Origin of the sequence: Streptomyces sp. G7(2002) (assembly GCF_028870195.1) — a bacterium.
Taxonomy (GTDB): Bacteria; Actinomycetota; Actinomycetes; order Streptomycetales; family Streptomycetaceae; genus Streptomyces; species Streptomyces nigrescens.
This window is the reverse complement of the sequence record NZ_CP102609.1, coordinates 4,639,691-4,697,361: the sequence shown is the minus strand read 5'-3', so window position 1 is coordinate 4,697,361 and position 57,671 is coordinate 4,639,691. Positions and strand designations below refer to the sequence as shown.

General features: G+C 69.9%; 41 protein-coding genes, 8 tRNA genes and 1 riboswitch (1 of these 50 cut by a window edge). Of the genes, 24 read left to right on the top strand and 25 right to left on the bottom strand.

The window, feature by feature from the left end; translation table 11 throughout:
• Nucleotides 1–247: 247 nt before the first annotated feature.
• Nucleotides 248–2,146 carry a hypothetical protein gene (locus tag NUT86_RS19675; RefSeq protein WP_274736737.1) on the top strand — a complete coding sequence of 633 codons (1,899 nt, stop codon included), beginning with the start codon at nt 248–250 and terminating at the stop codon, nt 2,144–2,146.
• Between the two features lie 236 nt (nt 2,147–2,382).
• Nucleotides 2,383–3,864, top strand: a complete 1,482-nt coding sequence (locus NUT86_RS19670; RefSeq protein WP_266438157.1) for a N,N-dimethylformamidase beta subunit family domain-containing protein — start codon at nt 2,383–2,385, stop codon at nt 3,862–3,864.
• Between the two features lie 46 nt (nt 3,865–3,910).
• Here NUT86_RS19670 and NUT86_RS19665 read toward each other — a convergent pair whose 3' ends face one another.
• Entirely contained in the window at nt 3,911–4,810 is a 900-nt protein-coding gene (locus NUT86_RS19665) for a LysR family transcriptional regulator (protein ID WP_266438154.1), read from the bottom strand.
• 101 nt (nt 4,811–4,911) lie between these two features.
• Between NUT86_RS19665 and NUT86_RS19660 the strand changes: the two genes are divergently transcribed.
• Together NUT86_RS19660 and NUT86_RS19655 are read left to right on the top strand one after the other, a co-directional pair.
• Nucleotides 4,912–6,171 (top strand): MFS transporter, encoded by a 1,260-nt coding sequence (locus tag NUT86_RS19660; protein ID WP_274736734.1) that lies wholly within the window; start codon nt 4,912–4,914, stop codon nt 6,169–6,171.
• 97 nt (nt 6,172–6,268) lie between these two features.
• Nucleotides 6,269–7,168 carry a phosphoribosylaminoimidazolesuccinocarboxamide synthase gene (locus NUT86_RS19655; RefSeq protein WP_026170165.1) on the top strand — a complete coding sequence of 300 codons (900 nt, stop codon included), beginning with the start codon at nt 6,269–6,271 and terminating at the stop codon, nt 7,166–7,168.
• Nucleotides 7,169–7,211: 43 nt separating this feature from the next.
• Here the strand turns inward: NUT86_RS19655 and NUT86_RS19650 are convergent.
• The 8 genes from NUT86_RS19650 to NUT86_RS19615 form a co-directional block, all read right to left on the bottom strand.
• Nucleotides 7,212–7,284, bottom strand: a tRNA-Gly gene (locus tag NUT86_RS19650).
• A 53-nt stretch (nt 7,285–7,337) separates the two neighbouring features.
• On the bottom strand, nt 7,338–7,940 hold the full coding sequence (locus NUT86_RS19645) for a response regulator transcription factor (protein WP_026170166.1): 603 nt from the start codon (nt 7,938–7,940) through the stop codon (nt 7,338–7,340).
• Between the two features lie 79 nt (nt 7,941–8,019).
• A complete protein-coding gene (locus tag NUT86_RS19640) occupies nt 8,020–9,276 on the bottom strand; it encodes a sensor histidine kinase (RefSeq protein ID WP_026170167.1) in 1,257 nt (418 codons plus the stop codon).
• A 38-nt stretch (nt 9,277–9,314) separates the two neighbouring features.
• Entirely contained in the window at nt 9,315–10,133 is an 819-nt protein-coding gene (locus NUT86_RS19635; protein ID WP_274736730.1) for an ABC transporter permease, read from the bottom strand.
• On the bottom strand, nt 10,130–11,188 hold the full coding sequence (locus NUT86_RS19630; protein ID WP_274736728.1) for an ABC transporter ATP-binding protein: 1,059 nt from the start codon (nt 11,186–11,188) through the stop codon (nt 10,130–10,132). The genes NUT86_RS19635 and NUT86_RS19630 overlap by 4 nt, the downstream gene beginning before the upstream one ends.
• Before the next feature lie 165 nt (nt 11,189–11,353).
• Nucleotides 11,354–11,426: transfer RNA gene (locus tag NUT86_RS19625), tRNA-Gly, on the bottom strand.
• Nucleotides 11,427–11,500: 74 nt separating this feature from the next.
• Nucleotides 11,501–11,572: transfer RNA gene (locus NUT86_RS19620), tRNA-Gly, on the bottom strand.
• A gap of 119 nt (nt 11,573–11,691) precedes the next feature.
• Nucleotides 11,692–12,012, bottom strand: a complete 321-nt coding sequence (locus NUT86_RS19615; protein WP_026170169.1) for a histone-like nucleoid-structuring protein Lsr2 — start codon at nt 12,010–12,012, stop codon at nt 11,692–11,694.
• Between the two features lie 300 nt (nt 12,013–12,312).
• Between NUT86_RS19615 and purS the strand changes: the two genes are divergently transcribed.
• From purS to purM, 8 genes are all read left to right on the top strand, one after another.
• Nucleotides 12,313–12,558 carry a phosphoribosylformylglycinamidine synthase subunit PurS gene (gene purS, locus NUT86_RS19610; RefSeq protein WP_042151546.1) on the top strand — a complete coding sequence of 82 codons (246 nt, stop codon included), beginning with the start codon at nt 12,313–12,315 and terminating at the stop codon, nt 12,556–12,558.
• Nucleotides 12,555–13,235 carry a phosphoribosylformylglycinamidine synthase subunit PurQ gene (gene purQ, locus NUT86_RS19605; protein WP_018092650.1) on the top strand — a complete coding sequence of 227 codons (681 nt, stop codon included), beginning with the start codon at nt 12,555–12,557 and terminating at the stop codon, nt 13,233–13,235. Before purS ends, purQ begins: the two co-directional genes overlap by 4 nt.
• A complete protein-coding gene (purL, locus tag NUT86_RS19600) occupies nt 13,232–15,481 on the top strand; it encodes a phosphoribosylformylglycinamidine synthase subunit PurL (RefSeq protein WP_159487619.1) in 2,250 nt (749 codons plus the stop codon). Before purQ ends, purL begins: the two co-directional genes overlap by 4 nt.
• Nucleotides 15,482–15,632: 151 nt before the next feature.
• Nucleotides 15,633–16,145, top strand: coding sequence for an ArsR/SmtB family transcription factor (locus tag NUT86_RS19595; protein WP_159487621.1), 513 nt, complete (start codon nt 15,633–15,635; stop codon nt 16,143–16,145).
• Nucleotides 16,146–16,177: 32 nt separating this feature from the next.
• Nucleotides 16,178–17,047 (top strand): M23 family metallopeptidase, encoded by an 870-nt coding sequence (locus NUT86_RS19590; protein ID WP_159487623.1) that lies wholly within the window; start codon nt 16,178–16,180, stop codon nt 17,045–17,047.
• Between the two features lie 10 nt (nt 17,048–17,057).
• On the top strand, nt 17,058–17,855 hold the full coding sequence (locus tag NUT86_RS19585; protein ID WP_274736722.1) for a maleylpyruvate isomerase family mycothiol-dependent enzyme: 798 nt from the start codon (nt 17,058–17,060) through the stop codon (nt 17,853–17,855).
• A gap of 360 nt (nt 17,856–18,215) precedes the next feature.
• Nucleotides 18,216–19,775, top strand: a complete 1,560-nt coding sequence (purF, locus tag NUT86_RS19580) for an amidophosphoribosyltransferase (RefSeq protein WP_018092655.1) — start codon at nt 18,216–18,218, stop codon at nt 19,773–19,775.
• 34 nt (nt 19,776–19,809) lie between these two features.
• Nucleotides 19,810–20,877 carry a phosphoribosylformylglycinamidine cyclo-ligase gene (gene purM, locus NUT86_RS19575; protein ID WP_109890760.1) on the top strand — a complete coding sequence of 356 codons (1,068 nt, stop codon included), beginning with the start codon at nt 19,810–19,812 and terminating at the stop codon, nt 20,875–20,877.
• A 186-nt stretch (nt 20,878–21,063) separates the two neighbouring features.
• Here the strand turns inward: purM and NUT86_RS19570 are convergent, their stop codons facing one another.
• Together NUT86_RS19570 and NUT86_RS19565 are read right to left on the bottom strand one after the other, a co-directional pair.
• Nucleotides 21,064–21,315 carry a DUF3073 domain-containing protein gene (locus tag NUT86_RS19570; protein WP_018092657.1) on the bottom strand — a complete coding sequence of 84 codons (252 nt, stop codon included), beginning with the start codon at nt 21,313–21,315 and terminating at the stop codon, nt 21,064–21,066.
• Between the two features lie 318 nt (nt 21,316–21,633).
• A complete protein-coding gene (locus NUT86_RS19565) occupies nt 21,634–22,752 on the bottom strand; it encodes a Leu/Phe/Val dehydrogenase (protein WP_026170170.1) in 1,119 nt (372 codons plus the stop codon).
• Nucleotides 22,753–22,948: 196 nt separating this feature from the next.
• Here NUT86_RS19565 and NUT86_RS19560 point away from each other — a divergent pair, with 196 nt between their 5' ends.
• Complete coding sequence (locus tag NUT86_RS19560) at nt 22,949–23,785, top strand: hypothetical protein (protein ID WP_274736719.1); 837 nt, start codon at nt 22,949–22,951, stop codon at nt 23,783–23,785.
• A gap of 514 nt (nt 23,786–24,299) precedes the next feature.
• Nucleotides 24,300–24,506 carry a developmental transcriptional regulator BldC gene (bldC, locus tag NUT86_RS19555; protein ID WP_003949541.1) on the top strand — a complete coding sequence of 69 codons (207 nt, stop codon included), beginning with the start codon at nt 24,300–24,302 and terminating at the stop codon, nt 24,504–24,506.
• A gap of 529 nt (nt 24,507–25,035) precedes the next feature.
• Here the strand turns inward: bldC and NUT86_RS19550 are convergent.
• From NUT86_RS19550 to hrpA, 3 genes are all read right to left on the bottom strand, one after another.
• On the bottom strand, nt 25,036–25,269 hold the full coding sequence (locus tag NUT86_RS19550) for a DUF6274 family protein (RefSeq protein WP_037743161.1): 234 nt from the start codon (nt 25,267–25,269) through the stop codon (nt 25,036–25,038).
• A gap of 316 nt (nt 25,270–25,585) precedes the next feature.
• Nucleotides 25,586–25,660: transfer RNA gene (locus NUT86_RS19545), tRNA-Asp, on the bottom strand.
• Between the two features lie 94 nt (nt 25,661–25,754).
• A complete protein-coding gene (hrpA, locus tag NUT86_RS19540; protein ID WP_274736689.1) occupies nt 25,755–29,849 on the bottom strand; it encodes an ATP-dependent RNA helicase HrpA in 4,095 nt (1,364 codons plus the stop codon).
• Between the two features lie 197 nt (nt 29,850–30,046).
• Between hrpA and NUT86_RS19535 the strand changes: the two genes are divergently transcribed.
• The gene (locus NUT86_RS19535) at nt 30,047–30,277 is read left to right on the top strand and encodes a hypothetical protein (RefSeq protein ID WP_229838148.1); all 231 of its coding nucleotides are present in this window, start codon (nt 30,047–30,049) and stop codon (nt 30,275–30,277) included.
• Between the two features lie 50 nt (nt 30,278–30,327).
• Here the strand turns inward: NUT86_RS19535 and NUT86_RS19530 are convergent.
• The 4 genes from NUT86_RS19530 to NUT86_RS19515 form a co-directional block, all read right to left on the bottom strand.
• Nucleotides 30,328–30,401 (bottom strand) — tRNA-Phe (locus NUT86_RS19530).
• Between the two features lie 4 nt (nt 30,402–30,405).
• Nucleotides 30,406–30,480: transfer RNA gene (locus NUT86_RS19525), tRNA-Asp, on the bottom strand.
• 48 nt (nt 30,481–30,528) lie between these two features.
• Nucleotides 30,529–30,601 (bottom strand) — tRNA-Glu (locus NUT86_RS19520).
• Between the two features lie 82 nt (nt 30,602–30,683).
• A complete protein-coding gene (locus NUT86_RS19515) occupies nt 30,684–32,369 on the bottom strand; it encodes a metallophosphoesterase family protein (RefSeq protein ID WP_274736688.1) in 1,686 nt (561 codons plus the stop codon).
• 120 nt (nt 32,370–32,489) lie between these two features.
• Here NUT86_RS19515 and NUT86_RS19510 point away from each other — a divergent pair, with 120 nt between their 5' ends.
• The 5 genes from NUT86_RS19510 to NUT86_RS19490 all read left to right on the top strand — a co-directional run bounded on the left by NUT86_RS19510 (nt 32,490) and on the right by NUT86_RS19490 (nt 37,886).
• Entirely contained in the window at nt 32,490–32,840 is a 351-nt protein-coding gene (locus tag NUT86_RS19510; RefSeq protein ID WP_018092664.1) for a metallopeptidase family protein, read from the top strand.
• A gap of 279 nt (nt 32,841–33,119) precedes the next feature.
• The gene (locus NUT86_RS19505) at nt 33,120–33,680 is read left to right on the top strand and encodes a hypothetical protein (RefSeq protein ID WP_266438102.1); all 561 of its coding nucleotides are present in this window, start codon (nt 33,120–33,122) and stop codon (nt 33,678–33,680) included.
• 247 nt (nt 33,681–33,927) lie between these two features.
• Nucleotides 33,928–36,093, top strand: a complete 2,166-nt coding sequence (locus NUT86_RS19500; RefSeq protein ID WP_093646906.1) for a DEAD/DEAH box helicase — start codon at nt 33,928–33,930, stop codon at nt 36,091–36,093.
• A 178-nt stretch (nt 36,094–36,271) separates the two neighbouring features.
• A tRNA-Lys gene (locus NUT86_RS19495) sits at nt 36,272–36,347 on the top strand.
• A 381-nt stretch (nt 36,348–36,728) separates the two neighbouring features.
• Complete coding sequence (locus tag NUT86_RS19490) at nt 36,729–37,886, top strand: PP2C family protein-serine/threonine phosphatase (protein ID WP_446750771.1); 1,158 nt, start codon at nt 36,729–36,731, stop codon at nt 37,884–37,886.
• Nucleotides 37,887–38,001: 115 nt separating this feature from the next.
• On the opposite strand, the gene NUT86_RS19485 is transcribed toward NUT86_RS19490, so the two are convergent.
• Nucleotides 38,002–39,135: a DUF2332 domain-containing protein gene (locus NUT86_RS19485; protein ID WP_274736687.1), complete on the bottom strand. Its 1,134-nt coding sequence runs from the start codon at nt 39,133–39,135 to the stop codon at nt 38,002–38,004.
• Nucleotides 39,136–39,420: 285 nt separating this feature from the next.
• Nucleotides 39,421–39,575, top strand: a riboswitch (cyclic di-AMP (ydaO/yuaA leader).
• Nucleotides 39,576–39,586: 11 nt separating this feature from the next.
• On the opposite strand from NUT86_RS19485, the gene NUT86_RS19480 reads away from it, so the two are divergent.
• Together NUT86_RS19480 and NUT86_RS19475 are read left to right on the top strand one after the other, a co-directional pair.
• Nucleotides 39,587–40,705: a M23 family metallopeptidase gene (locus NUT86_RS19480; RefSeq protein ID WP_274736686.1), complete on the top strand. Its 1,119-nt coding sequence runs from the start codon at nt 39,587–39,589 to the stop codon at nt 40,703–40,705.
• 281 nt (nt 40,706–40,986) lie between these two features.
• Nucleotides 40,987–41,928 carry an aldo/keto reductase gene (locus NUT86_RS19475; RefSeq protein ID WP_159487637.1) on the top strand — a complete coding sequence of 314 codons (942 nt, stop codon included), beginning with the start codon at nt 40,987–40,989 and terminating at the stop codon, nt 41,926–41,928.
• Nucleotides 41,929–41,997: 69 nt separating this feature from the next.
• Here the strand turns inward: NUT86_RS19475 and NUT86_RS19470 are convergent, their stop codons facing one another.
• The 6 genes from NUT86_RS19470 to NUT86_RS19445 all read right to left on the bottom strand — a co-directional run bounded on the left by NUT86_RS19470 (nt 41,998) and on the right by NUT86_RS19445 (nt 54,867).
• On the bottom strand, nt 41,998–42,300 hold the full coding sequence (locus NUT86_RS19470) for a hypothetical protein (RefSeq protein WP_274736685.1): 303 nt from the start codon (nt 42,298–42,300) through the stop codon (nt 41,998–42,000).
• Between the two features lie 115 nt (nt 42,301–42,415).
• Nucleotides 42,416–42,862, bottom strand: a complete 447-nt coding sequence (locus tag NUT86_RS19465; RefSeq protein ID WP_018092672.1) for a very short patch repair endonuclease — start codon at nt 42,860–42,862, stop codon at nt 42,416–42,418.
• A gap of 72 nt (nt 42,863–42,934) precedes the next feature.
• Entirely contained in the window at nt 42,935–44,794 is a 1,860-nt protein-coding gene (gene drmB / locus NUT86_RS19460; protein WP_274736684.1) for a DUF1998 domain-containing protein, read from the bottom strand.
• Between the two features lies 1 nt (nt 44,795).
• On the bottom strand, nt 44,796–48,044 hold the full coding sequence (locus NUT86_RS19455) for a helicase-related protein (RefSeq protein ID WP_274736683.1): 3,249 nt from the start codon (nt 48,042–48,044) through the stop codon (nt 44,796–44,798).
• Nucleotides 48,045–48,049: 5 nt separating this feature from the next.
• The gene (locus tag NUT86_RS19450; RefSeq protein WP_274736682.1) at nt 48,050–49,963 is read right to left on the bottom strand and encodes a UvrD-helicase domain-containing protein; all 1,914 of its coding nucleotides are present in this window, start codon (nt 49,961–49,963) and stop codon (nt 48,050–48,052) included.
• Entirely contained in the window at nt 49,960–54,867 is a 4,908-nt protein-coding gene (locus NUT86_RS19445; RefSeq protein ID WP_274736681.1) for a DEAD/DEAH box helicase, read from the bottom strand. Before NUT86_RS19445 ends, NUT86_RS19450 begins: the two co-directional genes overlap by 4 nt.
• A 287-nt stretch (nt 54,868–55,154) precedes the next feature.
• Between NUT86_RS19445 and NUT86_RS19440 the strand changes: the two genes are divergently transcribed.
• Entirely contained in the window at nt 55,155–57,248 is a 2,094-nt protein-coding gene (locus NUT86_RS19440) for a helix-turn-helix domain-containing protein (RefSeq protein ID WP_274736680.1), read from the top strand.
• Nucleotides 57,245–57,671: the start of a hypothetical protein gene (locus NUT86_RS19435; protein WP_274736679.1), read on the top strand. The gene runs 548 nt beyond the window's last position; 427 of the gene's 975 nt are visible here — the first part of the coding sequence; it begins with the start codon at nt 57,245–57,247; its stop codon lies off the right edge, out of view. The genes NUT86_RS19440 and NUT86_RS19435 overlap by 4 nt, the downstream gene beginning before the upstream one ends.

Here is a 57,671-nt window from a genome sequence, read left to right as displayed (position 1 = left end):
GTAACCGGCTGACGAGACGAAAACCCCCAACTAGGGTTCCGCGCAAGCGTCCTGCGGTGGCCGTGCCGGATTCCGGCACGGTGATCACGGTGGCGTCCGGCAAGTGGCTCACCGGCATTGCGATGTCAGTGGCCGGTGCCACAGTGGGTGGGGAGTGAGCTCGCTCCGCACAACGCGCAATTCTCGTACGTCCGTCCCGTGTTCTCTCCGTCCGGCTCCATCAGGACAGCAGGGGGTGTACAGGCTCGTGGCAAGTCCGGAAACAGGCGTCCTGGCGGCGCGTGCCCGCGCCCTCGCCGTGCTGCGGATCCGCAGTACCGCGCTGGCCGTGGCACTGCTGCCCGCGGCCGTGGCCGTGGTGCTGCTCGCCGGCCGGGCAACCGGCCATCTCGGCGCGGGCACCGGCTGGGACCTCGCCCGCTGGATCACCGGCGGCCTCGCGGTGGTCAGCCTGCTGCTGGCCGCGCTGGTCGCCGTGGTCGTCGCGCGCGCCAGACCGGCCCTCAGCCCGTCCGTCCCGATCTCCGAGAAGTCGGCCCCCGATCTCTACCGTCTGGTACGTGATCTCGCCGACCGTCTGGAGGTCCCCGCGCCCTCCGCCATAGCGCTCACCCCGGACTGCGACAGCTGGCTCGAAGACCGCACCCACCGCGCACACGGCCCGCCCCGCCGTAGTGGGGCACCGGCAGGCGGGGAGCGCCGGGTGCCCGAGGCGCCGGTCCTGGTCATCGGCTCGCCGTTCCTGTGGTGGATGCGGGTCGCCGAGCTGCGCGCCCTGCTGGCCCCCGTCGTGGCCGGCACCGGCCCGTCCTCCCACCCCGACATAGCCGCCGCCCGCCGCTTCATCCGCGGCCTGGACGCCGCGGTCGCGGTCGCCGCCCGCGCCCGGCGCCCGGTGCGGGACCTCCCGCTGCGCTTCGTCGGCCGGGTGGCGCGACTGCTGCTCCGGGCCGGCCGCGAACACGCCACGATCATGGAACGCGCCGTCGCGACCGCCGCCTCCGAGCGCGCCCAGACCGTCGACTACGGCCTGCGGATCGTCGCCCAGGAGCAGGTCGGCCTGGCGTACGCGGGCTGGGACCGGCTGCTGACCCGGGTCGCGCTGCCGGCCTGGCGGATGGGCCGCTGGCCGTCCCGGCTGGACGCCGGTGTGGTCTCCGCGCTCACCGAACTCTCCCGCCGCGACCGCCTCGCCGACGGCTTCGCCTCCCGTCTGGGCGAGCGCCCCGCCTGCGACCTCCTGGAGGAGCCGGGCGCCATCGACCGCGCCGCCTCCCTGCTGGCCGCCCGTCTCTTCCACGGCGGTCCGGCCGAGCCGGGACCCGACTGGTCACCGGTCGGCTGGAACCAGTACCCGGAAGAGGTCGTGGACCGTAAATGGCGTCTGGAGGCCGCCCGCCTCCACCGCGTACTCGACAACCTCCCGGCGACCGCGCTCCCGGCGCCCCCGCCCGCGCCGGCGGCCCCGGCCCAGGAGCCCGCCTCCGCCGCCCCGCCCCTCTCGTACGCCCGCACCGCCGCCCGTACACCCGGCGACCGCCCGGCGGAGCGCCCGCCCGCCGACGAGCCCTCCCCGGGCCCGTCCGCCGCCGAGCCCTCCTTGAGCCTGCCCGCCGACGAGCCCTCCCTGGGCCCGCCCGCCGCCGACCGCCGTGACGAGCCGCAGCCCGCCCCGGCCCCCGGCCCCACGCTGGCCCGCGTCATCGACCGGCTCGCCCAAGGCGAGAGTGCGGGCGATCTCGTCGCCGCCCGGCTGGGCGCGGAGGTCGAGCGGGAGGAGCGCGAGGAGGCGGCCCGCCAGGCCGCCCGCGGCACCTCGCAGCAGGACGCGGCCCTCGGTGTGGCCTGGGGCGACGGCATGGCCGAGGGCGGCCTCCCGCTGTTCCCGCTGCAACCGCCCCGTACGGGCCGTGAGCTGCTCGCCGACCACGTCACCGCCATGGTCTGCTGCGCCGCCGTCGACACCGCCGGTGCCGCCCCCGGCCTGGACTGGCTCGACGGCCCGGCGCTGCTGGTCGACGGCGCCCGCCGGGCCGACCTCGGCCGCCCGGTGCTCAGCCTGGTCGACGACGGCGATGCGGAGCCGCTCCGCGGCTGGCTGACGACGATCGGCGTACGGCCGGAAAAGCCGGTCCGGCTGGTATGACCCCGGGCCCACGGCGGCCGGCAGGAAGCCGCCCCTCCAAGGCACGACGCTCGACCGGCTGAATGTTCCCTTCCAGTTCGCATTTCGGGGGCGGTTGCATCTAAATTCACGACGAAGGGTGACGGAGTGGGTGCGTAATGTGATGTGCTGGGGGGCGGCCGGCCGGGTTCGTCCCGCCGGCGCAGCACCGGCCCGAGGGGCCGCGGCCGATGGGGGACGCGGGAGGGGAGTGGAAGGTGGCGACGGATCAGATCAGGCGCTGGGAGTCGGGCGCCCTCGCCCACGCGGTCACGGACCCGTTCGGGCAGGGCCCGCTGCCCTGGCTGCGCGGCAGCGAGAACTACTTCGACTCCGGCCGCATCATCCCCTGGTACGTCGACCCCGCCGTCGCCCAGGGCGATCTGGGCGAGCCCGCTCCCCACAAGCACAACGGCCCGCGCACCGCCGATGACGTGCACCGCCAGATCAAGGGCTTCGCCGGCCCCGGCGCGGTGGCCCCCGGCGAGGCCATCGACTTCCGGGTCTCGGTCGATCCGCCCCAGCCGTTCAGCATCGACGTCTACCGCATCGGCCACTACGGCGGCACCGGCGCCCACAAGGTCACCACCAGTCCGCGGCTGGCCGGTATCGTCCAGCCGCCGCCGCTGACCGCCGAGCGCACGGCCTCCTGCCATCACTGGTGGCTGTCCTGGCGCCTCCAGGTCCCCACCTTCTGGAACCTCGGCGCCTATGTCGCGGTGCTCACCACCGCCGACGGCCGCTACCGCTCCCACATCCCCTTCACGGTCCGCGACAACGAGCCCGCCGATCTCCTCCTGCTGCTGCCCGACATCACCTGGCAGGCCTACAACCTCTACCCGGAGGACGGCCGCACCGGCGCCAGCCTCTACCACGCCTGGGACGAAAAGGGCGCCCTGCTCGGCGAACAGGACGCCGCCACCACCGTCTCCTTCGACCGCCCCTACGCCGGCGCCGGCCTGCCCCTCCATGTCGGCCATGCCTACGACTTCATCCGCTGGGCCGAGCGCTACGGCTACGACCTCGCCTACGCCGACGCCCGCGATCTGCACGCCGGCCGGGTCGACCCGTCCCGCTACCGCGGCCTGGTCTTCCCCGGCCACGACGAATACTGGTCGGTGCCCATGCGCCGCACGGTCGAGGCCGCCCGCGACACCGGCACCTCCCTGGTCTTCCTCTCCGCCAACACCATGTACTGGCAGGTCGACCTCTCCCCGTCGCCCTCGGGCCCCGACTCCCTGCTCCACTGCCGCAAGCGCCAGGGCCCCGGACGCCCCGCGCTCTGGCGGGAGAACGGCGATCCCGAGCAGCGGCTGATGGGCATCCAGTACGCCGGCCGGGTCCCCGAACCGGCCCCCCTGGTCGTCCGCAACGGCGGCCACTGGCTGTGGGAGGCCACCGGCGCCCATGAGGGCGATGAGCTCCCCGGCCTGGTCGCCGGTGAGGCCGATCGTTACTTCCCACGCACCAGCCTCCCCAAGCACACCGAACGCATCCTGCTCGCCCACTCCCCGTACCGCGACAGCGAGGGCACCCGCCGCCATCAGGAGACCTCCCTCTACCGAGCCCCCAGCGGCGCCTGGGTCTTCGCCTCCGGCACCTTCGCCTGGTCGCCCGCCCTCGACCGCCCCGGCCATGTCGACCAGCGCGTCCAGCGCGCCACCGCCAACCTCCTCGACCGCATCTGCAAACGCGACTGAGCCCGGCGCGGCAGGGCCCGTCCGACCCTGATCCGTCGGACAGGCCCTATCGCGCGGCGGCCGGCCCCAACTCCCGTGCCAGCGCGACGGTCAGCGCCCGGAAGATCCGCACCTCCGGATCGGGGTCCTGCTCCCGGGTCGCGAGCACGCTGTGCGCCCACGGCGCGTCCAGCACCGGTATGTACACGGTGCCCGGCCACGGGTAGTAGCGCGCGAACGACTTCAGCGCCGAGCCCGCACCCCGCCCCGCCGCCACGCTCGTCAGACAGTCGTGCGGGGTCAACGCACAGTCCGGACTGCGCCGTTCACCCTCGTCGAAGTACAGATAGTCGGTGAAGGGCCGCGGGGTGTGCGGCGGCAGCCGCAGATACGGCAGGTCGATGATGTCCGCCCGCCGCACCCCCTCCCGCGCGGCGTCCGCGAGCGAGGACGCCGCGGACACCACCACGATCCGCTGCTCGGTCGTCAGCACATCGACCGTGATCCCCTCGCTCCGGAACGCGGGACGGACGAACGCCACATCCACCCGGTCCTCGCGCAGTGCGCTGCAGTGCTCGGTGAAGGTCAACTGAACCAGCGACAACGGGACTTCGGGCCGCGCCCGGCGGAAGGCGCTGACCGCGGCCGGGGTCACCTCGGCCGATCCGTGCCCCATGACGCCGACCCGCAGCGGCCGCCGCGGCGCCGCCCCCTGGGCCACGTCCGCCACATCGTCCATGGCGGCGTTGGCGGCGGCGAGCAGCGTACGGGCGTGGGAGACCAGCCGCCGCCCGGCCGGGGTCGGCGCCACCGGGCTCCGCTCCAGCAGCGGGGCGCCGAACTCCCGCTCCAGTTGCTGAATGTGCCCGGTCACCGCCGCGGGAGACAGGAACAACCGGGTCGCCGCCCGCCCGAAGTGCCCTTCCTCGACCACGGCAAGGAAGGAGGAGAGCCGCCGCAGATCCATACGCCCCACGATAATTCCGGGCACGCGCCCGCCCCCGGGACCGTTCACACTTCCTGAACGGGGGAGGCGCCGCGGCCCGCGCGGCCCGTACAAAGCCCTGCATGACGACCACGGCACCCGCACGCCTCCCCACAGGCTGCCCTCCGCTCCCGCCCCGCCACTGGCTGCGCACCGGATGGGTCATGACCGCGTCGGGCTGGAGCGCCAACCAGTTCTCCGCTCTGCTCGGCGCCTACCACTCCGGCCCCGGTCTGACCGCGGCCACCACCAGCGCACTCTTCGGCGTCTACGTCCTCGGCCTGATCCCCGGTCTGCTCCTGGGCGGCCCGCTCGCCGACCGGCGCGGTCGCCGCCCCGTCGTGTTCAGCGCGCTCGCGATCTCCGCGCTGGCGACCGCGCTGCTGATGGCGGGCGCGACGGCCACCGGACTGCTGTGGCCCGGCCGCTTTCTGACCGGCATCGGCGCCGGTGCCCTGCTCAGCGCCGGCAGCGCCTGGATCAAGGAGCTGTCCTCACCGCCGTACGACACCGTCTCGGCGGCCGGTGCCGCGGCCCGCCGCTCGGGGCTCTTCCTCTCCGCGGGCTTCGCCACCGGCGGCCTGGCGGCGGCACTGACCGCCCAGTGGGCCCCCGCGCCCCTGATCACGGCCTACCTCCCGCACCTCGCCCTCTCCGCGGCCGCCGCCCTCCTCGCGGCCCGCACCCCGGAAACCGCCACCCCCGGCGGCCAGTTGGCGGCCGCCACGACGGCCGCGCCTGTCCCCGCCCCTGCCCCTGCCCCTGCCCCCGGTACCGCCTTCCGCCGGCTGGTCGCCCCGGTCGCCCCCTGGGTGTTCGTCGCCCCCAGCATCGCCCTCGCCACCCTCCCCGGGCTCGTCGACGCCGGGCTCACCGGCTGGCAGACCGTGTACGCCGGCATCGTCACCGCGGTCACCCCCGGCACCGGCCTGCTCGTCGCCCCGCTCGCCCGCCGCCTCGCCGCCCGGCACCGCATCGCCACCGCCGTCGCCGGGCTCGCCGCCGTCATCCTCGGCCTGCTCCTCGCCGCCCTCGCCGTCGCCTGCGTACGGCCCGACGCCGCCCTGCTCGCCGCCGCCGTCCTCGGCGCCGGCTACGGCCTGTGTGTGGCGTACGGCCTGACCGAGGTCGCTGCCCTGGCACCCCCGGACCGACTGGCCCGCCTCACCGCACGCTTCTGGGCCCTGTGCTACCTGGGCTTCTGCACCCCGTACGCGATCACCCTGCTCACCGGCTGGTTCACCCCGGCCACGGTCCTGCTCGCCGCGGTCGTCCCGGCCGCGACCACCCTCGCGCTGATCACCCACCGGGGCACCCGCTGCGGGACCCGCCGCCCCGTCTGACGCCGGGCTCCGGGGGCACACCGGCCCCCGTCCGACACCTCCGGCGCGCGTAAGGGAGAATCGGTAGGACTCCTGGATCAACCTACGCGGAGGAAGCGTGCCCGGTTTTGTAGAAAAGCCTGAGCCGGTGGAGGTCCCCGGGCTCACCCACCTCCACACCGGCAAGGTGCGCGACCTCTACCGGAACGCCGCCGGTGACCTGGTCATGGTCGCCAGCGACCGGACCTCGGTCTACGACTGGGTGCTGCCCACCGAGATCCCGGACAAGGGCCGCGTCCTCACCCAGCTGTCCCTGTGGTGGTTCGATCAGCTCTCCGACCTGGTGCCCCACCACGTCCTCGCCACCGACGTCCCGGCCGGCGCCCCCGCCGACTGGGCGGGCCGCACCCTGGTGTGCAAGTCGCTGGACATGGTCCCCGTGGAGTGTGTGGCCCGCGGCTATCTCACCGGCTCCGGCCTCGCCGAATACCGGCAGACCCGTACGGTCTGCGGACTGGCCCTCCCCGAAGGCCTCGTCGACGGCTCCGAGCTCCCCGCGCCGATCTTCACCCCGGCCACCAAGGCCGCCGTCGGCGACCACGACGAGAACGTCTCCTACGAGGAGGTCGCCCACCAGGTCGGCACCGAGGTCGCCGCCCAGCTGCGGCAGACCACCCTCGCCGTCTACGGCCGGGCCCGCGACATCGCCCGCGAGCGCGGCATCATCCTGGCGGACACCAAGTTCGAGTTCGGCTTCGACGGCGAGCAGCTGACCCTGGCCGATGAGGTCCTGACGCCCGACTCCTCGCGCTTCTGGCCGGCCGATCTGTGGCAGCCGGGCCGCGCCCAGCCGTCCTTCGACAAGCAGTTCGTCCGTGACTGGCTGACCTCCCCCGCCGCGGCCTGGGACCGTACGGGCGAGGAGCCGCCGCCCGCCCTCCCGCACGAGATCGTCGAGAGCACCCGCGCCAAGTACATCGAGGCCTACCAGCGCCTCACGGGCCTCAGCTGGTCATAACGGAAAAGACCCCGGTCACCGACCGGGGTCTTTCCCTTATCTGAGCGGACGACGAGGCTCGAACTCGCGACCTCAACCTTGGCAAGGTTGCGCTCTACCAACTGAGCTACGTCCGCATGCTCCGCGCAAAGCTCCTGAAATCAGTCGCCGTCGCGCGGTGCGGGGTCCACTATAGCCAACCCCGCTCGCGGGCGATGCGCGCCGCCGCATGACGGTTCTCCGCGCCCAGCTTCGCGGTCGCCGACGAGAGATAGTTCCGCACCGTCCCCGGCGACAGCGACGCCCGCGCCGCGATCTCCGTGATGGGCGCCCCCGCCTCGGCGCATTCCAGTACCTCCGCCTCCCGGACCGTCAGCGGTGACTCCCCGGCGCTTATCGCGTCCGCCGCCAACTCCGGGTCCACATAACGGTTTCCGGTATGCACCGTGCGGATGATCTCCGCCAGCCGCTGCGCCGACACCGTCTTCGGCACAAAGCCCCGCACCCCCGCTTCCAGTGCCCGCTTCAGATGCCCCGGCCGGCCGTGACTCGTCACGATCATCGACCGGCACCCCGGCACCTCGTCCCGCAGCGATGTGGCCACCGCCACACCGTCCGCCCCCGGCATCTGCAGATCCAGCACCGCCACATCCGGCTCATGCGCCCGGGCCATCGCCCGCGCCTCCGGCCCCGTCGCCGCCTCCGCCACCACCTGCAGATCGTCCTCCAGCGACAACAGCGCCGCCAGAGCCCCACGGATCAGGTGCTCATCATCCGCGAGCAACACCCGGATCACCCCCTCATTCACCCCGCCACCCCGCCCCTCCACCCCATTGCGACCGCCCGCACCGACACTCCGCACCCCGCCCCTGCTACCCACCCGCCGCCCCCACCGGGAGCTCGACCGTCAGCCGGAAGAAGCCGTTCGGGACCGGGCCCGACGTCAGGCTCCCGCCCAAGGGGCTGAGCCGTTCCCGCAGTCCCTTGAGGCCGCTGCCGGGGAGCGAGCCGGCCGCGGACCCGTCCGGCGGACTGGTGACACCGTCGTTCTCCATGGTCATCACCAGCACCGAGCGGTGCGGGTCGATCCGGGTCCGCACCGCACAGCGCCGCACTTCCACGGCGTGCCGCAGGACGTTCGTGGTGCCTTCGCGGACGACCCAGCCGAGCGCCGACTCCACCTCCGGCGGCAGCTGAGCCCCCTCCTCGCCCTCGATACGGCAGTCCACCCCCGCCGCCCGCAGGATGGAGCGGGCCCCCGCCAACTCCGCCTGCAGATCGGCCTTCCGGTAGCCGCGCACCACCTCCCGGACCTCCCGCTGTGACTCCTGGGCGATCCGCTGCACCTCCACCATCTGCTCCACGGCCTCCGGCCGCTCCCGTCGCGCCAGCTGGACCGCCAGCTCGCTCTTGAGCGCGATCACCGCCAGATTCCGGCCCATCACATCGTGCAGATCCCGGCCGAACCGCAGCCGCTCCTCGGCGACCGCGAGCCGCGTCTCGGTGCCGCGTGCCGCATCCAGCTTCCAGATCACACCGAGCAGCCAGCCCGTGGGCCGCGCCAGCACAAAGCTCCATATACCGGCGAAGAGCAACAGGCACGCCATGCCCAGCGAGCCCAGCCAGGAACCTGTGAGCGGGAAGAGCAACGCCATGGACGCCGCCGCGCTGCCGGCCAGCGCGGCCAGGAACTTCCGCTTGGACACCACCAGGCTGTGGGCCATGAAGAACGGTGTCAGGGTCGCGCCGATCGCCAGCGCCACCGCACTCACACTGTCCTTGTCGGCAGCTCCCTCGACGGTCAGCAGCGTCCACAGCGCGATCTCGGCGACGAGGGCCAGCACCCCCGAGACGAACAGCAGGGTGCGCGGTGTCGCCCCCCGTTCCAGATAGCGGTTCAATGCGCGGTTCAACAGCGGTACGGCCAGCGCGCCCTGCGCCAGATTCAGCCCCATGGCGACACCGGCCAAGGTGACCGCCAAAGGGCTGCCCCCCGTCTGGCTCATCACAGGCGCCACCCCCATGAGCACGGGAAGCCAGGGGAGGAGGTACAGACTGCTGCGGAAGTAGGCGTCGACCATGGCCATCTGACCCCGCCGCCGCCATATCGCCCGTAGCTTTTCGATCATGCGCTGCCCGCCCCCGTCGTCCCGATCGCCCTGCACTGCTAGCGACGCGGCTCCCAGCGGAACCACCGCTGGACAGCAAACAACGCGAGCCCGGTCCAGGCCAAGCCGGTGATGACCTGCCCCAGTGTCTCCTTGAGGCCCCCGCCGCCGGTCCAGCCGGCCCGTATCAGCTCCATCGCCGGTGACAACGGGAGCAGTTCGAGCACGGACGCCACCCGCTCCGGAAGGATGTCCAGGGGGACGACCATCCCGGACCCCGCCAGCGACAGCATCATGAAGGGGAGCACGGCAAGCTGAGCGGCCTCTGCCGACTTGGCGAGCACGGAGGATGCCGCGGCGAACCCCACGACCGCGGCCATGCCGAGCACCACTCCTGCGATGAGGAGATGCGGCGCGGTGGGCAGACCGGCATCCAGCACCAGGCCGCCCAGGACCACCAGTAGGACACATTGCCCCAGTCCCATCAGTACCGACGGGAGCGCGGTGCCGGTCAGTATTTCCAGGTCCCGCAGCTCACCGGTACGCAGTCGTTTGAGGACCAGTTCTTCACGCCGGGCGACATAGGAGCCGGTGAGGTTGGAGTACACGGCGAAGATCAGGACGTAACCGAGGGTCGCGGGGAGCAGCACCGTTTCGACCGACAGCCCGGTGCCGGACAGATTCATTCCACTGACCGCCCCTTTCATGGCGAATGCCAGGGCGACCGGGATGATCAACGCGGTCGTCAACGCGGTCTTGTTGCGGCCGAGAAGCGTCAACTCGGCCCGCCCCAGGGAGAGAAGACGCGCCGCGGCGCCGGTCCCCCCGGCCGTTCCGGCGCGCTCGGCGACGCCGGCTTCCCTCACGCTTGCACTCATGCGTTCTCCAGCCCCTTTGCGATGTGCAGAAATGCCTCTTCCAGGGATGCGGATCTGACGTCCAGATTCCCCAGCGCTATCCCCTTGTCCTGCGCCCAGAGCAGTACGCCGGTCGCGGCCCGCTGCAGCTCGTCCGTCCGCAGCCGGACCGTGCGCCCGTCCGTCTCGTGGCCGATGACGCCCAGTTCTCCCAGCGGCGGGAGATCGCCGAGATGGAATCCGGTGGGCAGCTCGAAGGAGATGTGCGAGGGGTGCGCGGCGACCACGTCCGCGACATGGCCCGCGGCCGCGATCCGCCCGCCGTGCATGATCGCCAGCCGGTCCGCCAGCTCCTCGGCTTCTTCGAGATAGTGCGTGGTCAGCACGATCGTGGTCCCGGAGTCCCGCAGCTCGCGGACCAACTCCCACGTGGCATGGCGCGCTTCGGTGTCCAGACCGGTCGTCGGCTCGTCCAGGAACAGCACCTCGGGCCTCCCCAGCAGCGCCAGCGCGAGATCCAGCCTCCGGCGCTCGCCGCCGGACAGCTGCTTCACCCGGACATCGCGGCGCCGCTCCAGCCCCACGGAGCCGAGGGCTTCGTCGACCGGACGCGCCCCGCTGGTGCACCCCGCCCACATGCGCACGGTCTCCGCGGGCGTCAGCTCGGAGGGGAAGCCGCCCTCCTGCAGCATGACGCCGACACGGGGCCGCACCTTGCGCCGCTCCCGGAAGGGGTCATGGCCAAGGACCCGGACCTGTCCGGCCGTGGGCAGGGCCAGGCCCTCCAGCAGTTCGAGAGTGGAGGTCTTGCCCGCGCCATTGGTCCCCAGCAGCGCGAACAGCTCCCCGCGCTCGACGGAGAAGTCGATACCGCGCACGGCCTCGAAGCTCCGCGGCCCGCTCGGCCCGCTCGACTCCCCGCTGCGCCCGCCCCGTTCCCGCCGACCGTCCGTCCGCCGGCCGGCGATACCGTAACTCCTCCGCAGCCCGGTGACTTCGATCACACCGGCTCCGGAACCGGCGCTTCTGGCGCCGCCGCGGCCGACGCCCCCGATGGTTTTCTCCCCGATGTTCATGAGACCAGCGTTCCGCCGGATCAAGGTTCCGGGCAGTGCGGGCTGTCATCGCAGCTGATGACAAATGTCAGTTGCCAAGGCGCGGAGCAAGGGAAGGGGGATCGGCACGATGTGGCGCCACAAAAAGAAGGCCCCGGTCGCAATGACCGGGGCCTTCTTTATCTGAGCGGACGACGAGGCTCGAACTCGCGACCTCAACCTTGGCAAGGTTGCGCTCTACCAACTGAGCTACGTCCGCAGGCATCCACTCGGCTTTCACCGAGCGGCGCGACAGCTACTCTACCTGATCCTTTAGGAAGGTCGAGCAGTCAGAGCGGGTGACAGGGATTGCACACTGCGCCTCCCCCTTGGAAAGGGGGCGCTCTACTACTGAGCTACACCCGCGTGACTCCGTGAGGTCCGGCCTTTCGGCCTCGCCCCTCGGCGTGCTCCAGACTCTAGCTGATCAGTAGGGGTGCTGTGCAAGTCGGCTGCGCGCGGGCCGAGGGATGCCGGTAACTCGGTCAGTGATTGGCGGCGTTGAAGGCCTCGTAGACCTTCTTCGGGATCCGGCCGCGCGGGGGGACGTCCATCTGGTTGGAGCGGGCCCAGGCCCGGACGGCCGCGGGGTCGGGGGTCACCGCGGTCCGGTGGTAGGCCTTGCCGGACTTGGCCCGCTTGCGGCCGGCCTCGACGAACGGAGCGAGGGCACCGCGCAGTTTCTTCGCATTGGCGGGATTGAGGTCGATCTCGTACGACTTCCCGTCCAATCCGAAGGCGACCGTCTCTGCGGCTTCTCCTCCGTCGATGTCATCGGAGAGCGTTACTACTACGCGCTGCGCCACGGATATCGGTCCTTTCGTGGAGCAACCCCTTGCTGACATGGGGTGATGCTCCGGATCCGGCTGATTGGGATCAATGCTTTTTCATTTGTACAGCGATGGGCATTGCATTGTGAAGCCCAGTTAATTTCGTCAGCGTGTCTTCCCGCAATCCGGACCCCGGATCTTTTCGAGGATTTTTCCTCCGGTGCACTCCTGCCGATACCGGACCGTGATCGGGTGCACTGTATATCTATGCGCGTAGATTTTCGAACACGGTACTGTGAGGACACCGCCTTACGCACCACACCACCGGGAGTGCCAGTGGCACGCGTCGTAGTCGACGTCATGCTCAAGCCGGAGATCCTCGACCCGCAGGGGCAGGCGGTGCAGCGCGCACTGCCACGCCTGGGCTTCGAGGGGATCGCCGACGTCCGTCAGGGCAAGCGTTTCGAACTTGAGGTGGAGGGTCCGGTCGACGAGGCCGCCCTCGCTCGCATCCATGAGATGGCCGAGACCTTCCTCGCCAACACCGTCATCGAAGACTTCACCGTGCGGGTCGACTCATGACCTCGCGGATCGGAGTCGTTACCTTCCCCGGCACGCTCGACGACCGCGATACCCAGCGCGCCGTCCGGGTGGCCGGCGCCGAAGCGGTGCCGCTGTGGCACCGCGACAAGGACCTCAAGCAGGTCGACGCCGTGGTGCTGCCCGGCGGCTTCTCGTACGGCGACTATCTGCGGGCCGGGGCCATCTCCCGTTTCTCGCCGCTGATGGAGACCGTTATCGAGCAGGCCAAGGCCGGTATGCCCGTCCTGGGTATCTGCAATGGCTTCCAGGTGCTCACCGAGAGCCACCTGCTGCCCGGCGCCATGCTGCGCAACAACCATCTGCACTTCATCTGCCGCGACCAGAAGCTGCGGGTGGAGAACGCGGAGACTTCCTGGACCGTGGACTACGAGTCCGGCCAGGAGATCAGCGTTCCGCTGAAGAACATCGACGGCCGGTACGTCGCCGATGAGCGCACGCTCGACATGCTCGAGGCCGAGGGCCGGGTCGCCTTCCGCTACCTGGACGGCAACCCCAACGGTTCGCTCCGCGATATCGCCGGCATCACCAATGAGGCGGGCAATGTCGTCGGCCTCATGCCGCACCCCGAGCACGCCGTGGAGCCGCTGATCGGTACGGGCCGTACCGACGGCCTCGGATTCTTCACCTCGATCCTGAAGAAGCTGGTCAACGCATGACTCTCGACACCGTCAAGCACGCAGCCGAGACGCCGGACACCGACCAGCCGTGGGCCGAACTCGGCCTGAAGCAGGACGAGTACCAGCGCATCCGGGAGATTCTCGGCCGCCGTCCCACCGGCGCCGAACTCGCCATGTATTCGGTCATGTGGTCCGAGCACTGCTCCTACAAGAGCAGCAAGGTCCATCTGAAGCAGTTCGGTGAGAAGGCCCCGGAGAACGACGCGCTGCTCGTCGGCATCGGCGAGAACGCCGGTGTCGTCGACGTCGGCCAGGGCTACGCCGTCACCTTCAAGGTGGAGTCCCACAACCACCCCTCGTACATCGAGCCCTACCAGGGCGCGGCCACCGGCGTCGGCGGCATCGTCCGCGACATCCTCGCCATGGGCGCCCGCCCCGTCGCCGTCGTCGACCCGCTGCGGTTCGGTGCCGCCGACCACCCCGACACCAAGCGCGTCCTGCCGGGCGTGGTGGCCGGAATCGGCGGCTACGGCAACTGCCTGGGGCTGCCCAACATCGGTGGCGAGGTCGTCTTCGACGCCTGCTACCAGGGCAACCCGCTGGTCAACGCCGGCTGTATCGGCGTCATGAAGCACGAGGACATCCACCTCGCCAAGGCGTCCGGCGCGGGCAACAAGGTCATCCTTTACGGCGCCCGCACCGGCGGCGACGGCATCGGCGGCGTCTCCGTGCTGGCCTCGGAGACCTTCGACGACTCCAAGCCCACCAAGCGCCCCGCCGTCCAGGTCGGTGACCCCTTCCAGGAGAAGCTGCTCATCGAGTGCACCCTGGAGATCTTCAAGGAAGACCTGGTCGACGGCATCCAGGACCTCGGCGGCGCCGGGCTGTCCTGCGCCACCAGCGAGCTGGCCTCGGCCGGCTCCGGCGGTATGCGCGTCGAGCTGGACACCGTGCCGCTGCGCGACTCCTCCCTCTCGCCCGAGGAAATCCTCATGAGCGAGTCCCAGGAGCGCATGTGCGCGATCGTCGAGCCCGGCAAGGTCGACCGCTTCCTGGAGATCTGCGAGAAGTGGGATGTCATCGCGACCGTCATCGGTGAGGTGACGGACGGCTCGCAGCTGGAGATCTTCTGGCACGGCGAGCAGATCGTGGACGTGCCGCCGCGCACCGTCGCCCACGAGGGCCCGGTCTACCAGCGCCCGTACGCGCGCCCCGACTGGCAGGACGCCCTCCAGGCCGACGACGCGGCCAAGCTGCCCCGCCCGGCGACCGCGGACGAGCTGCGGGCGCAGGTCCTGAAGCTGGTGGCCTCGCCCAACCAGGCCTCCAAGGCGTGGATCACCGACCAGTACGACCGGTTCGTGCAGGGCAACACCGTCCTCGCGCAGCCGGAGGACGCCGGTATGGTCCGCATCGACGAGGACAGCAACCTCGGTGTCGCGCTCGCGACCGACGGCAACGGGCGCTACGCCAAGCTCGACCCCTACGCGGGCGCGCAGCTGGCGCTGGCCGAGGCCTACCGCAATGTCGCCGCGTCCGGTGCCAAGCCGCTGGCGGTCTCCGACTGCCTGAACTTCGGTTCGCCCGAGGACCCGGCGGTGATGTGGCAGTTCGCCGAGGCCACCCGCGGTCTCGCCGACGCCTGCCAGACCCTGGGCACGCCCGTCACCGGCGGCAATGTCTCGCTCTACAACCAGACCGGCGAGGTGGCGATCCACCCGACCCCGGTGGTCGCGGTGCTCGGTGTCATCGACGATGTGAACCGCCGTACGCCGATCGCCTTCGCGGAGGAGGGCCAGCTGGTCTACCTCCTCGGCGACACTCGCGAGGAGCTCGGCGGTTCGGCGTGGTCGCAGGTCGTGCACGATCACCTCGGTGGTCTGCCGCCGAAGGTGGACCTGGAGCGCGAGCGGCTGCTGGCGGAGGTGCTGATCTCGGCCTCCCGTGACGGCATGATCGACGCCGCACACGACCTCTCCGACGGCGGTCTGATCCAGGCGCTGGTGGAGTCGTGCCTGCGCGGCGGCAAGGGCGCCCGCCTCGTCGTTCCCGACGGGCTGGACCCCTTCGTCCTGCTGTTCTCCGAGTCGGCGGGCCGTGCGGTCGTCGCCGTCCCGCGCAGCGAGGAGCTCCGCTTCACCGACATGTGCGGTGCTCGGGGCCTGCCGGCCACCCGGATCGGCGTGATCGACGGCGCGGAGATCGACGTCCAGGGGCAGTTCAGCATCCCGCTGAGCGAGCTGAAGGAGTCGCACGAGGCGACGATCCCGGGCCTGATCGCCTGAGGCCGGGCGGGCGGTGCACTCCGCCCCCGTATGACGGTCCGACGGCCCGTCCCCACCAGGGGGCGGGCCGTCGCCGCTTTTCCGTGCCGGACAACTTTCCGTACCGGGCAGCACGGTTGCCAGGAATTACGTAGTTACGTAATCTCTCATCATGGATCTCGAACAGCGGGTGTCCGAGCTGGAGCGACGCCTGGCGGCACTCGAGCAGGTCGCCGACCGGCCGGCACCCGCGCCCGAGCGCGATCCCGATGACGCGCTGTGGGCCCTGCGGGGCCTGAAGGACCAGCTCGCCGAGCTGGGCGCCGACAACGGCGGAGTGCTGTTCACCGGCGCGGTGCGGACTCCGGGCGGACAGCGCTACGAATGGCAGTACGGCCTGATCACCGACACCGTGCTGGAACGCGACTGGGCCGACGCCGCCGAGTCGTTCGCGGCGCTCGGCCAGCCCGTACGCCTGCGGCTGCTGCGCGAGATCCTCGGCGGTCGCTGCACCGCCGCCGAACTCACCGAGCTCGACGGCACGGGCACGACCGGCCAGATCTACCACCACCTGCGGCAGCTGACCGCCGCCGGCTGGCTGCGCACGGCCGCCCGCGGCCGTTACGAGGTACCCACCGACCGCGTCGTACCGCTGCTGGTGATGCTGACCGCCGCCGGGCCCTGACACCCGGCCGAGCCGACCCCAGGGGGAAACACATGCCGTCCACGTCCGCACGGAAGCTCTCCGCATTCGCCGCCCGCCTCTGCCTGCTGACCTTCATCGGGATGGTCGTCACGAACGTCTTCGTCGACTACTTCGCGTACTGGCTGACCTGGATTCCGCTCGTCCTGTGGCTGCTGATCGGATTCGGCGTCAACCGACGGAGGTCCGGCACGAAGGCCGCGGGCGTCACCGGGTCCGCTCCCGAGCCGGTGGTGACCGCCGCGCCGGTCACCGGCCGCTGGAAGGCGCAGAACAGTCCCGCCGACAAGGTCCCCAGCCACGGCACCCGGGCCTACGGGCAGGCGTACGCCATCGACATCGTGGCCGAGCCCGAGCCCGGCGCCCGGCCCGGCTTCGGCTGGTGGCCCCTCGCCCGGGGCAATGCGGACTTCCCGGCCTTCGGCGCGCCCCTGTTCGCTGTCGCCGACGCCACCGTCGTCCGCACCGACGACCGCCAGCGCGACCACCTCAGCCGCACGTCATGGCCCGCGGTCGTCTACTTCTTCCTCGTCGAGGGAATCGGCCGCACCCTGGGCGGCGCCCGGCGGATCATCGGCAACCACGTGATCCTCGACCTGGGCGGCGGCACCTACGCGCTCTACGCCCATGTCCGCCGTGGCTCGCTCACCGTCCGCCCGGGGGACCGGGTCCGGGCCGGGCAGCAGCTCGGTCAGTGCGGCAACTCCGGCAACAGCACCGAACCGCACGTCCACTTCCAGCTGATGGACGCCGTCGACTGCAAAACCGCCGACGGGCTTCCCTTCACCTGGCAGGACATCGGCGTCCCGGCCAACGGCGAGATCTTCGAGGCGGCCCCGGCGGCGGTGGCGGAAACCGAGGGCACTGTCAGTGGTCCCGCATAGGCTGATCCACATGCCACCCGCCGCCCGGAAGCCGCGCGCCCGTCAGTACGACCCGAAGAAGACCCGCGCCGCCGTCGCGGCCCAGCTCGGTCATGTCCGGGACGCCGTACGCGCTCTCACGCCCGAGCAGCTCGCGCTGCCGACCCGCCTCGGCGACTGGACGGTGCGGGAGCTGGTGGCGCATCTGGCCATGGCGGTGGGCGCGGTGGCGCGCAGCCTCGCGCAGCCGGCCCCGCCGCGGCCGGAGGCCACCCTGCTGGAGTGGCCGTCCGCGTCCGCCCCGCTCGCCTCCTCGGTCGACGAGCGCAGCCGCGCCCTGGCCGCCGCCCACGAGCCCGTGGACCTGCTGGAGCGCACCGCGGCGGAGTACACCGAGGTCGTCGGGCCGGAGCCCGATGACCGGGTGATGGTCGTCGTCCCCGGCGCGATGCGGCTGTCCGACTTCCTGGTCACCCGCTGCCTCGAACTCGTCGTGCACACCGACGATCTCGCGGCGGCGACCGGCCAGGAGATCCCGTACGACCGCCAGGCACTGGCCAATACGACCCGGCTGCTGGCCGATGTGCTGGCCGCCCGCGCGCCGGGAGGCTCGGTCGAGGTCCGGGTGCCGCCGTTCGCCGTGGTGCAGTGCGTCGAGGGGCCGAAGCACACCCGCGGCACCCCGCCGAATGTCGTCGAGACCGACCCGCTGACCTGGATACGGCTGGCCACCGGCCGTACCACCTGGGCCGAGGCGGTGGACGCGGCGCGCGTCAGCGCCGGCGGCGAGCGGGCCGACATCGGCGGGTATCTGCCCGTCATGAGCTGATCCGGCCGTGCCGGTCCGAGCCGGGCCCGGCGGCGGACGGTGCACGTCGCGTATCTCACACGGACGGGGAGGACACCGCGAGCGGCAAACCCGGGGGAAGTGACGCCATGGCCGCACAACGGGCGACCGCGGTGAAGCGAGAAGCGGAGCGCCGCAATCCGCTCAGCGGTGAAGAAAACGCAGTTCAGCGCGGCGGCCGGGGCGGCACTCGGCCCGGGAGCGGCGAGGTCCCGGCCGGCCGGCCACCGGCCCGACGATCGTGGCCACGTCAAACTCACCCCGGCCGCATTCATGCACTTCTCCAGTTGCGCGGCCATCCCCGGTTCGGATGAATGCGCGACCTGCCCTAGACTCGGTGCCGTGCCACGTGGTGACGGACGACTCAGCCACGACCTGCTCCCCGGTGAGAAGGGCCCCCAGGACGCTTGCGGCGTCTTCGGTGTCTGGGCTCCGGGTGAAGAGGTCGCCAAACTCACCTATTTCGGGCTGTATGCGCTGCAGCACCGTGGACAGGAGTCCGCGGGCATCGCGGTGAGCAACGGCTCCCAGATCCTCGTCTTCAAGGACATGGGCCTGGTTTCCCAGGTCTTCGACGAGACTTCGCTCGGTTCCCTCCAGGGCCATATCGCCGTGGGCCATGCCCGCTACTCCACCACCGGTGCCTCGGTGTGGGAGAACGCCCAGCCGACCTTCCGTGCGACCGCGCACGGCTCGATCGCGCTCGGCCACAACGGCAACCTGGTCAACACCGCCGAGCTGGCGGATCTGGTCGCCGCCCTGCCCCGCGAGGGCGGCCGCGCGACCCAGGTCGCGGCCACCAACGACACCGACCTGGTGACGGCCCTGCTGGCCGGCCAGGTCGACGAGGACGGCAAGCCGCTGACCGTCGAGGAGGCCGCACCGCGCGTCCTGCCGAAGGTCAAGGGCGCCTTCTCGCTCTGCTTCATGGACGAGCACACGCTCTACGCCGCCCGCGACCCGCAGGGCATCCGCCCGCTGGTCCTCGGCCGCCTGGAGCGCGGCTGGGTGGTGGCCTCCGAGACCGCCGCCCTCGACATCTGCGGCGCCAGCTTCATCCGGGAGATCGAGCCCGGCGAGATGGTCGCCATCGACGAGGACGGTCTGCGCAGCAGCCGCTTCGCCGAGGCCCGCCCCAAGGGCTGTGTCTTCGAGTACGTCTACCTGGCCCGCCCGGACACCGACATCGCCGGCCGCAATGTGTACCTCTCCCGTGTGGAGATGGGCCGCAAGCTGGCCGCCGAGGCGCCGGCCGACGCGGACCTGGTGATAGCGACCCCGGAGTCCGGCACCCCCGCCGCCGTCGGCTACGCCGAGGCCAGCGGTATCCCCTACGGCTCCGGCCTGGTCAAGAACTCCTACGTCGGCCGGACCTTCATCCAGCCCTCGCAGACCATCCGCCAGCTCGGTATCCGACTCAAGCTCAACCCGCTCAAGGAAGTCATCCGCGGCAAGCGCCTGGTGGTCGTCGACGACTCGATCGTCCGCGGCAACACCCAGCGCGCCCTCGTCCGGATGCTGCGAGAGGCCGGCGCCGCCGAGGTCCACATCCGGATCTCGTCCCCGCCGATCAAGTGGCCGTGCTTCTTCGGCATCGACTTCGCCACCCGCGCGGAGCTGATCGCCAACGGGCTGAGCGTGGAGGAGATCGGCAAGTCGCTGGGCGCCGATTCGCTCGCGTACATCTCCATCGACGGCATGATCGAGGCGACCACGATCGCCAAGCCGAATCTGTGCCGTGCCTGCTTCGACGGTGAGTACCCGATGGAGCTGCCCGACCCGGAGCTGCTGGGCAAGCACCTCCTGGAGTCGGAGACCGCGGCTCCGGCGAAGTCCGACGTGGACGGCGTCCAGACGCTCACGGCCGGGGTCGGCGGCGCCGACGCGCTGCGCCGCCCGTAGAGCTCGTACACACACGACACGAAAGTTCTCAGCCATGCCCGAGACCACTGGTGCCAGCTACGCGAGTGCGGGCGTCGACATCGAAGCCGGCGACCGCGCCGTGGACCTGATGAAGGAGTGGGTGAAGAAGGCCACCCGCCCCGAGGTCGTCGGCGGGCTCGGCGGCTTCGCCGGCCTCTTCGACGCCTCGGCGCTGAAGCGGTACGAGCGCCCGCTGCTGGCCTCCGCCACCGACGGCGTCGGCACGAAGGTCGACATCGCCCGCAAGATGGGCGTCTACGACAGCATCGGCCACGACCTCGTCGGCATGGTCGTCGACGACCTGGTCGTCTGCGGTGCCGAACCGCTGTTCATGACCGACTACATCTGCGTGGGCAAGGTCTACCCGGAGCGGGTCGCCGCGATCGTCAAGGGCATCGCCGAGGGCTGTGTGCTGGCCGGCTGCGCACTGGTCGGCGGCGAGACCGCGGAGCACCCGGGGCTGCTGGGGGCGGACGAGTTCGATGTCGCCGGTGCCGGTACGGGCGTCGTCGAGGCGGACCGGGTACTGGGCGCGGATCGTATCCGTACGGGTGACGCGGTGATCGCCATGGCGTCCTCCGGCCTTCACTCGAACGGGTACTCGCTGGTCCGTCATGTGCTGTTCGACCGGGCGGGGATGGCCCTGGACCGGGAGATCCCGGAGTTCGGCCGCACGCTGGGCGAGGAGCTCCTGGAGCCCACCAAGATCTACTCGCTGGACTGCCTGGCACTGACCCGTACGACCGAGGTGCACGCCTTCTCGCACATCACCGGCGGCGGTCTGGCCAACAACCTCGCCCGGGTGATCCCGGACGGTCTGCACGCCACGGTCGACCGTGCCACCTGGACGCCCGGCCCGGTCTTCGACCTGGTCGGCTCGGCCGGCTCGGTCGAGCGCCTGGAGCTGGAGAAGACCCTGAACATGGGCGTCGGCATGATCGCCGTGGTCCCGCAGGGATCGGTGGAGGCCGCCCTGACCACGCTCGCCGACCGCGGTGTGGACGCCTGGGTCAGCGGCGAGATCACCGAGCGCGGTGACCACGCAGAGGCAGTGACCCTGACCGGTGACTACGCGAGCTGACCGGCCGAGTCCGCCCCATGGCCCGGTCCGGGCCATGGGAGGTGCGGCCCTCGTCGGCAGCCGTCGGCGCGGCGGCCGCACCCACGGTCATCCGGACAGCTATCTGGGCAGCACAGAACCCGGTCCGGGCAATGCCCAGGACCGGGTCCGTGATGCTGTTATGGGTGCCGCGAGCGCACAGCGTGGTCAAGCGCGACGACGCTGGTCCGACGAGTCGCCCTCGTCCTCTTCGTCGTCGTCGCTGTTGTACAGATCTGCGTACCGTGCGTACGGGTCGTCGTCCTCGTCCTCCTCGAACGGCTCTGCGTTCGGAGGCTGCTGGTTCGACGGTGATGCACCCAGCTCGTCGGCCAGTCGTGAGAGATCCGTCCCACCGCTGCTGTACTTCAGCTGGCGGGCGACCTTTGTCTGCTTGGCCTTGGCCCGGCCGCGCCCCATGGGTCGACCCCCTCAATGACGGGGCTCGATGGCCCCAGAGTCTTGACACGCGTTCATGGATCAGAGCGGGCTCTCGACAGAGAGACCGGCCCGTAGGGCTTTAACGGTACCTGCTTCCGCGGCCATACGGTACGTCGCCCGCATCACCCGCCGCTCGGCACGACCTGCAAGGTGCCCCGTCCCCGCTGGTCAACTGCGATTTTAACCTGTCCTGTACGGCGACCCGCCGACGGGTGGTGAGGGATGTCTCCCTGATCACCCGTGGCGGGCCGCACAAGCAGCTGTTTCCGGCCGACAAGGCCGCATTTCCGGCCTCGGTCAGGTGTGCCGGGCCTCCGCCATGCGCTGCTCGGCCAGGCGGTCGGCGGCCGCGGCGGGCGGAATGCCGTCGGCCTTCGCACGAGCGAATATCGCCAGTGTGGTGTCGAAGATCTTCGCCGCCTTGGTCTTGCAGCGGTCGAAGTCGAAGCCGTGCAGCTCGTCGGCCACCTGGATGACACCGCCGGCGTTCACGACGTAATCGGGGGCGTAGAGGATGCCGCGGTCGGACAGATCCTTCTCGATGCCGGGGTGGGCGAGCTGGTTGTTGGCCGCGCCGCACACCACCTTCGCGGTCAGCACCGGCACCGACTCATCGCTCAGCGCACCGCCCAGCGCACACGGCGCGTAGACGTCCAGGCCCTCGGTGCGGATCAGCGCCTCGGTGTCCGCGACCGCGGTGACCTGCGGGAACTTGGCGCGGACCCGGTCCACCGACTCGGCGCGGACATCCGTGATCACGACCTCGGCGCCGTCCTGGAGGAGATGCTCGACGAGGAGGTGGCCGACCTTGCCGACGCCCGCGATGCCCACCTTGCGGCCGCGCAGCGTCGGGTCGCCCCAGGCGTGCTGGGCCGAGGCGCGCATGCCCTGGAAGACGCCGTAGGCAGTCAGGACGGAGGAGTCGCCGGCGCCGCCGTTGTCGGGGGAGCGGCCGGTGGTCCACTTGTTCGTACGGGCGACGACGTCCATGTCGGCGACGTAGGTACCGACGTCGCACGCGGTGACATAGCGGCCCCCGAGGGAGGCCACGAACCGGCCGTAGGCGAGCAGGAGTTCCTCGGTCTTGATCAGATCGGGGTCACCGATGATCACGGCCTTACCGCCGCCGTGGTCCAGCCCGGCGAGGGCGTTCTTGTAGGACATGCCGCGCGACAGGTTCAGGGCGTCCAGCACGGCCTCCTCCTCGGAGGCGTAGGCATGGAAGCGGGTACCGCCGAGAGCGGGGCCCAGGGCGGTGCTGTGGATGGCGATCACAGCCTTCAGGCCGCTGGCACGGTCCTGGCAGAGAACGACCTGCTCATGGCCACCCTGCTCCGATCGGAACAGAGTGTGCAGAACGCCGCCGTCGGTGCCGGCGGAGGCCGGACGTACGTCAGTCACTGTGGTGACTCCCATAAGTCGCGAAGGATGCCCTCCGACGGGTGGGGAGGGCCGGTTGAAAAGAGCGTAAGACCTGCGGGGCGGGTTGATCGGTCAGGTGCCGAGGATCACCCTCTCCCGGGGGACGGGCATGGGACGATCTGGTCGTATCGCAGGCCGGCGGGGGCCCTCGGGATCTCCCGGCGGCGGACTTCCCTTTGAAGGAGCGGGCGTGGCCCTGGCGTCGTCGGTGAAGGTCCCGTACATGGCATATCTACGGGTCTACGAGCCGCTGGCTGCGTTCCCCGAGCCGGAGCGCACCCACTGGGCGCGCTATGCCAAGCGGGCGAAGACCCCTACCGCCCAGGACGAGCAGCGCCGGGCGCTGGCGGATCTGCTGCCGACCCCTCCGGTGCCGGTGCCGGTCCACGAGAGCGCGGACGCCTTCATCGCCGTCGTGAACGAGGTGACCTGCGTCTGTCCCTGGCGCACCCGGCTGCGCGGCTGGCAGGCCCTGGAGACGCTGGACGAGCTGCTGCCGGCCTCGGTGCTGGATGCGGCGCTGCCCCCGGTGGTGCGCCGGCAGGCGGCCACCGACTACGAGCAGTGGCGGGAGCGCAACCCGGACGCCAGACCCTGGATCCGCGGGGCGGCCTGGCACGTCCCGGTCCGCTGGTTCGTGCTCTTCTCCGACGGCGAGCGGGAGTACACGAAGGGTGACCAGGGGCCGGTGCTGCGTTACCGGACGCCGATGGTGCAGGCGCGGCGGCGGGTCGCCCGTGGATTGCGCACCCTGCGGGACGCCCTGGAAGAGGGGCCCTTGATCGACGGCCTGGTAGATGTGGGGCGCTGGCTCGAGGAATTCCATCCGCGTTCGCTCGTGGAGCTGGATTACGGAGGGCTGGTGCACGCGGTGCCCGAGGGGCAGCTCGCCGAGGACCGTTCCGCCGCCGAGGTGGCGGAGGGCCTGGCGGCGCTGCGCGAGGGGAACGGCGAGCGGGCCGGAGTCGCGTACGAGAAGCTTTCCGAGCGGTGGCGTGCGGTGCGGGAACGACAGTTCTCCAGCTGAGGCGCCGGTGCGGTGCCGAAGGTTTGTGGTGCGGAAGCGCTGCGTTCGCTTTTCGGTGGTTGGACGGTAAAGGACGTAGGTCCTGATCCGGGCGATTGCCTCAAGCGTGACCTAAAGCACTGACTTCGGGTCTTGCTCCCAAGCCATACCCTCGTGCCAAAATAGGACAAGGAGCCCGACCTGGGCTCCTTCCGTCCAACTAAGGGCGGATAGATCGGTATTGCGCTCCTTGAGGGGTCTGTGGCGGCTGATCACGTTGTGACTGATCGTCACGGACGGGTGACTGTCCGCTATGGCACGGTCCATCGGCTTCCGCCGAGGTTGAACACCTGAGAGGGCAATTCCATCGGTTTGGCCGACGTGGCTGGACAGATGGTGTAGTTGTAGTGCCGAGGACAAGCCGTTCGTCCTATAACCGACTCGGCCCGCGTCCGCCATTTCGGGCAACGTGGGTCAAGGTGCAGAATTTAGAGGAAAGAACCGTGATGGTTCGGTTCTCCCGAGGAGGCCGCTCATGACCGCTCGCACCCCTGACGCCGAGCCGCTGCTTACCCCTGCTGAGGTCGCCACGATGTTCCGCGTGGACCCGAAGACGGTGACCCGTTGGGCCAAGGCAGGCAAGCTCACGTCCATCCGCACGCTCGGAGGACACCGGCGTTACCGCGAGGCTGAGGTCCGCGCACTGCTCGCGGGCATTCCGCAGCAGCGCAGCGAGGCCTGAACAACCGCATAACCAGGTCGTTTTCGGGGCCCCCAACCCGAAAGCGCCCGCTTTGCGCGACACAGCTCGACCGCTCCACCCACGCTCCACATAGCTTCATACGACGCGGCGCCTGCCCCACAGGCCCCACGCCCGCTCCACTTGGGTACGTCATCGATCGCGCTGGACTCCGCCGGGTCCAGCGCGATTTTTTTGTGTGCGCCCGCTTCAGGGCTCGTCGGAGCGGTCGGGCCGGCCTGGCGCCGGCGCCGTCCCGGACGGCGGCCAGGGGGTCTTCACGGGCCCTGTGAGGGCCTTTCCGTGTGGACCCCGACCCCCCTCTCCGGAGCCGTCTCAGGAGTGGTGCAATTGCACATATTAAATTGACCGGTTGTAGGGAGGGTGTAAGTTCCGCATCGCGCCAAACTTGTTCGGTGACACCCGTCACACTACGCGGCGCTTGAAGACGATACGTCCGCTGCGATAGAGAACCCCGCCCGCCACACCCAACGGACCGTCACCGCGCAGCGGGTGGCGGCGGCGCCGGTGGTCACGCGGTCGCGGGAGTCCCGTCGTCGTCCGCCGGCGGCTCGCAGACGGCCGCGGGCGAGGCGGAGGCGGACGTCGGCGCCGGAGGCCCGGAGCGGGCCGTGTGCGGCTCCATGGCGAGCCGTTGCAGCTGATGGCAGATGGGGCAGTGCCGCGTCAGGTGGCGGTAGCCCGTGGCCGCTGACAGATGGGCCCGCAACAGCGCCCTGGTCTCGTGCCGTACCGCAGTCGTCATTGCGCATACCTCCCCGGCCCCCACGCCTTCCTCAGTGAGTACCGGCGGTACGTGCCGCCGTCAATACAGCGGGCGCCAATCCGGCTACGGTCCGCATTCGGCGGGGGCGGAAATGGACAGCGGCAGGGACGGCGTCCTGCGGGGGCGCGGGCGGAGGCCGGCGGGCGGTCGGCACGGCGGCCCGCACCGGTGCGCGATACGGGCCGTGGGGCGTGACCTGACGGGATGTGGGATGCCCGGCGGCCGCGCGCGGGGCGCGGCCCGGTCCGGACAGCAGTACGGCCCGCATCCGAGAGGGATGCGGGCCGTAAAAAAGCGGTCCTGACGGGATTTGAACCCGCGGCCTCCACCTTGACAGGGTGGCGAGCACTCCAAACTGCTCCACAGGACCTTGCGTTTCGCTTTCCGCTTGCGGCGGGCTGCGAAGCAAGACTGTACAGCAGGTCAGGGGGTGCGGTCGAACTCGATACCGGCGGCCCTGGTTCCTACGGCGCGGCGGCGTCCACCGCCTTCACGATGCGCTTGTCGGAGACCGGGTACGCGGTCCCCAGAGCGTGGGCGAAGTAGCTCACCCGGAGCTCCTCGATCATCCAGCGGATCTCCAGGGCCGCGGGCGGCACCGGGCGGCCCTGCGGGAACTGCTCCAGCAGCCAGGCGTATTCGTCCTGCATCTCCTTCACCTTCGCCATACGGGTGCGGTCCCGCTCGGCGTTGGTGGGCAGCTGCTGCAGACGGCGGTCGGCGGCCACCAGATAGCGCATCAGGTCCGGCAGCCGCTTGGCGCCGTGCGCCGTCACGAAGCCCGGCTTGATCAGCGCCGCCAGCTGCTCCTTGATGTCCGTGAGGGACGGCAGCAGCGAGGGGAACGTGGTCTCCTTCAGCCGGCGCTCGCACGCCTGCCAGGCGGCCAGCACCTCCTGGACCTGCTGGATGGTCTTCAGCGTGACGTCCACCAGGTCCGCGCGGACCGCGTCGAACAGCTTCCGGAAGGACTCCTCGTCCCAGGCCGGACCGCCCCGGGCCGCGATCAGACGGTCCGCGGCGGCGGTGACGCAGTCCTCGAAGAGCGCGGCGATGGAGCCGTGCGGATTACGGGACAGCGCCAGCTTCTGCTGATTGCTCAGCTTGCCCTGCGCGAACTTGGCCGGATTGGACGGGATGTTCAGCAGGATGAGCCGGCGGGTGCCCGCCCACATCGCGGTGAGCTGCTCGGCCTCGGTGTCGAAGAGGCGTACGGCGACACTGCTGCCCTCGTCGACCAGCGCCGGGTAGGCCTTCAGCGGCTGGCCCGCACGCCGGGTCTCGAAGGTGCGCGGCAGCGTGCCGATCGTCCAGGACGTCAGCCCCGTGCGCTGCTCCGGCCCGGCCGGCGCCGGTCCGTCGCCCGTGCCGCCCTTGCGGTCCCTGGAGGGCCGCTCGGCGGCCTGCTCGAAGGCCTTGGAGATGGCCGCCCGGGTCTTCGGCTTGAGCTTCAGCCGCAGCGCCTCCAGGTCCTTGGCCTCGGCGAGCTTGCGGCGCCGCTCGTCGACCACCCGGAAGGTGATCTTGAGGTGGTCCGGGACCTTGGCCGTGTCGAAGTCCGCGGCCTCCACGGGCACGCCCACCATCCGCTGCAGCCCCGCGGCCAGAGACGTCGTCAGAGCGCCCTGCAGCGGGACCGTGGAGTCCAGGAAGCGGGCCGCGAAGTTCGGTGCCGGGACGTAGTTGCGCCGGATCGGCTTGGGCAGGGACCGGATCAGCTCCGTCACCAGCTGCTCGCGCAGGCCCGGGATCTGCCAGTCGAAGCCCTCGGAGGAGACCTGGTTGAGGACCTGGAGGGGGATGTGGACGGTCACACCGTCCGCGTCCGCGCCCGGCTCGAACTGGTAGGTGACCTTGAACTTCAGCTTTCCCTGCCGCCAGGAATCCGGGTAGTCGTCCTTCGTGACGGCCTCGGCGGACTCGTTGATGAGCATCGAGTGCTCGAAGTTCAGCAGCTCCGGCTCTTCGCGGTGCTTCTTCTTCCACCAGGCGTCGAAGTGCGCGCCGGAGACCACGTCCGCGGGGATGCGCTGGTCGTAGAAGTCGAAGAGCGTCTCGTCGTCCACGAGGATGTCGCGGCGCCGGGCGCGGTGCTCCAACTCCTCGACCTCGCCGAGAAGTTTGCGGTTGTCATGGAAGAACTGGTGGTGGGTGCGCCAGTCGCCCTCGACCAGGGCGTTACGGATGAACAGATCGCGCGAGGTCTCCGGATCGATCCGGCCGTAGGTGATCTTGCGCTGGGCGACGATCGGGACGCCGTAGAGCGTCACCCGCTCGTACGCCATCACCGCGGCCATCTTCTGTTCCCAGTGCGGCTCGCTGTATGTCCGCTTGACCAGGTGCTGGGCGAGCGGCTCGATCCACTCCGGCTCGATCTTCGCATTCACCCGCGCCCACAGGCGGGACGTCTCGACCAGCTCGGCGGACATCACCCAGCGCGGGGGCTTCTTGAAGAGCGCGGAGCCGGGGAAGACCGCGAACTTGGCGCTGCGGGCGCCCAGATAGTCGTTCTTGGCCTCGGTGTCCTTGAGGCCGATATGCGAAAGCAAACCGGAAAGCAGGGAGGTGTGGATGTGATCCGGCGCCGCATCCTCCTCGCTGAGGTGGATGCCCATGGTCTTGGCGACCGAACGCAGCTGGGAGTAGATGTCCTGCCACTCACGTATCCGGAGATAGTTCAGGAACTCGCTGCGGCACATCCGGCGGAAGGCCGAGGAGGACAGCTCCTTCTGCTGCTCGCGGACATAGCGCCAGAGGTTGAGGAAGGCGAGGAAGTCGGAGGTCTCGTCCTTGAAGCGGGCGTGCTGCTGGTCGGCCTGCTGCTGTTTGTCCGCGGGCCGCTCGCGCGGGTCCTGGATGGACAGGGCCGCCGCGATGACCATGACCTCGCGGACACAGCCGTTGCGGTCCGCCTCCAGCACCATCCGCGCCAGCCGCGGGTCGACCGGCAGCTGCGAGAGCTTGCGGCCGAGCGGGGTCAGCCGTTTCTTGGGGTCCTTCTGCTTGCTGTCGAGCGCGCCGAGCTCACTCAGCAGATCGACGCCGTCCTTGATGTTGCGGCGGTCCGGCGGGTCGATGAACGGGAACTTCTCGATGTCGCCGAGGCCGGCCGCGGTCATCTGCAGGATGACGGAGGCGAGATTCGTCCGGAGGATCTCCGCGTCCGTGAACTCGGGGCGGGAGAGGAAGTCGTCCTCGGAGTAGAGGCGGATGCAGATGCCGTCGCTGGTACGGCCGCAGCGGCCCTTGCGCTGATTGGCGCTGGCCTGCGAGACGGGCTCGATGGGCAGCCGCTGGACCTTGGTGCGGTAGCTGTAGCGGGAGATACGGGCCATGCCCGGGTCGATGACGTACTTGATGCCCGGGACGGTCAGCGAGGTCTCGGCGACGTTCGTGGCCAGCACGATCCGTCTGCCCGTGTGCCGCTGGAAGACGCGATGCTGCTCGGCGTGCGACAGCCGCGCGTACAGGGGGAGGACCTCGGTGAACGGGAGGGCCTTCTTGTTGAGCGCGTCCGCGGTGTCGCGGATCTCCCGCTCGCCGGAGAGGAAGACCAGGATGTCGCCGGGCCCGGCGGACTGGAGCTCGTCCACGGCGTCGCAGATCGCGGTGATCTGGTCGCGGTCAGCGTCCTGGCCGCCCTCCTCCAGCAGCGGGCGGTAGCGCACCTCCACCGGATACGTCCGGCCGGAGACCTCGACGATCGGAGCAGTCGGCTTCGTCTCCTCGTCACTCCCGGCCGAGGAAGCGGCGCGGTCCGGCGCCGCCCCTACGGACGCGAAGCTGCCGAAGTGCCGGGCGAACCGCTCCGGATCGATGGTCGCCGAGGTGATGACGACCTTGAGGTCCGGGCGCCGGGGCAGCAGCTGGGCCAGATAGCCGAGGATGAAGTCGATGTTGAGGCTGCGCTCGTGTGCCTCGTCGATGATGATCGTGTCGTACTGGCGCAGCTCCCGGTCCGTCTGGATCTCGGCGAGCAGGATGCCGTCCGTCATCAGCTTGACGAGGGTGTCCCCGCCGACCTGGTCCGTGAAGCGGACCTTCCAGCCGACCGCCTCGCCCAGCGGGGTCTTCAGCTCCTCGGCCACCCGCTCGGCGACCGTACGGGCCGCGATCCGGCGCGGCTGGGTGTGCCCGATCAGGCCGCGGATACCCCGGCCGAGCTCCAGACAGATCTTGGGGATCTGCGTCGTCTTGCCGGACCCGGTCTCACCGGCGACGATCACGACCTGGTGGTCGCGGATCGCGGCGAGGATCTCGTCCTTCTTCTGGCTGACCGGCAGCTCTTCCGGATACGTGATCTCGGGCACCGCGGCGCGACGCTGCTCGACCCGCAGCTCCGCCTCGTCGATACCGCCGGCGATCTCCGAGAGCACCGCCGCCCGGGCTTCGGGCTTACGGATGCGGCGTGCGCCGTCGAGCCGGCGGCCCAGCCGCTGCTGATCGCGCAGCATCAGCTCGGGCAGACGTTCCAGCAGGTCGGAGAGGCCGGGAGCGGGGGTGCCGGGCAGCGCGGGAGCAGAGCCGTCGGGCAGGGCGGAGGCAGGCTGACTGGACATACGTCCCCCAGGATCTCACCTCCCCTGAACGACTGGCGAACCATTTGCCCGTGCGGACGGTGCCCGGTGCCCCGCCCGCACCCCGCGCCCACGGCCTTCGGAGCCGGCGGCACCGCCATCCGGGTGGCCACGGGGGGAAGGGCACCGGCGGCGGAAAAATGGACACGACGCCTGTGCGCATACGCGAGGATGACCGCATGGACAAGGGAATACGACGCATAGCGGGCATCGTCATGATGGTCGCCGGTATCGCGCTCGGCGCCTGGCTGGTCTTCGGCGCGCCGCATGACTGGGAAGGCAATGTGCGGCTGGTGAAGATGGCGATGGGCCTGGCGGCAACGGGGATGATCACCGGCGGTGCCCGGCTGATCTTCTGGCAGCCCGAGGAGCAGCCCTCCGAGGCCGCCCGGGAAGCCGGTGTCGGATAGCGACGAAAAAGGCCCCGATTCGAGGAATCGGGGCCTTCTCCCAATGGGTGTGGCTGGGGCCGGGGTCGAACCGGCGACCTATCGCTTTTCAGGCGATCGCTCGTACCAACTGAGCTACCCAGCCGCAGCGGTCCTGACGGGATTTGAACCCGCGGCCTCCACCTTGACAGGGTGGCGAGCACTCCAAACTGCTCCACAGGACCTTGCATTGTGCGAAAGCGGCGTGAGCCAGTCTCGCACACGGTGATGCGTGCCCCCAACGGGATTCGAACCCGTGCTACCGCCTTGAAAGGGCGGCGTCCTGGGCCACTAGACGATGAGGGCTGGTGGCCACCTTGGCGTCGTTACCGGCGCCGTCGGGGACGTGAGAAGCATATGGGATGGGAGGACCGTTCGCCAAAACGGTTCAGCGGGCGTGCTCGGAAGGGCTCCTGGCCGGGCGTGAAGAAGAGCCGGACGAGGGACCGGACGGGGGGCCGGATGGCGGGTCGGCCGAGGGCGGTGAACCGGACGGTGAGGGCGTGGCGCCGGGTTGGTTCTCCCGGGGGAGGTGGCGGCTGACCTCGGCCCGGGACAGTCCCAGTCCGCCGAGGGTGATCTCGTCCCAGGCCTGCAGCCGTTTCGTCGTCCGGTCCAGATAGAGCACCGACGCCAGGACCGGCTCGGGTTTCTTGTTCTGCACCGCGCGCAGTCCGCCGCCGCCCGTCGAGCCCTCGACCATCAGCCGGGTGCCCTGGGGGAGCAGGGTGTTCTCGCGGTGGTGGACATGGCCGGCCAGGGCCAGCGGGGCCAGGCCGTCCGCCTCGGTCACGGCGGCGGGGTTGTGGGCCAGCGCGATGTCGACGGGGGTGCCGGCCAGCCGCTGGGTGCGCAGCGCGTCGGCGAGGCGGCCGCCCGCGGTGCGCTCGGCGGGGTCACCGGCCGCCACCACGGAGCGGTCCGGGGTGAACTGCGGGTCGCCGACGCCCGCGATGCGTACACCGGCGACCTGGGTGACCTTGCCGTGGTCGAGGACGGTGACATGGCGTCGGCCGGTCAGGTACTTCTGCGTGCCGCGGGAGTCGTGGTTGCCGCGCACCCACACGTAGGGGGCGCCGAGGGCGGAGGCCGGGTCCAGGAAGTGGTTCTCGGCGGCCGAGCCGTGGTCCATGGTGTCGCCGGTGTCGACGATCACGTTGATCCGGTACTGCTTCACCAGGGAGGCGATGATCCGCCAGGCGCCGGGGTTGAGGTGGATGTCGGAGACATGCAGGACGCGGATGGTGGTGGGGTCCGGCTGGTAGGCCGGCAGTGTCGAGGTGGCGTCGTAGAGCTTGGTGACGTTGGTCACCAGGCGCGCCAACTCCTTCTGGTAGACGTGGAATTCGCTGACGATGTTCCGGGCGTTGCCGACCACGGAGGGGGCCGAGGTGAGCAGTCCGGAGAACCTCGGCTCCAGTACGGACTGCGGGTTCCAGGTGGCGTATGCGGTGCCCGCGGAGGCGGCGAGCAGGGTGAGCGCCAGACCGCCGGCGGCCAGTGCGCGGCGCGGGCGGCGGTAGACGGCCAGGCCCAGCGCGGTGGCGCCGGACACCACGGCGACACAGGAGTGCAGCGCCAGCCCCAAGGCGCCGCGGGTGACGTCGTGGGTGACCTCGGCCTGCAGACCGGCGAACCGCTCGGGGTGGTCGACCAGCGCCTGGGAGCGGACCGGGTCCAGCCGGTCGACGTCGACATCGAGCCGTACGGGCGCGTGGTGGCTGCTCAGTTCCAGGTCGCCGAGCGGTGCGACGTCGATCCGGGTGCCGCCCGCCAGTGAGGGGCGCAGGGCCATGCTGGTGTCCATCGGGCCGACGGGGACACGGATGCTGCCGATCAGGAGCAGCCCCAGCCAGGCGCCGACGACGGTGACGGCTATCAGGCCGAGGGAGCGGGCCAGTGGGTGCGGTGACTCGGCCAAGCCGGCGGTGGGGGCCGTACGGCGGGAGCGGTAGCCGCGGCGGACGGCTGCCGGGAGGGCGCGTACGCCGTCGAGGCCGGTATGGAGCAGCCGGTGCAGGGGACTTTGCGGGGTGTCGGGATGCGGTGTCCGGGAGCGCGCTGCGCGGGCCATTGGTCCCGTATGCCCGTCCGTGGCGCCGTTAAGCGAGGAGTGGCGGCTTCCGGTTGGGCTGCGGTGCGCCGGGCGGGCCGCGACGATCGGTGGGGAGGCAGTGTGGCGGAGAATGGTGGTGTGCTGGAAATGACGCGCGAGGAGTTCGAGGAACTGGTCGCCGAGGCGCTGGACCGGATCCCGCCGGAACTGACCCGGCTGATGGACAACGTGGCGGTCTTCGTCGAGGACGAACCGCCCGCCGACGACCCCGAGCTGCTCGGGCTCTACGAGGGGACGCCGCTGACCGACCGGGGTGAGTGGTACGCGGGTGTGCTGCCGGACCGGATCACCATCTACCGGGGGCCGACGCTGCGGATGTGCGAGACCCGCGAGGACGTGGTCGCGGAGACCGAAGTGACGGTCGTTCATGAGATCGCGCACCACTTCGGGATCGACGACGAGCGGCTGCACGCGCTGGGCTACGGCTAGGGGCGCCTGAAGGGGCGGCTCCTAGGGGCGGCTCCCAGGTGCCGGGGGGAGTGCGGGTGGCCCCCGGATCGCGCGCCCGGCGCGATCGGCCGGGTGTGGTGCGTGTCCTCAGGTGGGGAGCGGGAGTTGGGCAGGGCGTCCGTGCCGCCGTCCCTGCGTTCCGGATCCGGAGGTCCCGCCGTGCGCCCGAGCCCACATCGCCAGTCGTCCCTGACGCCGACACCGTCCCCGTCGTCGTCCCCTGCCCCCGTCCCTTCGTCGCGCCCTCCGTCGGGCCGGGTGCGCTCCCGGGCCACCGCCGTGGCCGTGGCCGTCTCCGCGCTGGCCGCGACGCTGGCCGGCTGTATGAGCGTGAGCGATCCGGAGGAGCCGAAACCGTCCGGCAGCACCACGCGGCACGACGGGAAGGACGCGTGGTCCGGCCCCAACGGGGTGACCGTGGACGGCCGCGGCGACGGCCCGCGGCGCATGGGGCGCAACGGCGAGGGCCGCCCGGCCGGCGGCAAGGGCAAGAAGGGCAAGCCGTCGAAGAGCGCGGCACCGGAGCCGTCCGAGCCCGGTACGCCGTCCCACCCGGTGCGGCCGTCGGGCCCCGAGCCGGGCGCGGGCGGCCACGGCGGCTCCGGCGGTCATGGCGGACGCCCCGGACATGCGGAGCCCTCGCCGTCCCACCCCGACCGCCCGGCCACCCCGCCGGCCTCACCCGCGCCCAGCACGCCCCCCGCGCAGCCGACCCCGCCGGCGAGCAGCCCCCCGCCGCCGCCGAGCTCCCATGCCTCCGGCCCGTCCCCCGTCTCGCCGATGGCGTCGGAGTCGGACCTCTACGACGAGGAGGCATAAGGGGGTTCCGGGCGGGGCGGGTAGGTTTGTCCGGGGGAGCGGAAGGCCTGGTCAGAAGGTCATTTGCCATCCGGGGGGCGGAGTGCGTATGGTGGTAGATCGTTTGATCCCATTTGCCCGGCGCCAGAAAAGAAGCGCGCCGCGTGGCGCGTTCTCTCCCTTGCCGTGGCTGACCGCATAGAGGCGGTCGTGTGAAACACACGGAGTTTGGGCGCGTGCCGAGACTCCGGAAGGTTTCGCATTTCGCATGTCCATTTCCACTGAGCAGTCCGTCATGCCCGCAATCGACGAGCAGACGGCCCCCGAGGTGACGGCCGCCGACGAGGCGCCCGAGACCGACGCGGCGGAAGCCGCCACCGACACCGTCACCTTCGCCGACCTCGGACTGCCCGAGGGCGTCGTCCGCAAGCTCGCGCAGAACGGCGTCACCACCCCCTTCCCCATCCAGGCCGCGACCATCCCGGACGCCCTGGCCGGCAAGGACATCCTCGGCCGTGGCCGCACCGGCTCCGGCAAGACGCTCTCCTTCGGTCTGCCGACCCTGGCGCAGCTCGCCGGCGGCCACACCGAGAAGAAGAAGCCGCGCGCGGTCATCCTCACCCCGACCCGTGAGCTCGCGATGCAGGTCGCGGACGCCCTCCAGCCCTACGGCGACGTCCTCGGCCTGAAGATGAAGGTCGTCTGCGGCGGTACGTCCATGGGCAACCAGATCTACGCGCTGGAGCGCGGTGTCGACGTCCTCGTCGCCACCCCGGGCCGGCTGCGCGACATCATCAACCGTGGCGCCTGCTCCCTGGAGAACATCCAGGTCGCCGTCCTCGACGAGGCCGACCAGATGTCCGACCTGGGCTTCCTGCCCGAGGTCACCGAGCTGCTCGACCAGGTGCCGTCCGGCGGTCAGCGGATGCTCTTCTCCGCCACGATGGAGAACGAGATCGGCACGCTGGTCAAGCGCTACCTGACCAACCCGGTCAGCCACGAGGTCGACAGCGCCCAGGGCAACGTCACCACCATGACCCACCACGTCCTGGTCGTGAAGCCGAAGGACAAGGCGCCGGTCACCGCCGCCATCGCCGCCCGTAAGGGCCGCACCATCATCTTCGTCCGCACCCAGCTGGGCGCCGACCGCATCGCCGAGCAGCTCGTCGAGTCCGGCGTGAAGGCCGACGCGCTGCACGGCGGTATGACCCAGGGCGCGCGGACCCGGGTGCTCGCGGACTTCAAGGACGGCTACGTCAACGCGCTGGTCGCCACCGACGTCGCCGCCCGCGGTATCCACGTCGACGGCATCGACCTGGTCCTGAACGTCGACCCGGCCGGTGACCACAAGGACTACCTGCACCGCTCGGGCCGTACCGCCCGCGCCGGCCAGTCCGGCACCGTCGTCTCGCTGTCGCTGCCGCACCAGCGCCGGCAGATCTTCCGGCTGATGGAGGACGCGGGCGTCGACGCCTCGCGCCACATCGTCGGCGGCTCCGGCGCCTTCGACGAGGACGTCGCCCGGATCACCGGTGCGCGTTCGCTCACCGAGGTCCAGGCCGACGGCGCCAACAACTCCGCCAAGCAGGCCGAGCGTGAGGTGGCCGAGCTCACCCGCGAGCTGGAGCGCCTTCAGCGCCGCGCCACCGAGCTGCGCGAGGAGGCCGACCGGCTGACCGCCCGTGCCGCCCGTGAGCGCGGCGAGGACCCGGCCGAGGCGCTCGCCGCCGCGGCCGTCACCGCCGAGGCCGAGGCCGCCGCGGAGGCCGCCGTACCGGCCCAGGCCGGTGGGTCGGACGAGCGCCGCGACGACCGGGGCAACTTCGACCGTCGCGACCGTCGTGACGACCGTTCCGGTGGCCGTTCCTTCGACCGTGACCGTCGCGATGACCGGTCCGGTGGTGGCTTCAACCGTGACCGTCGTGACGACCGTTCCGGTGGCCGTTCCTTCGACCGTGACCGTCGGGATGACCGTTCCGGTGGCGGTTTCAACCGTGACCGTCGTGACGACCGGGGCGGTTTCGGCCGGGACCGTCGCGATGACCGTTCCGGTGGTGGCTTCAACCGCGACCGTCGCGATGACCGGTCCGGCGGTGGCTTCAACCGCGACCGTCGTGACGACCGTTCCGGTGGCCGTTCCTTCGAGCGCCGTGACGACCGTTCCGGTGGCGGTTTCAACCGTGACCGCGGCGACCGTCCGAGCCGCCCGTTCAACCGTGACGACCGTTCCGGTGGCCGTCCGTCCTCCGGTGGCTACCGCTCCGGCGGCGGCGACCGTCCGTTCAACCGTGACGACCGTTCCGGCCGTCCGTCCTCCGGTGGCCACCGCTCCGGCGGCGACCGCCCGTACGGCCGTCGTGACGACCACCGTGGCGCCCCGACCGGCTCCTTCGGCCGCCGCGAGGACAAGCCGCGCTGGAAGCGCAACGGCTGATCACCGACGCTGATCCGCAGGGCCCGTACGCACGCAAGTGCCGTACGGGCCCTGCGTGTTGTACGGCACACCGGAGGCCCCACAGGGCCCGTCGGCCGGCCCCGCGGCACCCCGCCGTATGGCTTGATCCGTAATGCCTTCGGGCTGCGGCACCTCCTCGGGCTATGCTGCTCGGTGCGGGCCATTAGCTCAATTGGCAGAGCAGTGGACTTTTAATCCATTGGTTCAGGGTTCGAGCCCCTGATGGCCCACCAGAAGCGGACGGGGAGACCGTCCGGCCGGCGTGCAGTGACCTGAGGGCCCGGACCGTATGCGGTCCGGGCCCTCAGGCATGACCGGTGTTCCGGGCGGGCTCAAGTGGCGCTGAGCGGGACGGGCTTGGGGTGCGTGAACCGGGCGGACGAATCGGGCAGCACGAGGCGGGTGGCACGAGCGGCTGGCGAGGCCGCCGCTTCCGCCGGTCCTCTTCGCCCGCCCGTTCTCGCCTCTTCCTCCCCTGGCGCGGCCGGTCCGGTGACCCGTCCGGCCCCCGACGAGTCGCCGTCCCGCCCCGTACCGGCAAGCCTGGGGACGTCTAGGCGACCGGCACGGCGGTGCCCGTACGGACGGGCGGGAGTGGGAAGAGGCCGGTGCGGATGCTCCGAGGTGAGGCGCCCCCCGAGGGCGAGGGCGACGGGGAGCGAGGGGCCCGTGGGGAGGGCCGCTCCCGGATGTCGTGGTCCGGCCGTCTGCTGGTGCGCCGACTTCCCGCCATCCTGATCGTCGGCGGGGTCGTCTTCGACATGGGGACGCCGGCCAGTTACACGGCCGCCCCCTTCTTCTCCGCCGCCCCGTTGGTCGCCGCGCCGCTCTTCTCCCTGCGGGGCACCGCCCTCACGGCCCTGGCCGCCCTGCTCGGCGAGATCTGGGTCGTCACCTACCGCAGCGCCGGGCAGAACTACAGCGAGTCGGTGACGGAGATCGTCACGGTCCTTGTCGTCGCCCTGCTGGCCCTCGGCATCAACCGGGTCGTCCGGACGGCCGACGCCCGCCTGGCCTCCGTACGGGACGTCTCGGAGGCCGCCCAGCGCGCCGTACTGCCCATGCCGCCCGAACGGCTCGCCGGGCTCGCCCTCGCCGCCCGCTACGTGGGGGCGCGGGCGGACGCCCGGATCGGCGGCGACCTCTATGCCGTGCAGGACACCCCGCACGGCGTACGGCTGATCGTCGGCGACGTACGGGGCAAGGGGCTGGAGGCGGTGGAGACCGCGGTGATCGTCATCGGCGCCTTTCGCGAGGCGGCGGAACAGGAGAGCACTTTGGGGGCGGTGGCGGGGCGGCTGGAGCGGGCGCTGCAACGGGAGGGCGGGCGGCGCAACGGGGTGGAGCGGACCGAGGGGTTCACCACTGCCGTACTGGCCGAGATCCCCGCCGACGGGCAGTCCGTGCTGCGGGTGCTCAACCGGGGCCACCCGTCCCCGCTGCTGCTCACCCCGGACGGCGGTCTGCGCGAGCTGGCCCCCGCGGCGCCTGCGCTGCCCCTGGGGCTGGGCGAGATGGCGAGCCGGCCGGACCGGGCGGACGAGACGTTCTTCCCGGCCGGGGCCCTGCTGCTCTTCTTCACCGACGGTGTGACCGAGGCCCGGGACCTGCTCGGTCGCTTCTACAACCCGTCGAGCAAACTGCGCGGCTGCCGCTTCCCCGGCCCGGACGTCCTCCTGGACACCGTCGTCGAGGACGTCGCACGCCATACGGGCGGCGCGCCGGCCGACGATATGGCGCTGCTGGCGGTGCAGCGTCCTATGGGGGCGTAGGCGTCGGCGTTTTGTAGGGGCCTTGGGGGTGGCGGCTTATGGGGGGCGGGATCCGCGGAGGGGTGTGGCCGCGCGTACAGGGCCGGGGCTGGGCGTTACGGATACCTGGCTGCGCTCAGCTCCCCGGGGTGTCCGCCGCCCCGGGAAAGCTGTGCAGGCTCTGGCCGTGCGGGCCGGTGAGTGCGACCGGGTGCCCGTCGAGTGCGAGGGTCAGCAGCAGCGGGTCTTCCGGGCGGGGCGAGCGGTGTGCGGGGCCGGTGATCCAGGGCAGTACGGAGTGGTGCTCGTTGGAGATCCAGTGGCCGCCGCCGGGCCGTCCGTCGAGCAGCGACCGTACGAGACGGGCGAACTCCTCGCGGCGGGCGGGCGGCAGGTAGGTCAGCACCGAGCTGTGGAAGATGACCAGCGTCGCCTCGGGCGGCGCCTCGGCGGCGAGCGCGGGCAGCTCGTCGAGCAGATCGCCGCGCACCATCCGCGGCCGCGGCGCTGGCCGCACCGCATCGACGGCCGCGGACAGCCGCGCCGTACGCTCCCCGTCGCCCGGCCATACGAGCGCCTGCAGCCAGCGCAGATCGTCCGGTTCGGCAGCCGGGTCGAGCGGGTCGAGGTCGATGCCGGCCCGCCACACGATCTCCGGCATCCGGTCGGGCAGCTCGTCGGCGGCCCCTCCCGTACGGCAGGTGAGCTCCAGCGGGCTCTCCGGCGCCCCCAGCTCGGACCGGAGGGTGACCGTCCGGCGGCCGTCCCCGCCCTCGCCGGCGGCCTCGTACCGGTAGCGATAGCGGTCGGGGTGCAGACACAGTCCCGCGGACGTACCGGCCTCCAGCAGCGCCAGCGGCTGCGGCAGACGGGCGAGCAGCGGCAGCAGGGTGGCGCAGCGGGCCGGTTCGTTGGTCTGGGTGGCGCGCTGCATGATCACCGCGCGCACCTCGTCCCAGTGCCGGATCGTCCACTCGCGCCAGCGCCCGTACGCGGCCTCACCGCGCGGGCCCATTTCGGCGTGCGGGCCGTCGAGATAGCGGACGGCGGCGAGCAGGAGATTCGGCTGCTGTTTGTTGCCGGCGGGCAGCGACCCCGACAGCAGGTCGCAGAGCTCCGCGTCCTGGCTGATCCGCGCGCTCAGCTCCTCGTGCGCGTCCGACCGGCCCCGCGCCTCCCGCCAGGAGAACTCCCGGTACCGCTCCGCCACTCCCCACGCGATACCGGCAGCACGTCCGGCGTTCCCGGTGTTCCCGACGTTGACGACCATGATCCGACGTTACTGCTCTCACCCTCCGTAATTGAGGGCCACCCCTCCGCATAACGACTGGCACACAATCCGCGCGAGATCGTTTAGGGCCGGGTGGTCAACTCGCCCGGTTTGTGGTCGTGGTGGCCGAAAAAGTCCATGCCACAGGTTGTGCTCAGCCGATAAGGATTCGTGGGAACGCTTGGAATTCGGTCGCCATCTCTATTACTGTCCGATAACGCAGCGCGGTCGTCCCAGCCGTCGCAAGAGGCGGCACCGCGCGCCGACGCCGAATCCCGCACGCGCTTTTCACGCACCCCCAAGCACTTCGAACTGCACCAAGGGAACCGGGGAACCACTTCCTTGGGGTGAATCGGACGCCCTCCGCCAGCGGGCGCCCGTAGGAGACCTTCCTGCTCCGAACCCGTCAGCTAACCCGGTAGGCGAGAAGGAAGGAAAGGAGTGCGCCTCCGTGGCGTCCAACAGGCCTGCCCCCGAGTCTCCGTCCACCTACGGGCTCGATGACCGAGGGGCCTTCCCGGGTCCCGGTGCCGATGACGGCGACGGACCGTGGGAGGAGTGGAATCCCACCGAGGAATCCACCCGTTCCGTCCGCGGCAAACACCGGGTGGCCAAGCAGCGCGGCGGCGGATTCGCCCGCAGCGGCACCGTCCTGGGTGTCGGAGTCATCGCGGCGGTCGGCGCGAGCGGAATGGCCTCGGCCGAGGACCGTCCGCCGGTGCCGATCTCGATGCCCGACATCGGCGGGATGGCCGACGACCTCTCCGAAAACCTGCCGGACGCCAAGTCGCTTCCCGGCATCGGCGAGCTGATATCCGACGAGGACTCCGAAACCGCCTCGGCTGCCGCGGCCGAAGCGGCTCCTGCCGCCTCCGGGCCGCTCACCCGGGCCACGCAGACGAGCGCGGACACGGGCGGCGGCACGGGCGCCGGTGAGGCGCTGCGCAGCCGCATCCTCCAGCAGGCGGACGCGCAGCAGGGCGCCGCCGAGCAGGAGGCCCGCGACACCGCCGAACAGGCCGCTGTCCAGCAGGCCGCAACGGAAGCCGCCGCCCACCAGAAGTCGGCCGAAAAGGCCGCAGCAGCCAAGAAGGCGGCCGAGATGGAGGCCAAGCGCAAGGCCGAGGAAGCGGCCCGTCAGAAGGCGGAGGCCGAACGCCTCGCCAAGCTGGCGAAGAGCTTCATCGCCCCCGTGTCCTCCTACACGCTCACCGCCAGTTTCGGCCAGGCCGGCGACCGCTGGGCCGCGGACCACACCGGACAGGACTTCGCCGCGCCGACCGGCACTCCCGTCAAGGCACTGCACTCCGGCACCATCACCCAGGCCGGCTGGGCCGGCTCGTACGGCTACCGCATCGTCCTCACCCTCGACGACGGCACCGAAGTCTGGTTCTGCCACCTCTCCTCGATGGTGAAGACCTCCGGCAAGGTCAACACCGGCGATGTCATCGGCCGCGTCGGCGCCACCGGCAACGTCACCGGCCCCCACCTCCACCTGGAGGTACGCCCCGACGCCGGCGATCCGATCGACCCGATGCCGTGGCTTCGCGATCACGGGATCAACGTGTGACCGGCTGCATCAGCGTGTGACTGACGGCATCAATGGGTGACCGGCGGCTTCGGCGCATGAACGGCGGCATCAACGGGTGACCGGCGGCCTCGGCGCATGAACGACGGCGTCGGCGCTCGACCGGCGGCCTTGGCACGCTCGTGTTCGCCGGCCTCGGCGCATGACCGGTGCCCTCGGCACACGCGCAAAAAGCTCAACCCGTGTGCATCTGACGGGAATTGCCGTGGGGCGTGGGGGAAGAGGAAGGAATAACTCCTCTTCCCCCGACGCTGTCACTGGATATGACCGCGACACACAAGCCCCTCGGCTCGCTCTCCGTCTCCCCGCTGTCCCTGGGCGGCAACGTCTTCGGCTGGACGGCCGACGAAGCCCAGTCCTTCGCCGTGCTCGACGCCTATGTGGCGGGCGGTGGCAACTTCATCGACACCGCCGACGTCTACTCGGCCTGGGTCCCCGGTAACAAGGGCGGCGAATCCGAGACCGTCATAGGCAACTGGCTGGCCTCCCGCCGCAATCGCTCCGAGGTCGTCATCGCCACCAAGGTCGGCGCCCTCCCGGACCTCAAGGGCCTTGCCCCCGCCACCATCAAGTCCGCGGTCGACGCATCCCTCACCCGTCTGCGCACCGACTACATCGACCTCTACTACACCCACTACGACGACGAGTCGGTCGAGGTCGGGGAGTTCCTCACCGCCCTCGACGACCTCGTCCGGGCCGGCAAGGTCCGCGAAATCGCCGCCTCCAACATCTCGGCGCAGCGCCTGGAGGAGTCCCTGGCCTGCTCCGCCCGCGAGGGCCTGGCCCGCTATGTCGCCCTCCAGCCCCACTACAACCTGGTCTCCCGCGACACCTACGAGGGCGAACTCGCCGACGTGGCCGCCCGCCACGGCCTCGCCGCGGTCCCGTACTTCGCCCTCGCCTCCGGCTTCCTGACCGGCAAGTACCGCCCGGGCACCCAGGTCGACAGCGCCCGCTCCGGAGGCGCCCTCAAATACGCGGACACCGACCGCGGCCGCCGCGTCCTCCAGGCCCTGGACACCGTCGCCGCCGCCCACGAGGCGGAGCCGGCCAGCATCGCCCTCGCCTGGCTCGCCGCCCAGCCCACGGTCGCGGCCCCGATCGCCAGCGCGCGCACGGTGGAACAGCTGCCGGCACTACTGGCGGTGGGGGATGTGACCCTGAAGGAGGACGAACTCAAGCTGCTGGACGAGGCTTCGGCCTGACCCAGCCCCCGAGGGGAAGGAAGCGAGCCGAGCCCACCGCTTCCTCCCCCTCGCTTCCCCTCCTCCGCCCTACTTCCGGCGATCCACCACAGCCCACGACGCAGCCGCCACCCCACCCGCCACCGCGAATACCGAAGGCCACGCCCCGATCTTCTTCGCCAACGGATGCGACCCGGCAAACGCAGCCACGTAGACACCACTCAACGCAGCCGCCGTCACATTCCCCGCCTTACGCTGCCACTCCCGCGCCGCCACGGCCCCGGCCGCCGCCAGCGCGACCCCGCCCAGCGGCCGCTTCTTGGTCCAGCGGGCTACGGCGTAGCCGCCAACTAGGCCGGTTGCTGCAAACACTGCCGTGGGAATCCGGGCCATCGCCACAAACCTCCGCTTCGCCGGACAATTTCCTTCGACCTTACGTCCGGCACTTCGGCTATCCGCAGTCACCCGGCTCCCCCTCCCGGAACTGCGCCGCGGTGTCACCGTGCCGCTACCCGCGGTGCTCTTCGTCGTGGCCCAGGGCTCGCGTACGGGAATTCGGGTGACGGTGCCCCTGGGCGTGGCTCTTGGCCGTTTGCACTGCTTCGGCCACTTGCTCGGCCACCCTCTCCGGGGGCTCGTGTTCCCAGAAGCGCAGTACTGTCCAGCCTGCCGATTCGAGATGGCTGGTGGTTTCGGCGTCGCGAGCCATGTTGCCTTCGAGCTTCGTGCGCCACCACTGGGCATTGGCCTTGGGGCTGGTGGCGTGTTCAGGGCAGCCGTGCCAGAAACAACCGTCGAGGAACACGGCGATGTGCAGGCCGGGGAAGGCGATGTCGATGGTGCGACGGGCCATCCCCGGCACGCGGCGCTGCAGCCGGTATCGCAAGCCGGAGGCGTGCAGCAGTCGTCGTACGGCCAGCTCCGGCTTCGTGTCGAGTCTGCCCTGCCGGCTCATACGCGCGGAGACACCTGGGGACGACGGAGAGACGGGTGGGCGTGCCATGAGCCAAGAATGGCTCATCACCGATCAGGAGAAGAAGCCGATCACCTTCTCGTCAGGGGTGCCTACAAGGAGCGCACGGTCGAGGAAGGTGTTGTTCATCTCGCAACTGGTTTCGGGGAGGAGTATGCAGGCGTGGCAGGCCGCGCGGTTGAGACCGTTCACCCCGCTGCTGTCGGACTCCATGCACAGGGGGTCCGCGGAGCACCACGAGATCCTCTCCAGGGCCGACCGAAGTGACTGCGCCAGGCGGTTCGGCTCGCCCTGGGCGATGATGCCGCCGAGGCTCCCGGCCGAGTCACTGGTGGCAGTGTAGAGGAGGACTCCCGCCATGTTTTCGTCGACATAGAGGCGCTCCCGCAGGGAGGAAGCGGGGTACCCACAGTCCAGGCTCCACTCGCTGATCAGGGCGTGCGCGAGGGTGTGGAGGAGGACGAAACGGGGGGTCACGGGGGAGCGGACGGGCACTCCGTCCTCGGCACGCTCGCGCAACCGGTGTTCGTGGTTGCGGCGCAGCGTCTCCACGCGGGCGGCGGGAGTGTCCGTGCCTGAGAGGGCCTCCCAGGCAACCAGTTTCTCCTGGTCGAGGCCGAGGAAGACACCTTCGCCGATGACTTCGACGGCCGGCAGCCAGTCGATCTCCTCGCTCCCGGCCAGCCCGACCGCGCGATGCCGACCGGCTTCCGTCGGCATGAGCGGTTCGATGCGGGTGAAGCTCTGCAGGGCACGGACCTCACGCAGACGCTTGACGAGCATGGTGCGTCCGACGCCCGGGATCGTCGTGTCCGACGACTCCCCCGCCTCCGGCTCGACGCAGACGAAGTGCTCGTTCTCGGGAAGCTCCTCCGTGACGGTGCACAGTTGTCGGTACTCCTCCTGACGAAGCGCAGAGGATGCTTCGAACCCGGTGATCTCTTCCGAATCCTCCGAGCCCTCCTGCGCCACGTCCTCCATCGTCCGTACGGCCTTGACGATCTCCTCGGTGGTATAGCGGCCCTTGTCGAGCCACCCCTCGTCCTCGGCGAACTCGCGGATCCGGTCAGCGCTCTTGCCGACCAGATGGCGCTGTTTCCGCTCCACGAGCTGGATCAGCTTGTTGTGCCACGGGGGGATGGACAGCGCGGACGCCACCGTGGGGAACCAGGCGGCGGAGGCACCACGTTGCAGAACCCGCAGCGAGCTGCTGCAGTTGTCCTCGCGGGCCTCCCGGCCGAGCCACGGGCGTCCTCCTCGACAGGCGATCCCCAGAGCCGCCATGGCATCCCGGCTGAACGCCCCCTCCAACGAAGCGCTTTCACCACATCCACATTCGATCACGATGCCGCGCAGACTGGCCGTACGCCCCTCGCTGCGGAGCTTCAGATCAGCCTTGCCCGGGTCGCACGGATGGTGTGATCTGCGCTCTTCGCCACGGCGGGAGTGCAGCCAGCGCCAGTAGGGGAACTCGTCCAGATGGCCGTGCGGGCAGGCGACGACGAAGCGGGAAGGGGTGAGCGGTACGTTGCAGTCGCCGCAGGTGTTATCGGTGCGCCTGCCGCCGAAGTCCCGGAAGTGCTTGAGCGCATGGCAGTCGGGACAGGCGTAGGTTTCCGGGAAACGACGTACCTTCACGCCGGTACCCGTGGGTGCCTGGGCGGCGGGGGGCAGGCGGAAGCTGTTGACGCCGAGACGCTGCTGCAGACGAGGCTCGTAAATGACGTCGTCATCCCGTACCCCCCAGGTGTTCAGGCTGCTGACGATGTACGACTGATCGCCGATGGCGATCAGCGAACCCACGCCGTACGTGGTGATCTGCTGGGCGCGTCGGACCGAACCCAGCGGAGTCCTGCGTGTGTTCTCTCGATGTGTTGCGGTACTGGGACTGCCGGACGGTGAGCGACGTGCCATTTCAGCTCTCCAGGTAGAGGTCGGACTCGGCATCGACGTCACGGAGACTCCACAACGTGTCGCGGGCCTGCTCGAGGTCGAGGTCGGAGTGGGTACGGAGCAGCGCGGTGTCGGGGTCGCGGTCCGGATTCGGAGTGAAGGTGTACGGCGCTTCGTAGACGAGTTTGTCGTTCTCCCCGGCGAGTCGGAGCCAGTGGGCGATGTAGTCCCGGAGCTGAGCGTCGGTGGCGTCCGCCTCTTCCTTCGCGATCTTGTGTACTCGGGCCACCAGCTGCTGACGCAGTTCGTGCAGCTCTTCCTCGAAGCCCGCCACACGTGCGGCGGCGGAGTTGGGCCGGGCGAGGGGCAACATCAGCCGTGCCAGGCCGACGAAGACCGCATGCAGGGCACGGTCGCGGGCACGGGCGGAGTACGGAGTGACACTGGTCGACTCGACCTCTTTGTAGAGGGCCGAGTGATAGGCGATGAAGTTCTCGTAGTGGGACAGGTCGCGCGAACGGGCGGCGTTGAAGAGGGTGACGACGAGTCCGGGGTGCTTTCGGCCGACACGACTGGTCGCCTGAATGTATTCGGCGGTGGTCTGCGGCTGGCCCATCACGGCCATCAGGCCGAGACGGTCGACGTCGACCCCGACGGAGATCATGTTGGTGGCGAGCACGACGTCCTGGGCCGACCCTGAAATCAAGGTCCGCTCCAGTGCATCCAGGCGGCCCCGGATCTCGCTGGACGGCACCCGACTCGTCAGCTCGCCCGGAACGACCTGCCGGGCCGACCCGCAGTCGTCCCATGCGGCGTGGGTCTTCAGCCGCTCGTTCACATCGGCGTGCACCTGCAGTTCGGCGGCGGCGAGCAACCGAAGGCTGTTGAAGTACCCGATCACGGTCCAGTAGGCGTCACGCACCGCTTCATCGCCCTCGACCTGCTTGCCGCTGTGAAGCAGCGAAGCGTATGCGCGGATCAACAAACTGGCCTGCGAAACACCTGGTGTCAGCAGGCCGACATAGCGGCGTGATGCCTTCTGCTCGGCCGGTGCCTGTACCGCGAACCAGGAGTCACGGGCATCCAGACCGGCCGGGGGGAATTGTGCGACCTTCCGGTCGAAGAGGGCCCGGCCCTGCTGCTGGGCGCGGCGGATGGTGGCCGTCGATGCGATGATCTTGGGCTTGTCCGCTGCCAGGTCGATCGCTGCCTCGTACAGGCCGGCGAGCGTGCCCAGAGGGCCCGAGATGAGGTGCAACTCGTCCTGGACGATCAGCTCGGGCGGCGGTGTGCCACGGGGGCCGGTGCTGCGGTTGAACAGGGCTGCCACGTCGTCCCGCCAGGCCATCCGCGCAAACTTGTCAGCGGTGGCGATGACCAGGGTGGGGCGCACCCGATACAGCTCGGAATCCACCACATGCACGGGCAGGCCGTCCCGATAGGCACACTCGCTGTCGGGGCAACGAATCGCCATGTGTCCGCGATCCGTGTCGACCGTGTAGTTCTCCACCCCGAGGGCGCTGCCGCACCATGGGCAGGCGCTGAGCTGGACCGGGTTCTGCTCCTGGAGGGTCGCACCCTTCTGCAGCTTGCGGAGGGCGGTCTTGGCTTCGTCGAGGGTGTTGGGAGTGGCCGCCTTACCGACCCACATACCGATGGAGATCGGCTCGTGTCCGAGGAGGCCGGGATCCTCGGCGCGCACTCGATCCATGGCGCACATCAACCGGGCTGCGCGCTCGAACTGCTGCAGGGTGAGCAGCCGGAGGGTGTAGCGCATGAGCACCGTGACGCCGGCTCCGGCCTCCCGTTCTCCGTTTTCGTGGTGGCGCAGCCGACGGTTGAACACAGTGAAGGCGATCAGACCGAGATAGGCCTCGGTCTTGCCGCCACCGGTCGGGAACCACAGCAGATCGACGGTGTCGCGATCCGCGTGCTCGGGGTCCACGATTCCGTTCAGGCAGAGGAGCAGAAAGCCGATCTGGAACGGGTGCCAGGTCCCCTTCGGCCGAGGCTTTCCCCTTCGGCCGTCCTTGATCCACAGGCTGCGGCCGAGCTGCAGCGCCATGACTTCGTTCGCCTTCCGAAAGGCTTCCATGGCCCGCTTGTTGGCCGGATCGTCGCCTGCCAGCAGCTCGATTCCTGCTGCCATGCGCCGCTCGGCCTCGCGGCAGTGGTTGAGCTGTTCCTCGGCGAGCTGGAGGTATTCGGTGTCCCCGTACGGACCGCCCCGCAAGCCCACGAGGTCGGCTTCGCGCGCGGTGATCCACTGTCCATAGGCGTGGACCAGTTGTCGGAGTGAGGAGATGACCTCATCCGGAGCGGCATCGGCCAGAGTCTGCATCCCGAGGTGGCGTACGTCGATGTCGGGGTTGGAGTCTGTGAGCAGCACCTCGTACGTCGGAACGGACTCGGTCCAGACGGAGGCAACTCCGGCGGTTTCGGACGCAGCGGCGTGACCCGGAGTGGGGGGAGTCCAGGACCAGTCGGCGGCGCAGCCGTGGCCCGTTGCGAAGGCGGGGGAGTGCCGGTGGAGCAACCGATTCAGCCGGACCTCGGCATCCACTCCGCCCTCCGCCGGGCGTTCCACCAGGGCGGGTGCCCCGTCGGGCACATCGATCCGCAGACCTACCTGAAAGAAGCAGTGGGTGTCCTTGATGTCCCGTGTCCCCACACGGTGTGTGTTCACCAGTGTGGCGGTCACGGCCACAGTGCCCCGGGCGTCGCTCGGCCGGCGTACTCGTATGCGCAGCTCCAGGCCATCCGCCAACTCGATCGGGGCGTGATCGGGTCGCGTGACGTCGATGGTCGGGGTGCGCAGTTCGAGGAGGCGTCGACGCCAATGCAGGTCTTGCGTCCGCGTGGTGCGGCGCTCGGCGCGTTGCGGCACGGTCGACAGACCTCGGCCGTCCACCGGGTCGTAGACCGCAGCGGTGGGGCTGATCCGAACGGTGCGGCTGCGGGACGGATCCACCACGAACGTGAGGCCGGTCGCCGACGGGCGCGGCACGTTCGCCAGGGTGATGCCCGTGTCCGGCACCTCGTCGACGGTGAGCGTCGAGTCGGCTTCGTCGTGGTCGTTCTCGTCCGCCTCCTCGCGGGCGAGCTCGTCCGCGGTGCGTGGGAACAGGACTCCGGTGACGTAGGTGGTGACGGGCCAGTCGTCCAAGACCTCGGTGGCGTCCGTGCGCACGCCGGTCGGGCCCAGCAGATCGGCCTTGAGCCGGTCCACCAGCTCGGCACGGAAGCGGTAGTGCTCCTTGTGATCAGGCATAGTCGTCAGTCCTTGTCCGTGGGGTCGTACTCGAAGCGCCCGAGGCCGCTCGGTCGGGGGGCGAGCCATATCCCCAGTTCGCCGAGACCGACCTGGTGCCCGGCGGCACGCTCCCCGGCGACGGTCTCGATCACGTCGATGCGGAGGCCCGTGAGGCGCCGGGGCCAGTTCCGGGGCAGGAACGTGCGCGACTGCTGCAGATGTCGGTACAGGTCCACTCGAAACGCCTCCGAGGCGACGCCTATCTCCCGGTGCTCATGTCGAAGGACGTAGCCAGGACCTGTCCGACCGTCGTGGTCCGCGGGCACCTCGTCGATCCGCACCAGCTCGACGGGGTCACCGGAAGCCACCTCGGAACGGAGGTAGTTCTGGAGTGCGACGGCGTTGTCCTCACAGCCGCGGCCGGCTGCCGGGTGCCCGACATGGATGTCGCCGCCAAGGATCTCCATGCCCGAGCGCTTCCAGTGCTGGAAGCCGAAGCGTGCCCAGCGGCCGGTCTGCTTGTCCTTGCGGACCAGCCGGAATCCCTTGTGGTCGGGGCGGACCTGCTCAGGCAGGTCGAGCCGGTAGATCTCGTCGCGCGCTCGGGTCATGGCCACGTACAACGCGCGCACGCGGTCGGCCGCATCGACACCGAGCGCAACATCGCTCGTGCCGATCCGACCGGGGTCGACCACCAGGACCCGGTCGAACTCGAGCCCCTTGGCCCGGTGGAAGGTGGAGATCACCAGCGGATGCGGGGGCTGGGCCGTCAGCTCGTCGGGCAGCCTGCCTGCAGCCAGCGCGTCGCGCAGCCGCGAAAGGTCGATGCACTGCCCTGCGCGGTCCCGGGCGCAGGCGAGCAGGACGCGCCACATGCGCTCGCGGTCCAACTTCTCGGTGACGCCGTGCAGGGACGGATGGAGATCGTCGAAACGCTGTCGGGTGAGGCTCAGAGCTCCGGGGGCGGCGTGCGCGAGGTCGTTCAGCCAGGCCGGGACGGCCCGGTCCTGTGCGGCGCGGCGCAGTTGATGCGGGACACCGAGGCCGTGCAGCCACTCGGAGATCAGGAGTGCCTCGCCGTTCGTACGGCAGAGCACGGCAGTGGAGATGGTGATGTCGAGCAGTGACTCCCGGATGAACGGAACGGTGATGTCACCGAAGTCCAGCCGTGCTGCGAGCTCCGTACGCAGGTCGTCGTGGATCCGATCGGCCTCGGCGAAGGTCACACATCCTCGCATTGCACCCTCGAAACGCAGTGCGGAGCGTGCCTCCTCCGTCCGTGCACGGAAGTTGCGGGTGAGGGCCAGCTCGATCAGGTCGTCCACGAAGAAGTTGCGCAGCCAGTCGAAGAAGCGGTTCGTCTCGATCTCCCGCTCCGCCGGGGCGGCGACCTGGAAGCCGTAGATCGCCTGTGCCGGGTCACCGACGATGGTGAAACCGCAGTCGTATGCCTCCAGTAGCACTTCCACCAACTCGCGCCGGTCGCCCACCAGATCCTGCACCTCGTCGATTACGAGGTGCCGGAGTTCGTCGAGCCACTCGGGGGCGGTCTGTTCGTCGGCGATCACCTTCGTGGCCTCGCGGATCCGCTCGTCGAAGGGACGGGAGCGCCAATCGACATCCCCCGCGACCTCGGTGAGGATCTCCATGGCCCAGGAGTCGAAGGTCGTCACCCGCACATGGCGGGCACGGCCGCCGTACAGCGACAGCCGCGCCCGCAACTCGCGGACGGCGGCGCGGGAGAAGGTCAGGACGAGGACATCGCCTGTCGTCAGGCCTTCGTCGGAAACCAGTGCCTCGACACGACGCACCAGGGTGTGCGTCTTTCCCGCACCTGCCCCCGCGGTGACCAACAAGAGCGCGTCGGCGGGCAGGCCCACGACGGCGAGTTGCTCGTCGGTGAGCGGCGGGGTGCCCTCATAGGGGCCGGTGCTCATCCGTTGCCCTCCCACAGGTGCTCGAACTCGGTGTACGCGAGATCGCGTCCGAAGTTCTCGATGTTGTCGCGAACGTTGAGGATCAGACAGTTGTCCTTGCCGCCGTTGAGCGGGCCCCGCAGGCCGCGGCCGATCATCTGTACGTACGTGTTCGGGCTGAAGGTCGGTCGTGCGACGACCACCGCGCGCACGGCAGGGGCGTCGAACCCCTGGGTGAGTACGTTGTAGTTGGTCAGGACCTGGATCTTCCCGTTGCGGAACGAATCGATGCGACGGTTGCGCACCCCCGTGGGGGTCGTGGAATCGACCGGAGCAGCAGTGATCCCACTCTCGTTGAGCAGCGCTGCCAGGACCTGGGCATGCTCGACCGAGGTGCCGAAGACCAGCACGGGCCAGTGCTGCGGCAGTCGCTCTATCTCCTCGACGATGCGTTTCGTGCGGCCCACGTCCCGCGCCATGCGGGCAGTCACCGCGGCGGGCAGCGTCATGCTGTTGCTGCTCATGACCTGGGCGATCTGATCCGGGCTGAGGGAGTAGTTGCCGCCGGGGAGCTCCCGCTGCTCCACCTGGGCAAGCACACCGAGCTCCTGCAGGTGTGGATACGGGTCGTCGCCGTCGAAGACGTCGCGGTCCAGTCGCTTGTGACCGAACCGTGCCGCCAGCCGTCGGGTTTCCTCCTCGCTGCTGCCCCTGAACGCCGTTGCGGTCAGCCCCACGAGATGGCGCGAGGTGCGATGCTGGTCGATGCCGAGGGCGTCAAGGATCTTGGTGTACGTCTTCGGAACGGCGAAGTGTGCTTCGTCGACGATGACCAGTGCAGCGTCACACAGCCAGGCGTACGGTTCGGTGTCGAGGTGGCGGGAGAGGGTGTCGTCGACGGCCACCACGACCTGAGGGCCGGTCGTGGCCGGTTCTGCAGCCACGCCGCCCCACATACGGCTGATCCGCAGGTCCTGCTCAGGGCCGGTCTGGGACCAGACGAACTTCCAGGTCTCGATGGCCTGCTCGCACAGCTCGGTGCTCTGTGCGATCCACAGGATCGGGCCTTGGAGGACGCCGTCGGCGATGGCCTGCACGGTGGCCTCGACGGCGATGCGGGTCTTGCCCGCGCCGGTCGGGATCTGCAGCATCGACCGCTTCTCGTCGCTCTGCACCAAGTGCTGGTACATGTTCGCGACCAGCCGCATCTGATACTGGTGCAGAGGGCGGGGCTTGCGCGGTCCCTGCACGGTCTCGAACGGCGGAGGGGCCTGGCTCGCCTCCTGATCACCTGCCCACTCGGACGGAAAGCCGTACATCTTCACGAACGAACGCGCTGCGTGCCCACCTGTCCAGCGCCGCGGAGCATCGAAACCGGCTTTGGTCAGCGCAAGGGAGAGCTGACGGAGCACCTCTTCGCCGTGGGTGGCGATCACCAGCTGAGCGATTCGCAGTTCGTCCGGTGCCTGGCCGTTCAACTCCTCATCGGCCAAAAGGAGGCCCGGTGGCAGCTCCTCACGAAGCCGTTCGGCACCGAGGGCGAGCAGAAGCTTCCGGGCGGGTTCCGGCTCCTGGCGTACCTTCAGAAACTGCTCGTTATCCCGGTCCTTCTGCTGTTGCGCCAGCATGGCACGGCAGCCGGACTCGCCCAGCCGCAGTTCCAGCACCCGATCGACCGCGCACAACACCGCAAGCTCGTCGTCCGGCCCGCACAGCAGCACGGTATCGGCGTCACGTGCCTCGGTGAGCGGCTCCTCGCGCTTTCCGTCAGGGGTACGTACGACCCTGGCGAGGTGGGAACAGTACGAAAGCTGCCACAGGGTTCCTCGGGGCAGTCGTTGACGCAGCCGGGGATAGATGTCGGTCAGCTGTACCGGATCTCCCAGCACCACACAGTCCAGTTCTTCCTGGAGAAGCTCGGACGGGGCCTTCAGCGGCCAGTCCGCGATCATTCTTTCCGCGTCCTCGACGGTGGGAACCAGCAGTGCGGGCACGCTCTCCCGCACGAGAATGCGGTACTGCTCCCGATCGGCGGTGACCGCGATCTCCTCGTCGTTCCGCGTCGTCCACTCCTCACCCACCTGGCACCGGGTCAGTGTCTCTTCCGGCCACGGAATGTCGTCGACGTCGCGGCTGGTCAGCAGTGCGTAGGCGCTACCGACGAATTCGGCGTCCGCACTGTCGTGAATGCGCCGGAAGAGTTCCTCCCACAGCGCCTCGGGCACGGAACCGAGGTCCGCCGTGAGGCGCAGTACGCGCGCCGTATCCGTGTCGATCGCGGCCACTGGCAGCAGCTTCGGATCCACATCGGCCGCCGGCGAGAGGCAGGCGCTCGGCCTTCGGCCACCGAGCGAAGTGGGCACCACGCCCTTCTGCCACAGCATCCACATGATCGGGGAGTACACCTGTTGTGGGGAGTTGCGGTGGGAACCGACCTGCAGCGTCCAGTTCTGCACCAGGCCGTGCCGGGGCAGGTGCTTCACGAACGCGGCACGGCCCTCGGGGGACAACCGGGGGAGAAGGTGGAGTGGACCGGCCGGGTTTGCGCCGCTCACCAGCAAGGTCTTGGGACTGGGGCGGCGAGCCGTGCTCGGCAGGCCCTTGTAGTAAAGCTTGTGGACCTTGTCGAGGTATTCATGGAACCAGTCGTCCGCGCGCGGGTCGCAGTCGATCACAGGTCGGTCGGTGGCGCCGAGTTCGCGCAGCACGGTGAGATCGGCGCTGTGGAAGTCGGGGGCGACAAGCAGTTCGGCGTCCCGGCTGCCGTCGCCGGGTACCACCGGCCCGGCGAGGAAGGTGTCACGGATGGGCCGGAAGGCGCCGTCGGCGGTGCGGACCTTGATCACGAGTGAGGGGGCCGGGATCTTCGCACGGATGGCCACGGCGGCCCGACCGGCACCGGCCTGACGCAGCAACGTCCAGAACGCCTCCCAGTCCGTACGGCCGTAGCCGTCGAAGCCGCGGTCCAGGACGGCCTTGAAGCGCCCTTCGGCATCCGCTTCCGGTATACCGAGTGCCTCCAGCGCGTGGCGCGCATTGTCGTCGGCGACGACCTCGGGATGCACATACGTCATGTCGCCCTGCAGCCCGCTGCCGGCGACGGGGCTACGACGGTAGACCTGCCCCCGCCCGAGTGCGGGGGCGATGAGATCGCCCTGCTCGGTGAGCAGGACACGAGCGTCGGCCGCCCGGGCGCAGTGGGCCGACTCCATGTCGGCGACGATGCGCAACGCCAGGGCGGATGCAGCGGGGGTGCGGTCCGCCACCAGGGCCTCGAGCCACTCGGTCACCGAGGCAGCCCGCACGCCGGCAAGCTCCATGATGTCGCGGGCACGGGAACGCCGTTCCCGACTCTCCACGGAACGGTGGCACCAGTCGACCGGGCGGCCCGGGTACGCAGACCACAGCTCCAGCCACTTCTCCTGGAGATCCTCCGGATGGAGTCGAAGCTCCTCGGGCTTGCGCAGGGTGCCGCGCTGGTCAGGAAGCGAGGGAAGACGAGCAGCGGCCTCCAGCACCTTCTTGCTGAGCGTCTCGTCGCCCCACTGGGAGGCTTCGCGGCCACGGGCCGTGAGCAGGGTCAGGTACGAGCCGGGATCTGTCTTCTTCGCCAAAAGGGGCAACGAGGAAACGATCAACTCCGCGGCCTCTGCCAGGAGTTCGTTGTTGAAGTCGCTCTTGGTGAGATTCTGCCGGTCTTCGGGGGTTTTCCATGGCGCGTTGAGGATCCCGGTGAGCGTGGTGTCGTAGTGCGTGGGGAAGTAGGCCCAGAAGCTGCCCCGCTTCTTCCGGGCCTCGACCTTCTCTCCTGGAACCGCCCAGGAAAGCCGGATCAGCGAGCGTTCGTGAAGCTCGCCCGCCGTCTCCCGCGCTTCCTCGGACGGTGAGTGGTCGACATGGAAGACATCCCACCGCTCATTGCGCCGCGGCTTGCCGTTGTTCTCCTCTGCGACGAGGTGCCTCGTGTGGATGAGCCCGGAATTGCTCTCTTTTGTCGAGGGCATCCGGGTGTCCTGCGTCGTCTGTCGCAGGACACGGTGCAGTTGGTGACGGTCGCGACGATCCTCCAGCACGACCGAGTCCATGTGGGAGGAGAACAGCATGAAGTGGGCAGGGAAGTTGCGCAGGTCCCGTCCCAGGCGATGGGCCGCGCCGTGGAGCAGAGGTAGGACGACCGTGGTACTCGCCCAGGTCATCAGCTCATGGAGCACGGGGTCCTCGGCGCGGTCGTGGGCCAGGTCCAAGGGCTGGGCCATGCGCAGAACCGGAGTCTCCTCGAGTTCGGAGAGGTCGGGCACGACCTCGCGAATGCGTTGCGCGGACCAGGCTTTGTCGAAGCCGAAGCAGCCCGACGTGCTGTAGAAGCGCGGGGCGTCCGAGACGCTCAACACAGACTTCACGCCGACGCCGAAGCGACCGATCTGCCCACCACGCTTACGGGACACGGCCATGCGCAGGATGGTGTCCGCGCCGCCGGGTGTCACCGGGGCCCCCGTGTTGGCGCAGTACAGGTGCGCATCGGTGAGAAGGACGTGGATGCGGCCGCGTCCGGGCCTGTCCTGACTCTCGTCGGCGCCGTTCTGTACAAGCTCGTAGATCTGACGCTCGCCGTACCCGCCCTGGGTGATGCGACGCTCGTTGTTCGCATGCTCCTGAACGTGACCGGGGTCGGCCCGATACACGTCCAGGATGCGGCGGGACTGCTCGAGGACCGTTCCGATGACGTCAGCGGCATCGGAAATGGGGCTGATCATGATGGGGAAGGCTCCCGGGACTGGTCGGGCAAGGCAGGAAGCAGGGCAACGAATGGGTCGAACGTCCCCCGAAGAGAACGTTAGGGCGTGAGACTGACAACGCGGCCGGAATGAAAAACCTCGGCCGTGCAGGGTCGCGGTGCGCCAGGAAGAGCACGAGGCGAAGAGCAAAGCTGTCGGGTCGTCACACCCATGGATGTGGACACACTCCACCCCTGGACCGGCTCATCCGGTCGAACTGATTGCCGATTGCGATCGCGGGGCGCTGTCGATGAACAGAGCTTCCTGCAAGAGGAATTGGCGATCCGCGGAAAGGTGATGAGTCGGACTTTGCACCCAACCTGCCGCCTTTATGGGTGAGAAGCTCGAAGGGAAGGGCAAACGAAATTGTCCTGCTGGCCAGTTGTCAAATAGTCGATGTACGCTGGTTGCCGTCAGCGAGGGGAGGGCCGGTGGACATGGACAACGAGCGCGCCGAGAGCTTCGGCGTATGGCTGGCACGGCAGTTGAAGCGCCAGGAAATGACGCAAGCCGAACTCGCCGCAGCGCTTGGCATCACGCGAGCCGGCGTCTCGGCATGGATCACCGGTCGGGCCGAGCCACGAGAGGACAAGAAGCGTGCGATAGCGGAGGTCCTCGGGACGGACGAAGCGACCGTACATCTCCGTACCACTGATGCGTTCGTTGTTCGACCGATCAGCTGGTATCACCGGCGTGCGCATTCCGATGGCGGCAGGGAATACGGCAACGCCGCAGCCTTCGCCTTCGACGCGGATGTTTCCGTCCTGGCCCGGGAGGCCACTCAGAACAGTCTCGACGAGCGCGACGACCAGACCAGGCCGGTGCGTGTCCGTTACGTGTTGCACGAGTTGACCGGTGAGCACCGGCAGCAATTCCTGCAGGCGCTGCAGTGGGACGAGCTGCTCCCGCATTACGAAGCGGCCGCCGCCCAGAAGCAGAAGGTCGGCCCGGTCATTGCCGAGGGACTACGCCTGCTCCGCGAGACGGATACCCTGCTGTTGCTGCGCGTCGACGACTACAACGCCTCCGGGCTCACCGGGCCTGAATACGACGACGGTCGGTTCGCGGCGGTCGTCCGCCGGCAGCTCGACAGCCACAAGAGCAGTGGGAGTGCAGGGGGGTCGTACGGTCTGGGTAAGGCCACCCTGTGGGCGACGAGCCGTCTGGGACTCGTCCTGATCAACAGTACGCTTTCGGAGCACCATGAAGGGCGCACCGAGCGTCGCGTGATCGGCCGACTCGACCTTCCCTGGCGCCAGGTGAACGGTGAGGCATACGCCGGCCCGGCCTGGCTGGGCGAGGAGGATCCGAACCCGGAATACGGGAGCAAGGGCGTCACCCGCTCCTGGTGGGCGGACGAGGCGACCGTGGACCGGCTGCAGCTGTCACGCGCTGGTTCCGACCCCGGCACGTCGTTCCTCGTCGTCGGTGCCCACGATGCGGCTGGTGACGCCGGGACCGTGCAGGAAATGCACGAGAAGCTCGTCCGGTCGTTGGCGGAGAACTTCTGGGCGGCCATGACCCATGGTGAAACCTCCGCCCCGCTGGTGGAGGCCTCGGTCACCACACTGCGCAACGGACAGGTGCTGATCAAGGAAGAGCGGGTCGACCCGCATGTGCACCAGCCTGCGCGCTCGCGAGCGCTCAAGGCGTACCTGGACGGAACCACCGTCGACCGGCTCACCGGCCTCGATCAAGTGGCCATGGCTCATGTGCCCCTGACCGTACCTCCGTTGAGCGGCGGAGCGGGCACCCCGATGGAACATCACGCCGTGGTGCTCGTGACTCCTGCCGACGATACGGATTCGCTGCCCAACCAGCTGGAGTGCATGCGCGGCAACCGCATGACGGTCAGCGCGCGACGCGTCCCCGACCTGCCGATGGGCACCAACCCGTTCCAGGCTGTGCTGCTGGCCGGGCGGGCCACTGGAAGGGCGTCCGACGATGTCGATGCCGCCGAGAGGTTCCTCCGAGCAGCCGAGCCACCCGAGCACGACGACTGGACCAGGACGGAGGAAGTGGCAGCCACTTATGCACGCGGCGCACTCACACGAATCAGGGACTTCCGCCGCGAGATGAATGTCGCAGTCCGCCAACTGGTCGCGCGCCGTGAGAAGAAGACGGAGGGCGGGCCGGCCGTACTCCGCGAACTTCTTCGACTCGACGCGGCCGGTGCGGCGGGAGGACGTCGCATCGACGGACACCCGACGGTCCGCAATGTCGACGGAGGGCTGGAGCCCTCCGGTGCCTGGCGGGTTCGGGTCGAGGTCAAGCTTCCGGTACGTGAGGACTCCTGGTTGATGGCACCGGTGGCGAAGTTCGACGTCCGCTCCGGCAGCAAACCAGCCGTACAGTGGGCGGAGCTCGTCGCCGAGGAGAACTGCCGGGTGGAGAACGGACACCTCCGCTTCGATCCTGGAGTACGTGCCGCTTCCTTCAGTGGTGTCACCGACATCGAAAGTCACCCGGTGGCCGCCACGATGGCTCGACTGATCATCGACCTGCAGAAGGCGAGGGGCGCAGCCACATGAAGACCTTGATGCCGTACGCCACACTTGCCGGCGCAGTGACCCTCAAGGTGGCGGGGGCGAAGTTGGACGGCCGGGATCTCCCTCTGGAGATGCTCTCCCAACGGGATCGTGTGATCGCCGTCCATCAGGTTGAGCGCGACGCTTGGACGGAGGCCCGATTCGAGCTGCGGGCCGAGCTCCCGGACGCCGAGCTGCTCTCCGGCCGATGGGCCGATGTGACATGTGTGGCTGTCCTCGCGGAGGGCGCGACCAACTCCCGGACCGTCACCCGACTCCGTCGTTCGCCCGACGGCATATGGATCGGCAGCATCGCTCTGGCCCGTGGCAGCTACCGTAGTCGGCCCGAACTCTCGGTGAGCGTCGTGGCCACGGTCGACGGTGTCGAAGGACGAATCATCGGAGTCTCCGACGACAACTGGGTCA

Excerpts from the sequence above, each read along its gene's own strand:
- NUT86_RS19665 (WP_266438154.1), bottom strand. The coding sequence starts at position 4,810 with ATGGATCTGCGGCGGCTCTCCTCCTTCCTTGCCGTGGTCGAGGAAGGG.
- NUT86_RS19660 (WP_274736734.1), top strand. The coding sequence starts at position 4,912 with ATGACGACCACGGCACCCGCACGCCTCCCCACAGGCTGCCCTCCGCTC.
- NUT86_RS19640 (WP_026170167.1), bottom strand. The coding sequence starts at position 9,276 with ATGATCGAAAAGCTACGGGCGATATGGCGGCGGCGGGGTCAGATGGCC.
- NUT86_RS19635 (WP_274736730.1), bottom strand. The coding sequence starts at position 10,133 with ATGAGTGCAAGCGTGAGGGAAGCCGGCGTCGCCGAGCGCGCCGGAACG.
- NUT86_RS19630 (WP_274736728.1), bottom strand. The coding sequence starts at position 11,188 with ATGAACATCGGGGAGAAAACCATCGGGGGCGTCGGCCGCGGCGGCGCC.
- purQ (WP_018092650.1), top strand. The coding sequence starts at position 12,555 with ATGACCTCGCGGATCGGAGTCGTTACCTTCCCCGGCACGCTCGACGAC.
- purL (WP_159487619.1), top strand. The coding sequence starts at position 13,232 with ATGACTCTCGACACCGTCAAGCACGCAGCCGAGACGCCGGACACCGAC.
- NUT86_RS19595 (WP_159487621.1), top strand. The coding sequence starts at position 15,633 with ATGGATCTCGAACAGCGGGTGTCCGAGCTGGAGCGACGCCTGGCGGCA.
- NUT86_RS19590 (WP_159487623.1), top strand. The coding sequence starts at position 16,178 with ATGCCGTCCACGTCCGCACGGAAGCTCTCCGCATTCGCCGCCCGCCTC.
- NUT86_RS19585 (WP_274736722.1), top strand. The coding sequence starts at position 17,058 with ATGCCACCCGCCGCCCGGAAGCCGCGCGCCCGTCAGTACGACCCGAAG.
- purM (WP_109890760.1), top strand. The coding sequence starts at position 19,810 with ATGCCCGAGACCACTGGTGCCAGCTACGCGAGTGCGGGCGTCGACATC.
- NUT86_RS19570 (WP_018092657.1), bottom strand. The coding sequence starts at position 21,315 with ATGGGGCGCGGCCGGGCCAAGGCCAAGCAGACAAAGGTCGCCCGCCAG.
- NUT86_RS19565 (WP_026170170.1), bottom strand. The coding sequence starts at position 22,752 with ATGGGAGTCACCACAGTGACTGACGTACGTCCGGCCTCCGCCGGCACC.
- bldC (WP_003949541.1), top strand. The coding sequence starts at position 24,300 with ATGACCGCTCGCACCCCTGACGCCGAGCCGCTGCTTACCCCTGCTGAG.
- NUT86_RS19550 (WP_037743161.1), bottom strand. The coding sequence starts at position 25,269 with ATGACGACTGCGGTACGGCACGAGACCAGGGCGCTGTTGCGGGCCCAT.
- hrpA (WP_274736689.1), bottom strand. The coding sequence starts at position 29,849 with ATGTCCAGTCAGCCTGCCTCCGCCCTGCCCGACGGCTCTGCTCCCGCG.
- NUT86_RS19535 (WP_229838148.1), top strand. The coding sequence starts at position 30,047 with ATGGACAAGGGAATACGACGCATAGCGGGCATCGTCATGATGGTCGCC.
- NUT86_RS19515 (WP_274736688.1), bottom strand. The coding sequence starts at position 32,369 with ATGGCCCGCGCAGCGCGCTCCCGGACACCGCATCCCGACACCCCGCAA.
- NUT86_RS19500 (WP_093646906.1), top strand. The coding sequence starts at position 33,928 with ATGTCCATTTCCACTGAGCAGTCCGTCATGCCCGCAATCGACGAGCAG.
- NUT86_RS19490 (WP_446750771.1), top strand. The coding sequence starts at position 36,729 with ATGCTCCGAGGTGAGGCGCCCCCCGAGGGCGAGGGCGACGGGGAGCGA.
- NUT86_RS19485 (WP_274736687.1), bottom strand. The coding sequence starts at position 39,135 with ATGGTCGTCAACGTCGGGAACACCGGGAACGCCGGACGTGCTGCCGGT.
- NUT86_RS19475 (WP_159487637.1), top strand. The coding sequence starts at position 40,987 with ATGACCGCGACACACAAGCCCCTCGGCTCGCTCTCCGTCTCCCCGCTG.
- NUT86_RS19470 (WP_274736685.1), bottom strand. The coding sequence starts at position 42,300 with ATGGCCCGGATTCCCACGGCAGTGTTTGCAGCAACCGGCCTAGTTGGC.
- NUT86_RS19465 (WP_018092672.1), bottom strand. The coding sequence starts at position 42,862 with ATGAGCCGGCAGGGCAGACTCGACACGAAGCCGGAGCTGGCCGTACGA.
- drmB (WP_274736684.1), bottom strand. The coding sequence starts at position 44,794 with ATGGCACGTCGCTCACCGTCCGGCAGTCCCAGTACCGCAACACATCGA.
- NUT86_RS19455 (WP_274736683.1), bottom strand. The coding sequence starts at position 48,044 with ATGCCTGATCACAAGGAGCACTACCGCTTCCGTGCCGAGCTGGTGGAC.
- NUT86_RS19450 (WP_274736682.1), bottom strand. The coding sequence starts at position 49,963 with ATGAGCACCGGCCCCTATGAGGGCACCCCGCCGCTCACCGACGAGCAA.
- NUT86_RS19440 (WP_274736680.1), top strand. The coding sequence starts at position 55,155 with ATGGACAACGAGCGCGCCGAGAGCTTCGGCGTATGGCTGGCACGGCAG.